Below are 44,209 nucleotides of genomic sequence, written 5' to 3' on the forward strand. Positions count from 1 at the left end.
CCTGCCGCACCTCGATCAGCAGACGTCGATCACCCCGCAACCACCGTCTTTGCGCCAGAGCCGTTCGTTTTACAGTCCCTTACGGGAGTTCTGGCCGCCGACCATGCCTTCACCCGGGGACGAGACGCGCGCACCAGATAATTGTTACCGATATACGTTGCAAATTCTGAGGCGCTCTGGCGGACAGGAAGCGGCCAACGGTGGGGGCGAAATTCACTTCGTAGCGCGAAGATCGCTGAGGAGATCGTGGAGGCGGGTCTCTTCGTAGAGGCCGGCGGCGTCGGGTAACCAGGCGAGGGCGCCGGGGATCTTCAGCATCGCTTTGGCGAAGCCGAGCCCAGCGATGTCTCGGTCGGTACTGATTAGTAGGCGGACGCCGGCATCGGCGAGGCCATGCAGGAGGGTCCACGCTGCGGTCGACGGACGGCCGTATACGCAGACCAGGGGTGGGCAGGCTGCCCCCAGTTCGTCGGCAGCGGCTTCGACGATGGCGGGGTTTTCGCAGACCCGGATGGTGGTGGCTGGGTCCGCGGGTGTCCATCTTCCGCGCAGGCTGCGGGCGGTCAGCCATACGGGTTCGCCGTGGTGCGCGGCGGTGGCCGCGAGGGCTGCCGCGGAAGCTTGCCCGGTGAGGCGTAGTCCGAGGACGAGGACGGTTGCTGACACTTCGTCGCAGAGCACTTCGTGTGCTGCCCATGTCTGGCGCCATTCCGCTGCGGCGAGTGCGTTTGCGGCGGCGTTGGCGCGGCCAGTGTCACCGTCGGCTTGCGGCGCGTCGGAGGCAGCGAGAATGCGGGCGGTGATCCGGCCGAGATCCCGGTCCCGGTCGAGGGCATGCGGGTCGTCATACAGGTGGTCGGCGAGTTCGGACAGGCGTCGGCCTCCGGCGGGGAGCGCGGCCCAGAGCGCGGCGGTGTCGCGCGCCCGGCCGGCGATGTCGTCGACGTCGGGTTTGCCGAGCCAGCGGCGTTGCCGCGCCAGTGTCACGACGGGTTCTGCGATTCCGGCGTCGGCCAGTATCTGGTAGGCGGCCTCGACGCTGGCGGTTCGGGCAGCGCGCTGTTGGGCCCGTTGTGCCGGTAAGTTTTGCAGCGGGCCGCCTCGTGTAGTGAGAACCTGTTCCAGGACGGCGCCGGTCTGCGCGAAGGCGGCACGCAGCCGCCCGAGGGTGACCGGTTTGCCGGACAGTTCCCAGTCCATGCCGAGCCGCCGGCCGAGGTCGGCGCGGTCCTGGTCGGTGAGGTCCAGGTCGAGGCGGACGCGGTCGCCGGTGTCGCCGTTCTCGATGCGGGTTCGGGCGGCGGCCATAGCTTTGTTGGTTCCGGGCAGGCTTTCCCAGTTGGTGCGGGTCACGCCGGTTCCTGTCCATCGTCGAGGACGGTGAACAGGTCCGGTCCGCCGGCGTCGGGTTCATCGGGGTGCCGGACGAGGTGGGCGGCAGGATTGCCGACCGGGACGGGTTCGAGGGTTTCGCCGGCCCACAGCATCAGCGACAGGTCGACGCCGGGCTCGGGGGCGGGCGCGCGGGTGATGATCCAGATTGCGGCGGCGGGGACGTCTTTGGTCGTCACGATGGGGACTGGGCCGGCGAGGAGGAAGTCGAGGTCGAAATCGGTGAGCATCCGCAGCATGGTGGCGCGGTTGGCTGGGTCGACACCTTCGAATGCCTCGTCGAGCCACAGCGGCCGCGGGGCGGTCGGGGATTCGCTGTAGAGCGCGACGAGGGTGGCCAGCAGCGGTTGCAGCAGGGTGACGACCTTGCCGCCGCCGGAGTCGACGCTGTGTGCCTTGCGGGTCAGCGGGTTCCATTCTTTGCGGCCGTCGACCTTGAACATGCAGACGATGTCGAACCACTGCCGGTAGTCGAGCCGCTGTTCGAGGCGGTCGACCCAGTCGTCGTTGTTCGCCGGTCCGGAGTCCTGGGTGTCGTTGAGCAGGTTGTCGAGGAATGTTCGGACCTGGTGCTGGGCTTGTTCGGTGTCGATCGTGCCTTTCTCGAGCGCTTCGAGGACGCTGAAGCTGGCCTGATGGCCTTCGGCGGCTTTGCGTACCAACTGCAGGCGGGTCTTGTTCGCGCCGGTCGGATGCCGCGACAGGACGTCGTTGACGTCGTTGAGCAGCTGCTTGACCTGTTTGAGCCGTTCACGCAGGTGGTCGATAAAGGTGGACTCCAGCAGGTCGGCGTACATGTCGTTGAGTTTTTTGTCGTGGCTGGCCGACAGTTCGGTGATGACGTTGTCGAGGTGCCGGATGGCGGCGTCGGGTTCGAGACGCTCGCCCGCGGCGTCGACGGTGATCAAGATGGTCGGCAGTGGCCGGGTGTCGTCGGCGTCGAGGACGTCGACGCCGCGGCCGCCGGCGGTTTCGAGGATGGCGCGCAGCTCGGTGATGGGCGTGCCGAGGAGGCGGGTCACCGCGGTCTGCACCCGTTTCTGCTTGTCGGCGGTGGTGTCGGGCCAGTTCTGTATCCGTAGCGCTTGCGCTGCGTGCGCCTGGGTGAGTGCGGTCGTGAGGCCACGGGCGTCGGCTGGCGGGAGGTTGCGGGCATCGGTGAGGCCGGCGTCGACGGGCACCCACCACGCCGCCGTGGCCTGATCTCGGACGGCGACCGCGGTCGCGTGTGCGGCCGCGGCTTGCTGGGCGGTGCTGTGGGCATTGTTGACGGCCAGCGCGGCGCTACTTTCGTCGGACCGGGCGGCCGCGACGACCGGCGCGAGCTTGGTGAGCTGATCTTCCAAACTGGCGCCGTGTTCGAGCTGCTGTCGGGTGTCCCGGTCGAGGGAGGCCGCGGCCTCGTCCGCCTCGGCCTTGGTCCGCGATGCTTCGGAGTCCGCGTGGTGCGCGTCCTTGACGGCGCGCCGCTGGTCGGCTTCGGCTTCCTCAGCGGTTTTGTCGGCGGATGCCTTGTCCCGCTCTGCTGTGGTGCGCCGTTGCAGGGCCAAGCTGAGGTCGGCGACCCTGGTGGTCGTGGTGTTCAAGGCGACCGCGACGTCTTCGAGCGGTTCGGCTTGTGCGGGTAGCTGGTGTTGCTGCGCGTAGTTGGCCATCTCCGCGGCTGTGTTCTCGGCCGCGCGTTGTTTCTGCTGGGCGGCGCTGCGCAGCGTCTCGTACCGGGTTTCGGCCTTCGATCGCTCGCTGATGGCGGTGGCCAGGGCCGTCCCGGCGGCGACGGTGTCACCGTCGTCCGGTGCGTCGTCGAGCGCGGCCCGCAACGCGGTGATGCGTTCGGCGATCCGGTCCGCGGCGGCCCGGGCCTGTTCAGCCCTGGTCCGGGCGGCTTCGGCCTGCTCGCGCAGTTCTCTGATCTTGCGGCGGCGGGCGGCGGCCCGTGCGGCGGCCCCGATCAGGGACGCACCCTGCGGAGCCGGGCCGGCGTGGCCGCTGGTGGCGGGGGTACGCCAACGTCCGTCTGCGCACACGGCGACCGGGCCGGGTAGGGGTTGGCCGGCTGAGGCGTATCCGATCCGGCCGAGGATACCGGTGACCGCCGCGGTCAGTTCGCCGGCGTCCTCGGCGGGGGTGAACACGTCGAGCACCGAGCGGGCTGGAGTGCTGTCCACGGTGAGGGCGATGACGGTGTCGTGGCCGTCCCGGCCGAGGTCGTGGACGCCGTCCGGGGTGACCCAAGCGTCGGTCAGTCCGGCGGCGGTCAACGCCGCCTCGAGGTGATCCAGCGTGTCGCTGTCGACATCGGGGAGGGGATCGATGAGACGCCACAGTGGTGCACCGCCGGCCGCCGGGTAGGGCGGCCGGGCACGGCGCGTCCAGCCCGGCTGTGGGACGGGGTCCGGGTCGGTGGCCTGTTCCTGCTGGTCGGCGGCCGCATCGGCGTCGCGGGCCGTTTTCTCAGCGTCCTGCGCCTGCTGCCGGAGGCTGCCGACCTGCTCGGTGAGCGGCCGGGTGAGCGGCTCAAGCCAGTCTGTGGCGATCAGACTGCGCAGGACCTGTCGTGGGTTCGGCTGCGTCGCGCGGTCGGTGATTGCCGTGAGCCAGCCGTCGCGGATCGGCGTGGCGGGCGCGTCGGCGCCGAGGCGGTCAGTCCACCGCTCGAGCTGATCGGACAAGGTCTGCAAGGCGGCGTCAAGAGCCTGCTGCGCACCGGTTTCGACATCGGTGCGGTTGCGCAGTTCGGTGTGGGCGGCAGCGGCAGCAGCCTCGGCTTTGTCCCACTCGGTGTTCGCCTTCTCAACCGCACGCAGCTGTTTGCGGAGCTCGCCGACCTGGCCGAGGCGGAACGCGACGGCGTGCCGCAGCCGGTCGGTGTCCCCGGCCAGCGCCCAGCTGTGCGACTGCGCGCCGAGGCCGGCCAGCTCGGCGATGTCGATGAACGCCTGTGCCGCTTCGCCGACCAGCTTGATAGCCTCCGCCAGCCGAGACTTGGCCGAGTCGCGTTCGCCCTCGGCGGCGGCGGCACGCGATTGAGCGGTGTTGAGCCGGTCGGCGGCTTGACGTTGCTCGGTCGCGGCGAGCTCGGCGATGGCGCGCAGGCTGTCCGCGTTGCCGGCGCGGGTCCGCGCGTCCAGATAGCTCTTTGACTTGAGCAGCGTGGTGTAGGCGGACCGGGTTTCGGTCTCGCGGCGTTCCAGCGTCTGCAGCGTTGCCTGCTTGGCGGCATGGTCCGCCTGGGCTTGCTTGTGGATGGCGTTCGCCGCGGTCAGGGCCTGGTCGGCTGCTGCGACGGCGGCGTCGGCGGCGAGCAGTTCGTCCGCTGCGTACCGCAGGACCGTGTCAGCCCACGGCCGCCACGTCCCGCGCAGATACACATGGATCTGCTCGCGGGCGCGTGTTGCGTCGTCGCGGTCCTTTCCGAGCTTCTGCATCTGTTGCCAGCCGTCGGCGAGTTCCTCGACCTCGCTGCGGGCGACCGGCGGCAACGCCGAGCGGATCTGGGTGGTGAAGAAGTCCGGGTCCAGTCGTTGCCCCAGGTGTGGGGTGCGCAGCGTCTTCAACATCTCGATCACGGTCGCGAACCGGTCCGCGTCGGCCAGGCCGAACAGTTCCGTCGCAATCCGTTCGGCGTACTTGCGCCCGCCGTCGCAGACGACGAAACCCGGCACGTCCCGCAGGTCTTTCGGCTCGGCTGCGGACTGCCTCACGGCGAGGGTGAGCCCGTCACGGACCCGTGCGCTGCCGTGGCAGATCGCCCAGACCGGAGTGAACGCGACGCCACGTTTGGCCTGCGCATACAGCAGCGTGGTGTAGTACTCGGTGCTGTTGTCGGGCAGCCGACGGCCGTACTCGACCCAAGCCCAGCCCCGGTTGATGGACGCCGTGGTGTCACGGCGATCGCGGTCGTCGCCGGAGGGTTCCACGTAGTAGCGGAACGCCTTGTCGGACTGGCCGAACGTGTCGACGTACTGCCGGTCGATCGCCCCGGCGAGCATGATCAGGGTGGTCAGCGTCATCAGGGTCGACTTGCCGGACTGGTTCGCGCCGATGAACTGGGCCCGCCCGTCGGCGAACCAGTACTCGGCGTCTTCGAACTCCCACAGATTGATGCAGCCGCACCGCAGCACCTGCCAGCGCTCACGCACGGGGTCGGGCAGCGCGCCACGGCCAACGGCGTCGCGCCAGGTGGCGAGCTGCTCGTCGGTCGCGCCGGGGCTCGGTGCGGCCAGCGCCGCGAGTTCGTCGGCATCGATCGTCATCCGGAAGATCCATCCTCCTTGGCGTTGGTATCGACGAGGGTGACGTCCGGGTCCCGGTACCGGCCGGCGACCGGAGACAACGTCCAGGACCGGTCGGCGCCGATCCGCAGCAGCCCGAGTTCGGTCAAGCAGTGCTCGGCGTCGGCCCGCACGACGCCCGGAACGGACCGCTGCGGCTTGCTCATGTAGTCGCCGCGCCACCGGAGCAGGTCGGCGGCCACGTCGTCGACCTGCTCGCAGGTCAGGTAGACGGTCCCGTCGGCGCGGCGCACCCCGTCACGGCCGGCGATGTCGGCCATCAGCAGTGCCACCCAGTCAGCGGCCCGGGCACGGGGCCAGTCCACGACGGTGTCCGGGTGCTCGTCGTCGGTCAGCACCAGCACGAGCCCCTCGACGCGTGCCTCCAGGGTGCCGCCGGTCATCTGGGCCAGGTCGGTTGCCCGGAACCCGCGGGCCTGCCGCAGCGCGTCCGCATCGGCACGATCCAGGTCCGCGTAGAGCACAGCCGGGGTTTCCAGCAGTGCCCGCAGCTGCCGCAGCGTGCGGGTCGCGGACGCCTGCTCCGGCGAACTCGGCTCCGGCGAGAGCGCCAACGCGAGCACATCGGGACTGGTCATCAGCAACAACGCGTCGCGGTCCACCTCGTAGCCGGCACCAGGCCCCGACCCGTTCTCGGTCCACTCCTCCAGCAGCCGTTCGTCGCTGGTCCGCAGCTTCAAGACACCCCAGTGCTGCAGCAGGCGGGCAGCGTCGCGCAGCTGCCGCCGTTGCGCCTGCTGCTCCGGGTCGTACTCGGTGAGCGTGACCGCCAGCGCGGAGCCAAGGTCCCGCACCGCGTCGGACAGCTGCTGCAAGGTGACGGTTCCGGCGACGTCCTCGCAGCAGGCAGCGAGCCGGCACACCATCGACAGCAGTCTGCGTGACGGGGCGTCCGCCGGGCGGGGCGGGAACGTCACGGCCCCGGATACCGGAACCCGGAACAGGCGCACCGCCTGCCCGACCTGCTGCACCCGGTACCCGACCCGGCGGGCGGTGTCGCTGAGCTGCTTGCGACGGCGGGCCGCCAGCCGGTAGAGCCGCACATCGGTTGCCGCGGTCACCAGCGGCCGGGCGAGCAGGCCGAGGAAGGCGCGGTGCCCGTCGCGGACGTCCGCGCTGGTGCCGGTGTTCACGCCAGCCTCCTGCCGGCCGGCGCGAGGTGCAGCCGAACATCCGGGTGCACCAGACGGCCCCCATCCGTGATCCGCAGGACGGCAGAAAGGGCTCCCGGGGACGGCGGATCGAGAGTCACCTGCCACCGGTCGTCACCGGTGACCGCGGTGCGCCTGCCGTCCATGCCCGGACGGACACCGCCGGCGGTCGACAGCATCTGCATGAGCAGACCCAGCTCGGCAGCGCTGATCTGTGGCCATTCGGACAGCCGCAGTCCAGACCGCGACATCACGATCGCCTCGGTTGCCGTCTGTGCCTCGGCCTCCCGGCGCGCCCGATCCCGGGCGGCCCTCCGGCCGGCGGATCGGTCCGGAATGCGGGCGGCGGCGCCGGTCGTCGCTTTCGGCCCTTGCTTGCGCAGCCGGGCCTCGACCGGGACTGGATCGGAATCCCACCACGACGACGCCGCAGGATTCCCCGCGGGCGGGGGCGCCTCCCCGGGTAGGTGTCGGGCGGAAAACAGGCCGGTGGCCCCGCACCACAGTGCCCACGCAGCTTCGTCGCTTGGGGCGGCGTCCAGGGCGGCGGCCAGGCTCAGCATCTCCGCGCGGCGCGAGACGTGGCCGCCGACCGCGGCCAAGGTTCGCTGCCCGCGCAGCAGCGGCCCGATCGTGTCCCGCATCTGCCGGCGCAGCTTCCGTGCCTCGCAGTCCGGACCGTCGAACCATTGGCGCAGCGTGCTGAGGGTCTGCGTGTACGAGGTGGCGAGTTCGTCAATCGCGGCGTCGTCCGCGGAAGCGCCGAGGTTGTGCACGGCAGTGCGCCGCCACACCGGCAACGGCGTAGCGGTCAGGGCGGCGACCGCCGCGGTGATCTTCTCCGAGTGGGTGTCGATGCCTGCGCCCCACATGTCGACGTACCGGCGCAGGGTCTCCTGCACCCGCTGGATCTTGTCGTGGTCCGGCGGGCCCGCCAGCGCTCCAGCGAGCCGGGCCTGCCAACCTGCCGCAGCACGCGCCATGGCCTGGTAGGTGGTCTGGATGACCGACCACGCAGTGGCTGCGGTCGTCGGGTCACGTTCGATGCTCTGCTGCAGCAGATCCAGGTTGGCGGTCAGGACCGCCGGCGCAAGAGTGGCCGCGGCTGCCGCCGCAACATCGTGACCAAGGCTGATCACCGCCCGGTGCAGTTCCGCGGCGAACTCCGTCAGCTGGTACCGGTCCCGGTCACGAACGAAGTCCGCGTCGCGGATCGCCTTATCCTGAAAGACGATCACGACGTTCCACCGCTCCAGGCTCGCCATTCGTGCGGGAAGGACGAACGACGAATCGTCGAGGAGCACGGGATCGGCTCCCGACCGAACGACCCGCTCGCGCAGTAGGCCAGGAAGATCGGTCGCGGCGACGCCGGTCAAAGTGTGCTGCTGCTGTTCCAGTAGGACATCGACAATGAGCCGGTACTGCGAAGCCAGCGGCCCAGTCAGGTAGCTGGCCTCCAGCAGACCCCCTGGCAACCCGGCAAGCTGCCACAGATCAACCGCAGCATTGTCACTCCGATCGACCTGATCAGGCTGCATCTCGTTCCCCTTCTCGCTTCCGAGCAGCGTCGCCGACCCACCAGACGACTCCATCTACGGTGTGTATCGATGCTAAACACTGAGAGCAGCTCGGGACGGCCCGGCAGAGACCGTCGTCGCAATTAGGCTGCATGACGCTGCTGCCCGTCACTGGTTCGACCTCACACACCATCCACCTCAACGCATCGACAGACCCGCATTGAGACACCTGCGACTGCCGAAGATGCTGTTCCTCGGTTTGTCGTTGCCGGTTGCCCCGTTGCCGGTTCGGTCGACCGAAGCGCCCTGTTCACTGCAGGAGACCCCGATTGAGGTCGTCGTTGATGATCTGCTCGCGTTCCTCCGGGCTAGCCCAGTGGGCGTGACTGCCGGCGAACGTGCGTTCGACGACGAGGACCTGGTCAGTGGTCTCGGCGATGGAACGCATGTGGCTGATGATCGTGACGAGCCGGCCTTCGGTGCTGTGCGCGGCGAGGGTGTAGAGGGCGTCTTGTAGGACGTCGGCGTCGAGCGAGCCGAATCCTTCGTCGAGAAAAAGCGCGTCGACGCGGCCCGAAGCACGGCTGGCGAGTTCCACGACGGCGAGGGCGAGGGCGAGGCTCGCTTGGAACGTCTCCCCGCCGGAGAGTGTCTTGACATCACGGTCTTTACCGGTACTGGTGTCGACGATGCGGAAATCCTTCGCAAAGCCGAACTTGTCGCCGGTGATGCGGAGCAGGATCTTGCTGGCAGCGCCGACCAAGGCGCGTTGTCGCTGCCGTACAGCGTCGGCAACGAACTTGCCGTCGGTGAGCAACGCGGCCAGGTCACCGAGGGCGGTCACGGCCGGTTCGGCCGCCCGGATCCGGCGGTCCAGTTCATCCGTCAGCGGCTGATGAGCCTGGCCGCGCTTGAGGTCACGTCCGGCGTTGTGTACAGCCGTGCTCGCCGCGCGGATCAGCTGCTCCAGATGGGCGTCGTCGTCTGCCTGGCATTGGCGGCGCGCCTGTTTAGCGGCCTGTTCGGCGTCGCGGGCGGCCTCGAGCGCGGCCTCCTCTTCGTCGCGGCATGCGTCGACGAGTTCGGCGGTCTGCTCGAGTAGACGGTTGGCCCATACCGCCTCGTCGGAGAGTGGGGCGTCTGCGGGGCGTGCCGGGTGTGTGGCGTGTTCAAGCAGGGTGCCGGCATCCATGACGTGATGGGCCAGGGTGTCGAGCTGGCGGCGCAGCGCGTTCGCCGGGCGGGTGATGCGGTTGTCGGTCTCGGTGTCGAGCAACTCGGATGCGGTCTGGAGTTCCTTGATGCGGTTACGGACGTCGTGCAGTTGGCCAGTGAGTTGCGCGAGCTGCTCCTGCCGTGCCCGGGCGCGTTGCTGTTGGTGCGTGATGTCGGCGAGGGGGAGCCCGTGGGCTGGGCGGAAGGCGTGAGGGATGCCGCGTGCTGCCCGGTTGAGTTGCACGATGAACGCGTCGTGGTCAGCCTGGGCCTGCTCGTACGCGGCTTGGAGGCGGGTCAGCTCTGCTTCGCGGACAGCGACCTCCGACTCGACGCGGGTGTTTCGGTCCCGCGCCTCGGTGTACTCGTTCTCGGCCTGCTGCTGTTCGGTACCGGCGATCCGGCTCGCCGTGGCGTGGTCGTGCAGGAGCCGCTCGTCGGGCGTGGTCGGGTCGATGTCGCCGAACACGGCATGGAGGTTTGCTGTTGCCAGTTCGAGGTTGGCGCCTGTGGTTTCGACCTCGCCCAGCGCGCCCGCCAGCGTCTCGTCCTCGGCGAGCTTGGCTCGCTCGGCCGCCCTGGCCTCCTTGGTGGCGGCCTGCGTCGCGGCCTTCCGTGCTGCGCGAAGTGCTGTCGTGACGGCCGCCGACGCGTCGTGTTCGGGGGCGACGAAGTCTTCTGGCAGGTCCCGTCGGCACACCGGGCATGCGTCGCCGGGACCGCATCCGTCCGCGGCAACCGCGGCTGCGTGCAGTCGGCGCAGGCGGAGGTCCTCGGCCTCTGCCGCTTCGACCGCGAGCTCGGCCTTGCGGGCCTCGGTAGCCGCGGCTTCGGCCAGTGTGTGCAGCTCGGCGACCTCGTCGCGGCAGGCGGTGAGACGCTCCGCGGCCTGCTGAGCAGCGTCGGCGGCCTTTCGGAAGTCGGTGATTGTCGTTGTGGCCAGGAGGTGGGCTTCCTCGGCGGCGGTGACTCTGCCTGACGCTGCGTCCAGAGCCTGTCGGGCCTGTGTGGCCGCCGCCTTGTGCTCGGCGGACTCGCCCTGGAGGCTTTCCAGCATGGCTTTGTAGACGCTGACCTCGCGTTGCTCGTTGCCCAGCCGCTCGGCGCGAGCGTCGAGTAACGGTATCTGCTCGACCAGGTGTGTGAGGGTGCTGACGGCTGATGCCGTCTTGGCCACGCCCGCGCCGTCGCGGTCAGCCTGATCAAGTTCGGTTTGGTGCCGTTGCGCGTCCTGGTCGAGGGTTTGCCGTTCCCGATCGATCTGTGTGCGCCGCGCGGCGATGTCCTCGACGGCGGCGAGCAACGTCTGATACGTCGCTGCCACATCGGCGGGTGTCGCGTCGGTCAGTCGGCCGCGGGCCTTGGCGACCGCGGCGTGGCGAACACTGGCGTTGGCCCGGGCTTCCGCGGCCTTGGCCACCGCGCTCTGTGCGGTCTGCAGGGTATTGAGCCGGATCTGGGCGATCTGCTGACGTTCAGCCGCCTCCAGGATCGTCGCCGCCGGATCAGGCAGAAACGCGGCGCGGCGTTCGCGGTAGTCACCGAGGCGTCTGGATAGCCGGGAGTGCAACGTGACGGCGTGCTCGCGAACGCTGCTGAGCTGGTCGAGCCCGAGCAGCGACTTCAGAATGCCGGTCCGATCTCGATCGCCCATGCGGAGCAGTTCCTGAAAGCGGCCCTGCGGCAGGATGACGGAGCGCAGGAATGTGTCGTAGTCCAGGCCGATGATGCGCCGCACGTGGGCAGTGACGGCGCTGGCTCCGGTGGCCACGACGGTGCCGGCGTCGGCGTCGATCAGCTTGTGCAGTGCGGCACTGCGGGTGCTGGTGGAGCGTTCGATCCGCCATACCTTGGTGCCGGCCTGGAAGGTGAAGGCCACGCTGAGGGTGCCATCTCCGCTGTGGGAGATGAGGTCGGAGACGCTGCCGCCAGCCCAGCTGCACCGGTTGTACAGGCTGTAGCACATGGCATCCAACAGCGTGGACTTGCCGGCTCCGGTGTCGCCGAGGATGGCGATGAACGTCTTGCCGGTGAAGTCGACGCTCTGGCGTTCGACGTACGAGCGCAGTCCGGCGAAGGTGAGCTGCAGGGGCTTCATGCGAGGGCCTCTTCTTCGGCGGGCACGGTGAACGTGCTGAGGTCTTCGCTGAGCAGTTCCTCGGCGGGCAGGACTGGTGGAAGTTCGTCGTCGGCTTGGTGCAGCAGGGTGCTGAACAGTTCCAGCACATGTCCGGCGTTTGCCAGGGGTGTGCGGTGCTGGGCGAGGTAGGTGCTGAACATGGTGACGTTGTCGGGTTCGCTGTCGGGGGCGGTGTCGGAGGTGATGAGGTCGAGTGTTCGGTCCGCGGCGTCCTCATCGATCTGGACGATGGTGGCGTCGGGGAAGAGGGCCCGGACCTGGCGGGACAGGTTCGGGTCGTGGGTCGGGGTGCGTGCCACGATGCGGCAGATCTCGTTCGTGATCGAGCCCGCGTGGACGCGAAGTTCGTCGAGCGTGCCGGATGGGATTTCGAGCCGTCGGCCGGTCTGCAGCGGGATGCGGTCGATACGGGTCGGGGCGCCTGGTTGCAGGTGGGCTATCACGACGCTTTTGGTCTCGCCGACTTCGCCGAAGTCGAGTTGGATCGGCGAGCCGGCGTAGGCGCCGACCACGCGGCCGGGCAGGTCCTGGGGCTTGTGGATGTGTCCGAAGGCGGCGTAGTCCACCTGGGGGATCTGGTCGGGGTCCATGGCGTAGAAGTCGCAGGTGTGGTTCGGGTTCTCGGTGCGGGACGGGATGCTGCCGGCGAGGTATTGGTGGGCTGCGAGCACGCTGACGTCTCTGACGGGGTCGAAGTCCTCGTGCAGGCGGTGCAGCAGTTCGCGTTGGACGGCGGCGATATGGTCGGCATAGGCCCGGCGCCGGGTCGTGGGGTCGTCGAGTGCGGTGATGATGCGGTTTGCGGTGATGAACGGCAGGGCGGCGAGGTGCAGGCGGCCGTCGCCGATCGGAAAGCGCCGTATGGTTCCGGCGCGTGCGGCGTCGGGGTCGGCGACGATGTGGATGCGGTCGCCGTAGCGCAGCAGCCCGTGAAGCCAGTGGAGCAATACCGCCGAGTCGTGGTTGCCGGAGATGACGACGACGGGGGCGATCTCCGATAAGGCGCGGAGCACGTCGGTGGCGTGCTGCATGGCCTGCACCGGCGGTCGGTGCTGGTCGAAGAGGTCCCCGGTGTTGAGGATGAGGTCGGGTTTCTTGGCGGCGGCGGTGTCGACGATCTCGGCAAGGACTCGTTCGTGGTCTTTGACGCGGCTGTGGCCCCAGGTGGTTTTGCCCAGGTGCCAATCGGAGGTGTGCAGGACCTGCGTGGACGTTCGCGGGACATTCATCGTGGCCTCTGGTAACAAGGGGCGGTGCCGGCTCGGCACGGCTGGTGTGCGGGCAGGAGGTACCGCGCGATCAGGTCGAGTGGAGTCCTGATCGCGTTGCGTGCAGGGTTGTGCGGGCCTAGGCCGCTCGTATCCGGTGGCGCATGAGGTGCTCGAGCATGGCGTGATTGGCTTCCCAGCCGTCGGGGAACTTCGGCTTCGTGTTGAGCGGCACCGGGTCGACCGACGGGTGCGTGTCGAGGAGTTCGGCGATGCCGGCCCGTCCGACCACGATGCAGGCGTGGCGGTGTCGGGAGGTGAGCACGCATAGCCGTCCGGACTCCAGGTGGAATGCGGTGGCGTCCCGGCGACCGGACAGCGGGTGCAGCACCACCACGACGTCGAACTCGGCACCCTGCAGCCGGTTGGCGGTGTCGACGCGGATGCTCCGATGACCGGTGCGGGTCAGTTCATCCTTGATGGCCGCAACCTGATCCCGGTGCGCCGCGCCGATTGCGATCCGGTCGGGGCGCAATACTGTGCCGTCCGGCTGCTCCTGCGATTGGACCGTAGCGCCGCGTTCCAGGCTCCGGACCGCCAGCGCGGCAACATGTTGGACCGCCTCCGCGTCGGTACGCAGCGTGTGCCGGGCGGGGAGCTCGAAGTACGCCCATCCCGACTCGGTCGCCTGTTCGATCGCGTGGTCGTGGACGCTGCCGAACCCTCTGGTCGGCAGCCACATCCGCCGCGGTCCCTGCTCAGGCGCGGACTCGAACGGCACATGCGGGTAGAACGCCGCCGAGACCGGCGCCGCCGCTGACGGCGACAACCGCCACGAATACGGCAGTTGCAACGTTTTGATCGTGGGGTTGTTCGCGAGCATGGCCGCCACGGCGCTCTGCATCGGGTCCCAGGGCAAGCCGGTCCAGCGCTCGACGTTGACGACGGAGAACGGGTCGAGCTGGCCGGGGTCGCCGACGAACAACGCCCGCTCAAAGATCATCTCAAGGCGCAGGAGGGTGTCCGAGCGCATCTGGTACGCCTCGTCGATGACGGCCCACGGCCCGCGTTGCTCGACGACCGGGTCCAGCCACTTCGCCGCAGTCGCGACAACGATGGGCACGCCAGCCAGGTCGCGAAGCTGCTGGCGGATGAGGATTCCCTGCCGCCGCAGCCAATCGGGTGGCAGATAGTCCCGTGCGGTGTAGCGGCCCACCACGATGCCTGGTGCGGTCTCGGCGATCCGCCGTACGAGTTCGTCGACTTGGGCGTTGGTCTGTGCCACCACACGCACGGACTCGCCAGCGGCGGCCAAATGCACGGCGGTCCGCACGACGGCACGTGACTTACCTGCACCGGGGGGCGAGTCCAGTACAACCCCGCGGTGCGGGCCGGACTGCAGTTGCTCGATGGCATCCGCCACAACGTCCGAGACTGCCGGCGCGGTCATTGCCACTCCTCCACAGCGTCCTCATCGGTGGGTACATAGTCGGCGGGTGGACCGCCATGGGTCCACGGTGTGTCGGCTCGCCCCGGAAACTGCGGCATCGGTCGAATCTTCGTGGTGAGCCGGCTGTAGCAGACCTGCTCGCCAACCTCCGGCACACTGCCCGGCTCCGGCTCGGGCCCCCGGCCCATACCCTCCGACAACTCCAGGACCACCTCCAGCCCGCCACGCAGTTCACTGACGGACAGCAGTTCGGCCTTCTGCCGTATCCGCGTCGGACTGCACAGCCGCTCCTCGCCCGCGGTGAGCCGCACCTGGTCGGTCGTCTCAACGGTGATCAGCGGTCGTAAGCTCCGGCCGACGCGCCGGTTCGGCTCGGCCGCAGTCACGGTCCCGGCGAACGCCTCGCCCACCATCCGCGCCTCAGCCATCACGAGAGGATCGTCGAATGCCCGCTGCGCCTCGTAGCGGGCATGCGCCCGTTCCAGCTCGTACAGCCGCTTCGCGGCGGTCACCGCCGCATCACGTTTCGGCTGAGCGGCCGGGCTGTTCTCGATCCACTCGGCAGTTCGTGTGAACGCGTCCAGATCGTCGCCCCACCGCTCGGCGACATGACTGCCGGGATCCAGCGAGGCCAGCACGTCAATCGCCCGCCACACCATATGCCACGTGCCGATCAGCTGACCGCGCAACGCCGACTCGATACGAGCCTCCACCCGGGCACATTCCGCTCTGCTGCTGACGTTCTCGTGGTAGCGACGGATCAGCGGGGCCAGCACCGTGTTGTCGAACGTGGGATCCGTGGCCGGACCGGCCGGAGGGTGATCCACCGGGTCTTCCGCTGCGAGGGCAGCGTCGCTACCGGTGCCGTGCTCGCCCGTGTCCAGCCACGCCAGGATCGTGCCCAGATGCTCATCTTCCTCGTGGCTCTGTCCTGTCGCCCAATGCGCTGACAGCGCTGCCGTGGCCGGCACTAGCAAACTCGAGCCCGGATGCTGGAACCGGTCGGCATAGAACGTCAGCCACTTGCCCATGCGCGGGACGTTCGCCGGTACTCTCCACGGGCCTGCGGTCCTGCGGAACCTGGTGGACCGACCGAGCATCCGGACGAATTCCACGCCAGCGCGGTTGGGCACCCATATTTGCGGTGCGTCCGCGCAGCGACGCCGTCCATCAGCTGACTGTCCGGGTGCGGGAGGCTGATGGGCGACCTTCGGCGTGAGCTCGGCGAACAGCAGCCGAGCCAGGTGATGGGCGAAGGCGAATCGTTGATCGCGGTTCCTCGGCTGTGCCACGACGAGGAGACGTGGTTCGCTCCGGTCGGTGCCGATCATGGCCGCCATCGGAGCACTGGCTTCGCCGGCCATCTTCAACGGCACGAACACCAGCGGTGTCGCACTGATGTGCAGGTGGCGGACCGTCGTGATCCGTTGTGCTTGTTCTCGATCCACGGCCAAAGCGCGCCCGAGGGAGGTCAGCAATGTCACGCCGCGCCGCCGAGGAACGCGGTTCGGTAGCTGTATGCGAGCTGCAGCAGGCGCGCGTGTTCGGCTTGGTCTTCCGCCGGTATGCGGGTTCCGGTGGCGAGGCCGACCACCTCCGCCACTGACTCCAACCCACACAGTTCTTCGCGGACCTGCCGCCCGAGCGCCGCCGTTGACCCCCGTTCCTCGCTGCGACAGAACTTCGCCATCTCGCAGGCGCCAAGGCACTGCGGTACGTAATGCGCCTCGATCGTGCGTAGCGTGGACTTGAGCTCCTCCGCCGGTCGAGGGTCGAGCTGCCGGGGGTCGCTCCACCGATCCAGCGTCGCGTCGGCCGGCATCATGGCGACGATAGAGTCCAGGCGCTGCATGCGTTTCAGCTGTCGACGGACCGCGTTGACATGGTTCGTCACGTCGATTTTGACGGCGACCGGTCTGTTACTGAAGTCCTGTGGGCAGACCAGCACGACCTCCGATGCGACGATTTGCTCGCTGAAGCCGTGGGAGCGAACCATCTCCCGCATGGCGTGCACGTAAACGGCGGCCTGCAATTCCGCGGCGGCGACCGAGGCGGCCGGCGCCTGGCCGTCGACGACAGCGAACGACTTGATTTCCACGATGTAGAACTTGCCCGCGAACCGGAACGCGATGAGGTCCGGCTCTAGGTGGACGGGGTGGCCGCCGATCGTCAGCTCTAGCATCGGGTGGTCGAACAGCGTGCCGCCCTCATCGACCAACGAGCCGGCCTGGGTGAGCAGCTGGACGGTGTGGCGGTGCCGCGCCGCGGGACTCGCGTTGCCGCCCACCGTCTCAAGGTCGTCGTAGGACACCTCGGCCAGCTCCAGTTCGAGCTTCTCGCGCAGAAGCGTCAGCAGTTGAGCGCAGCCGTTGGCTTTGACCTGTGCCTCGAAGGCAGTGCCGCGACTCAGCGCGAACTGTGACTGGTCCGCCGGCATGACGAAGCCGATCGCCGAGCCGAGTAACTGCTTGTCAATGCCTGCAGCGTCAAGAACGCTCCTGCGCCGGCAACCAGGGTTGGCCGTGAGCGCGGCGATTGACCGAGCGTTGAGGTTCTTGCGTTTCTCTGACCCCCGCAGCATGTCGAGCCGCGTTTTGAGATCGTGCACGTGCCCTTCCTTCGCGTGGAAGTGCGATCAAGCAGGAAGCTGTGGCATCTACGCCTCGCTCGCGGTCGCCGAGGCGACACTGAGTGTGGAGCCGAACATCTGCTGAAGATCGCTGAGCTGTTCTATGGCCCGCCGACCAGCCGCTTCGCGGTGCGCCTGATCGGTGTCCTCATGAAGTGCAAGCTCCGTCAGTGCCGCGTCCTCGACAGCGTCCGGCGTCATGGACTCGAACGAGTGCGCCCCACTGGGAATGTTGGCAGCGAACTCCCACAGCAGGCGTCGCGCAGGTAGCGTCGCCCACTCCGGCCGCCGCAGGTGTCCAGCTATCCGTACGGCCGCCTTGAGGAAATGCACCCGCGGGCTTAACGGGCCGACGATCCGCGCGGCCATCGGCCACGTTGACACGGCCAGCAGTCCTCGCGCGGGCGACAGGCGATCGGCCGTTAGCGCCGCGCACAGGTAGTAGGGCCGTACGTGTGGGTTGGTCTTGAACGAACGCTCCTCGTCGCGCCGGAGGCTCGTCAACTGCGCGCTGGCAAGCGTCCCACCGAACAGCGCGCTGTGAAGAGCGACGATCAACTTCGGGGCCGCGGGAACGTTGAGGAAGGTCAGGGCCTGGTAAGCCTGATCTCGAGCCGGCAGGAGCGGCGTCGTCGGCGTTTCCACTGCATCGTCGAGCGGATCGGGTCCGGCGAGAGCCGCGACGGCGGCGTCCCACTCCGCTTCCACCCTGCTCAGTTCGGCGCGCAACCGATTCGCCTTGGAGCGGTCACCAGCCATCGCGGATCGTCGCACCTCCGCTCGGAGGTCGTCGATCCGCTGCTCGAGAGCGTCCATCGAGTCGGTCACGAGAAGGACGTTACCTCTTCCAGACCACGCCAGCAAGTTCCTAGGTTTTCCAGATTTAATCTCCTTCACTTGATCTCGACAGCGACAAGCCGCAACGAGCGTAGTGAGGAGTGCAGGCTCGAGACAGTGGCCGTCCGACCGAACCCGAACGAGTAGATCCGGTCGATCGGCCCGTCCGGGCCGTGGCATCTCAACGTCCCAGGCCGCCGAGCTCAGCAGCAAGCCAACGTCATCAGCCCACATCGGCCGCTACTGCTGGCTTCCGGATGCCTGCCCTGAACGCGCCTTCATCATCGTCGTCCGCCTGACCACCCTCGGCCGACAAGCCGGAACCGTGTCCACCACCGCGCTACCCGGGAGTCGCGCTGGTCCAGCGCCAGCTCGGCGGAGTGTGACGACCCGCCCACCTGGTTCGAAGCGCCGTACCCGTTTCGAGGCCACCCGCCCATCGAGGCGCCATGGTGCCACCCATGCGCGATGAGGGGGACCGCAGTGAGCGTAATCGCGGGACAACTGGGATCTGTGCACCGACCCGCACGGCAACGAACCGCGCGAATCGCCGCAGATGCAGATGTTCTGGTCGAAGTAGTCGGCCGGGTTGGTTGGTCAAGGCGTGCCGGTTGTCGGGATCCGATGACGTGACCAGCTGCTGGGCACGGGCAGGTTGCCGTTGACGACGAGCGTGACTACGACGCTCGGTGAGTGCGGTTCGGTCATGCCGTGTTGCTGCGGGCCAAGGACGAAGAGGTAGTTTTCGGGGGTGCCGATAGGAAGCACCTTCCGGCTCATGTCGAGGATGACCAGGATGGAGAGCCGCGTGCCGTCGGCGGCGGCGTACTGGGTTGGCTGGCCGATGTATTTGGTCGCTGACTGGTCCGTCACGGGTTGATCTCGTGCGACCTTCAACTCGGCTGTGATGCCGTCGTGTCGGGTATCGAGGTATCCGTGGGCGAGGGGGGTGCCGCGTTCAACGCGCCCTTCGAGGGTGGGGTCGGCGAGCAGCGCTGCGTGTAGGTCGTCGTGGAACTGACGTTCCGTGATGTGCTGACCCCGTCGGTACTTCTTGTTCCAGGTCATGGCGAGCCCGGTGCGGGAGATGGCGTTGAGGAGTCGTGCGAAGGCTTGAAGTTGGTTATGGGGGTAGCCAGCGGCAGCGAGCCGTTCGTAGATGGCGAGGAGGTGTTCGTCGAACACTTCGTACTGGGTGGTGGCGTCACGGGAGGGGTCGTAAGGGCGGACGCGGAACTCACGGTGGCCGGCGACGTCGAGGGGTTGGCTCTTTGGCGTGCCGTCTTCGTCGACCCCACGCCATGTGAGGCGGACGGCGACTGGTGGCGCGTGTTGGGTGCTGGGTACGGCATACCGGACGTGAAGCGTGCCGGACCCTTCATAGGTGTTGGGATCGCCGGTGTGTTGGTGACGTTGCCAGGTCAGGGCCGGTCGTTGAAGTTCGGTGTCGTTCAGTGTGCTGACCAGTTCGGCGTCCAGACGCTGGACCCAGGCGGGCCACGGGTCGGTCTGAATTTGGAGGGCAAGGGTGTGGGTGAGGCCGGGGTTGACGATGGCCGGCCCGGTGAGGAGTTTGTCGTCGATGGAGACCAGTGCGACGGCGACGGTGGGGCTGTCGGGCTCGGGGTCTGCTGGCGGCTGCCACGGTCCGATCGTCTGTGGGCGCTGAGGTGTCCGTATGAATAGCAGCGGTGCCGGCAGTGCTGCAGCTAGCGCGAGGATCCGCTCCAAGTCGGGAGACCTGGCCGGGTCGGTCTGGGTGGCGATGAGGTCTTGAAGCTCGTATATCCGGAGGAGTAGCGGATCGTCGCGCCGCTGGGTGGCAAGGTCGATGGAGATGGCTCTGCGTCGGGCAGCGGTTCGATGTGCCGCAGCTTGGGTGAGGTCGGCGTCCAGGTCGGCGGCCTCGGCATCAAGTAGGTGCGCGACGCAGGCAACGAGCCGCGCGGTGACCGTAACGCCGGTGTGGGTGGCGGTTCCGGTGGACTTCCCGCCGATCTCGAGGTCTTTGCTCAGAGCGCGTAGGACCTGGGCGCGGTTGGCGAGCTTGTCGGCAGGGTCAGTCGGTTCGGCATGTACAGCGCTGGGGCCGGTCGGTGCGTCATCGAGCGCAGCCATGATTTCCGTGGGCGTAGAGATGTTGAGCAGGCAGCAGACTGCGGCGGCGCGGACTGCGGCCATCCTGGAGAACGGCCGCAACCATTGTCGGTCGTTCTCGGTGTGTCGCGAGCAGGCGCCGATTGCTGCGCTGATGTCGTTGATGGCTGCACGTACCGCTGCCTGCGCTCCGTCCTGGAGCTCGGTCGCGAGGGTCAGGTGCAGTCGTGCTACTGCGAGCGCGAGTGCGGTGAGCGCGCGCTGTGAGCTGCGTGCCGGTTCATCGGGAATGCGCTCCAGTGCGGCTTGGAGTAGCGCGACGGCGTCGTCGCGTCGTTCGGCACGTGCGAGGACCTCTGCGTACTCCATCGACCCGTAGTGCGATTCCGGTGAGTGCCGTGCCCCGATATTGATGATGTCTGCGGCGGGTAGACCGAGCAGGCCAGCGCCGCAACCGAGGAGACCGCTGAGTGCTTCCTCGGCTTCGTCTCCTTGCCGCAACCCATAGGTACGGTGGGGGGCCAGCGCCAGCCAGAGCGCCGCTAGCTCGGGAGCGACCCGAGCGTCTGGTTGCCACGGCTGGTCGGTGAGCTGCGACGCCTGGTACCACTCGAGCGGAGGAACCCTTGCCAAAGCCCGTTTCTCCAGCACGGCGACGGCGTCGAGGCCAGGGGCGTGACGGCGGAGCGCGGCGAGAGCCGACAGGAACGTCTCGAAGTGGTCGGTGATGTTGATGCCCTCCATCACCCGAAATGCGTGCAAGGCCAGCTGCATCCTGGCGTTCTCCGTTGTCCACGGTAGGCGGCAGGCAGCGTCAAGGACGGCGTCGATCATGACGACATAGGCGTCGCCGACCAGTGCTGGCAATAGATCTGCAACTGTGGAGGGGAGTGCGTGCCTCCCGCCGATGCTCGTCCAAGCTTTCAGGGCAGCTGAACGTGGACCTTGGTCAGCATCGACGAGGTAGGTGTGGAGCGTCGGCAGGATGGCCTGCAGGACGCCGTGCTGGTCGCCGTGCCGACGGCCGATCTCGCCGAGTACGGCTAGGAGCGGCATGACCACCTCGGCGTCGAGTTCGGCGTCACGCTCGTTCGTGATGAGTGCGGTCATAGTCCGGCACACGGCGAGCGGGTTGGTCGCGGACGCCGACTCGACCGCATTGAGAAGTCGTCGGGCGGACTGGTACAGGGTGTTCCGTCGTGAAAATGCCTCCATTCCGGCCAACGGGTCTGGGGCCGCGATCGAGGTGAGGACACGCTGCGGTGCGTTGTCCCGCTGTCGGGTCAGCGTGAGAAACGCGCCGAGAGTTGCATCGAGATGCTCGGCCAGGGTGCCGCCGTGTCGGCGTCCCATCTGTTCGATGATCTCAGCTGCCGCAAAGGTGACCTTGTGTCCCCAGGACTCATCGGTGCGAGCAAGCAGAAATGCGAATGCCGCATTTATGACCGCGGTACCTTCTTCAGGGCTGACGACGGGGTCGTGGGCACGGCGGTGCACGTAGTCGGTGTCGATCATGTTGACCGCATGGCGAACGGCGCCCACCAGACCCTCACGGGTCGGCTCTGATGCGTGCTTCCCGGCGTCTCCGAGCAATTTGACCACCCGTGCTGGGGCGGCAATGAGCATTCGACCCAGCGCGCGTTCCCCAGTCCCAACCGTGCCCGGGTCGTAGCTGTCCTCCGGAGGAACGCCGAGTGACAGGACCAAGTTCGTGAGCGTTTCGAGCGCAATCTCCAGGTGGGTGCTGGCGAGGTGCTCAATCGCGCCGGCTGCTGCACGGCGGTCGAAGTCCGACACTGGCCGCGGCCGATAACTGGGGGACGTGATGATGCTTGTCGGCACGGGGCGAGGAAGCATCGCGCCCAGCTGGGCGACCAGAGCTGCAGGAGCCAGGTCCGCCAGTAGCCGCAGCGGGCCCGGGTCGTTCGCCTGGACCACCGGTACTGGGCCGGAGAAGTGGTGGTCCTCCGGCGTCTTCGACCCTGCTAGCACCACGATCGACCAGATCACGGCATCATCGACAGCTACCGGCTCGACCAGACCATGTTGGTCGGTCAGGCACCTGCCGGCCTCAATGCTGGGCCCGTTCCGCAACGCTGCCAACGCGGACGCAACCAGCCGCTCCGCAAGGTCGGGACGCTGCGACGCAAGGTGCCGCAGTGGCTCCAGCAGCTCGGTCACACCGACCTTCTCCACTGCATCGAACACTTCGTCGATGATCGCGGGTTCAAATCGGTCGCCTGCGCGCCCCGCGATCGCGATCAAACGTCGACGCGCACCCTTCGTAGCCTCGACATCCGCGTCCACGGCAGGGTCCGCGTCGAGCACATCGAGGTCGTCCAAGATTCCGGAAGTCGCTGGGTCTGCGGTCGCCCGCAGGCTCCGGCGTCGCTCCGCACGTTCAGCGCGCGCAACGACTCGCCGCCGAAGTGCTTCAGCCTTCTCCGCCTCAGCGACCGCCGCCCGTGCTTGGCGAGCAGAGGCTTCAGTCTCCAGATTCGGAAGCCGACCTGTCGGTCGCCGCATCTCACAGCCACCGCAGTGCTCGGCGTAGAAACTGAACGTGACATGATCCAATCGCATGGCGGCCATGTTGCCAATGGCGACTGGGCATTCGACCCGGCGAGAGTTGACTGGCAAGCCCGTCATTTCCTCGAGCATCCCGCGGCCGCCCGACTCCACGAAGCGCATGCGTTGACAGTGGTTGTTGGCCAACTCCATAACGCTGGCATTCTGGCGACCTATTTCGAGGTATTTGGTGAACTCACCCTCGTCCATGGCTCAACTCCTATCTGCAGGTAGTCGCATCGGCCCTCCAGTGCACCGGCACCCTACCAAACAGACCGCTCCGGTTCTGTATGCGTTGATAGGTAAATCAGGCGCACCGTCATCGAATGCGCTCATCCGATCAGAGCACTGCCTATCAGGCCTCTGTCTATTTTTGTTTGCCCGGCTGGCCACGTCGATCACATTGATCAGCTGGCCGCCCACCGCGAAGCCGGTACGCGGACGCCCCTCCGTTAAAAGGCGGCCGGCACCGGCCATGCGAGCCAACGGGCAGTTCCACGCCAGGTTACGAGCCAGTGACGCGGCGAATTACAGATCTTGAAAGCTTAGGTTGAGTCGAGGTCCAGGCCGGTGTGGGTCAGGAAGCCGTCGAGCAGGTCGGTGCGGTACTGCATGCGCTTGAGTCGGTTCTTGATGATGGCCTGGAGGTGGTCGACGCCGCGGACGGCGAGGTTGCCGATGCTGCGTTTGAGGTGTGACCACACGGCCTCGGTCGGGTTGAGGTCCGGGGCGTAGGCGGGCAGCCGGATGACGTGCAGCCAGTCCCGGGTGGCGATCAGTTGGCGCATGACGGCACTGATGTGGGTGTTCAGGTTGTCCCAGATGAGTACGATCGGGCCGCCGAGTTGCTGGTGTGCAGCGTCGAGCAGGCTGATGTAGTCGTGCTCGGAGAAGCTGCGTCGCTCGCCCCGGCGTCCACGATGGACCATCGTGCGGTAGATGAACCGCGATCGCCGGCCGGGCATGTAACAGGTGAGTCCGGCGATCGAGATCCGCCCGGATCCCTTACCCGACACCGGGATGACCGGTGTCCGGCCGCGGCGGCCCCAGGTGCGGGCCTTCGGTGGGCGCAGCGTCTGACCGGCTTCGTCCTCGAAGGCGATCCACGCGTCGCGCTGCGCCGCTACCGTTTTCCCGCCGGCCACGCCTCCCGCCGCCACGTCGCGATCGCCGTCTCGTCGCGTTCGACCGCGCGGTGCGCGGGGACCTGGACCGTCCAGCCCATGCGGTGCAGCAGGTACGCGGTACCGCGCAGGGTGTAGCGGGTGTGGAACATCCGGGCGGTCAGATCGGACACCCGTACCAGGGTCCAGCGCTGATCGTCACCGAACCCGTGCACGGCCGGGCCTTCGTCCAACGCGTCGGCGAGCCGCCGCAGCCGCGGCCCGTCGAGGCGGCATCGGGCACCACCCGGCCCTTTCGACGCCAGGGCCTGGTTCCCGCCGCGGCGCCACCGCTGCTGCCAGCCGAACACCGCAGTCCGCGAGACCCGCAACCGCCGGGCGATCTCCGCTACCGGCACACCTTCGGCGAACCAGCCCGCTGCCTGCAGCCGGATCGCCTCTCGTTTGGCCCGCTCCTGCGCGGTCAGACCGCCACCGTCGGGATACCTCATCCCTCCGGCCTACAAGACCTCATCGACCGATGTCACGGCGACACGCCGAGACGACATCGATCAACCCCACCTTTCAAGGTCCGTAGCCGCCTCAGCCACGATCGGACAGTTGCTGCCACTGGTCGAAGCCAGTCCGCCACAACGCCCCCACGGTGGCGCTGGGCCGAAGCACGAGGCAGGTGATCCCTGGTTTCCGCCGGTCGCCGCCTGGCTTCGCCGGGACGGTGATCCCTGGCCCACTCGATTCGGTTGAGGCGGATGAAGTAGTGGGAGCGGCACGGGTAGTTCCAGTTGCCGATCGACGGGTGCAGCGTGACGGACGCACCATCAAAGGTGAGGCTCCAGCCGGCGCGGCTGATCGGGGTGACGACTTCGCTGCCGCACCCGCAGGCGCACCGGTGTAAGGCGGTCGCGTACGGGATAGAAACGTAGAGCACTCCGTCCTCCAAGACCTCGGGGGCCGAGTCGACGAAGCGGTGCTTGATGACGGTTCGCCGGGTAGTCATGTCTGGTCGTCGCCGACCAGGCAGTTGGTGGCGATGGTGTAGACGCTGTGGTGCTCGTGCTCGAGGTCGGCGTAGAAGCCGCGCTCCTTCTTCCACTTGATCACCGCGAAGACTGCGTTGAGCGCGTTCAGCTCGGCGATCTGAATGTTGGTGCCGTAGTCGTCATCGCCGTCGTCCTCGAACGGAATCCGCCGTCGATCGCGCACGTGGTCGCGCTTCTGCGGGGTGCTGGTGGTGGTCCGCAACTGCCCGGCGATCACGCCGTCGGCGGTGTAGAGGCCCATCCCGACATCGACGAACGCGATCCCGGCGGCTTCCATCGCCTTGACCAGGTGCCGCTTTGGGGTGCCCTGGTCCATGCAGAGGAAGACGAATGACATCGAGGTCAACTCCTCGGCGGTGGACTCGTCGAGGAAGTACGGGTGCGTGACGATGCCGCGGCGCATCGCACCGTACACCTCGGCGTAGTGGTCGACCTTCTTTGGCCGCTGTTGCAGCTGCTGCACCGACGGCGCCCCGGGCGCCCGGAACGCGTTGTGCTGCAACAGGTCGTCGCCGTCAAAGAGATGGATCTCGCCGATCGGCGCCTTGGCGATGAGATCGAGCACGTACGATCCGCTGCCGCCGAGGCCGACGACCGCGACCCTGGGTACGGCCAGCTTCGCGTTGATCGCTGAGGTGCCGGAGCGGCTGCTGGCCGTGTCGAGGTAGCGGAAGACCGACTCCGTCTCGTCGGTCTCCTCGACCCGGAACGTGCACGCGGTGGCGGCCGGGTCCACCATGGCCACGTGCTTGCCCAGCAACGCCACGTAGGTCGTCATCTTGGCGTAGTAGTCCGGGTAACCCTCGTCGGGCTTGCAGGAGAACATGAAGTTCACCGTGAGCTCGGCGGTGATCTGCTCGTGGATCGCGCTGTTGATCACCGTATGGGGACGGCCTTCGTCGTCGCACGGCTGCTCGCCCGCGAAGCGGACCACGTGGTCTTCCGGGGTGACGGTGATGTCGCCAGCCATGTTGAGCTTGGACACCAGAACGCCGAACCGGACCTGCCGCTGCGCGTTGAGGTACGGGACGTGCGAGATCACGAGGTGACCGTTCTCGACGGTCACCTCGTAGCCTTCGTCGCGTAGCTGGCGCAGGTCGGCGCTACGAGCGACGAGTGCGCGTGACATCGAAGATGGTTCCGTTCTTGACTGTGACCGTGCCGCCCTCGCTGAGGTTGCCGTCGTGCTGTGGGGCGACGGCCCGGTGGTACGTGACAGTGAAGACCACGTCGGTGCCGTGGGCGCCGGGGAACGCGAGGGCGACGATCTGCGCGAAGCTGAGTTCGCGATCCTCGACCGTCCGCTCCCGGGTGTTGACGACGATCTTGTAGTGGTGCCGGACCTGCCGGTCCTGCACCTCGATGCCGATGTCGGCCATGGGGGACCCCCTCAAGTTGTGCCGTGGACACCGGTGACCCCTCCGGCGTCCTGCTTCGCCGATGCCTGACGGCGCACCGCCGCCGGTTGTCCGATCTCGAGCACCATCGCCGCGTGTGTCGGTGGTCACATGTCCGGATTGGAGGTGTAGGTGGTGGTTGCGAAGGCTTGCCGTGCAGGTGATTGCGGATGCCGGCCGTCGATGCCGGAGTGTCGGCGGGCGTGTCCGAGCGTGGTGGGTATCGTGTTTGTCGCCGTTCGCCGATGTGAGCCGGGCGGTAGGCGGGAGCAGCCCACGATGACGTGGCCGAACCAGCGGTTGTGGCAGCCGTACGTCGGCCTGGTTGCTGTGTTGCCCCGCGACTACTACAACGAGCGCGATCCGCACGCGCGGCGGCCGACGGTCGTGGTGCGGGTCCGCTCCGCGGACCGCACCTGCCTCGTCGTGACCCGGACCAGCGATCCCCTGATCAACCACGCCAGCGACGTGTGGCACGACAAGGACCCGGAACTGCTCTGCGACCGCCAGGGCTGGTGGCAGCCCCGGCATGTGCACCCTGTCCCCTTCGGTGCCTACGACGACGAGGAGACCAAGCCGCACGTGAAGATGACCGGCGAACTGCTCGCCCGCATCGTCGCCGCCTACCGGGAGTTCGCATGAGCGCATGGGCGGAACTGCAGCGCGACGGTGCCTTCGGGACCGCCGCCACCGTCGAGCTGTACCGGTGTGTACGGGCTGTCGCCCGGGCGGGCAACTTCCCCCCGCCGACCGGTCACCAGCAGTGGACCATGGACGCGATCGTGGAGACCGCGCACGATGTGTTTGCCGCCGCGCAAGGCCCGCAGCGGCTCGTCGAGCTCGCGGTGAAGGCACACGACGACAGCAGCTTCCGCCGACTGCTGGAGCAGGTCGTCCGCAACTTCCTGCGTGAGAAGGCCCGGGCTACGACCAAGGGTCGGCTGATCCGCCGGCTGCGCGAGGTCCTGGACGCCGACGCCCGATTCCAGGTCGTCGCCGACGGCCGGCCCGGAGCTGGCCGCAACGTCGAACTGGTCGACGGCACCACGCCCGGGGTCTGGAACGGGCGGCTCAGCGATCTCGTCGCCGCGGCGTACAAGGTGACCGACGTGACGATTGTGCGGTGGCGCCTCGACGCTCGCCGCGAGTCACCGGTGGCCGACGCGCAGAGTTTGGCCGACGTCTGCGAGGCCACGCTGCGCGCCGCCGGGGCGTCCCTGGCCGTGGCGGAGCTGGCCGACGTGGTAGCCGCCCGGTTCGCTGTGGGGCCGACACCAGTGGTGACACCGGTCGATGACGTCGACCCGTGGCTGCCTGGCGTTGACAGCATCGACCTGGCTGAGACCGAAGCCGACATTCGGGCCGGCGCCCAGCGCTTGCTAGGCCAACTCACCACACGCGAAAAGCTGGTGCTTGCCTACCTGGATCAGCCGGTCCGGCAGATCGCCGATCACACCGGGCTCGGCAAGAGCGTCGCCGCGCAGGTCGCTGCCCGAGTCAAGGAGATCACCGGCCAGGTACTCGGCGCCGAACCGCGACGCGACGACATGTTGAGCCTGGCACGAGCGCTGGCCATGCCACGCCCGGCTGACGATCATTAACCGTTGGGCGGGATCGGCCGTATGTGCGTAACGATAGCGCCATGACGACGCTGCCGGGCCGGACACGACACGGTGGTGCGCCGTTCTAACTACGTACACAGGTCAACTGGAGAGGGCATGGAAGTGCGGGGAGATAACCTGCGGGAAGGTAGGCGCATGGTGACCCATCAGCCCATTTGCTCACGACTGGGACGGGCCAGCATCGGCCTGGCTGGTGTACTGCGATGACCAGTGACTGGTCGAACCGCTACGACCCGGCGCGGCAGGTATTCGCCGAGGTCGACCTGAATCCGCCGGTGGCGGTCGCTGGCGCGCACCTGCTCGATACCGACCTGCTGGCCCCGTCACCTGCCGACACCAAGCATCTGGCCGAATGCGGCTGGTGCCAGCAACGGCAGCAAGCCGCTGGCCACCACGACGACGGCTTGGATGAAGATGCGTTCCTTCAGGCCGCCCACCAACGCGCCGTCAATGGGGGCACCGCCACGCTGGCACTGCTGACCACACTGTCGCCCGAACTACGGGCCCTGACCGCCGCCAGCGACGCTCGTGAGGACGTCACGGTCGGGCAACTGTGGCGGTTGCGATGGAGGGACGTCACCGAACTCGCCGTGGTCGTCAACGTCGACCGCTGGTGGGTGACCGTTGCCCCGGTCACCACCGACGTGAACGCCGCGGACGAGTTCGACCTGATCCTGCCGGCGACCGCCAGTGTGCTGAGCACCGACTTCGCGGTGTGCTTCAGCCTGGAGAGCACCGTCCCGCTGTTCGTCTTCGACCGTCAGGTCAGCCCGGCCAGCCGGCCGACCCTCGACGCGGAGCGTGCCGCTGCTCAGCTGCCACCACCCGAGGTGATCAAAGATGTATGGCGGGCCTGGCGCCGTGGCGTCGCAGGCCCCGCCGACCTGACCTACGGCCTGGCGGTCGACGACGCCGACCTGGACCGGCGCGAGCTGCGGAACGCCGTCGCCGCCGGGTTCACCCACCTCTCCAGCGCCTCCTCCTGTGTGCCGGGCGACCCGCTCGGTGACGTCGTGCCGCTGCTGCAACAGATCAAGAGCCTGGGCCTTCTACCGGCCGAGCTGGCCGCCCGCTCCGGCCTCGACATGAGCGTCTTTCTGCGCATCAAGAAGGGCGGCCGGGTCACCCGTGACGAAGCCGCGCGGCTGACGTCCCTGCTCGACACCGACATCAGCACGATCCTCGACGCGAACCCGCCGTTCGACGACGCGTTGATCACTGAAGTCAGCCGGCCCTCTCACCGTCCCGCGCTGCGAGCGCTGGCTGGGACCTTCAGCTCCGAGGACGACCAACGGTGGAAGATGGCCGAAACGATCGCACCGCAGGCCGCCAGAACCGTCGGCACCGCGCCGACAGCCGGCGCCGGCACCACCGACTGGGCGACGAAAGTGTCGGTATACCTACAGCAACAGCTCACAGCACTCGGCGACCCGTCGGCGGACCAGCGGTGAACCGCAGCCGTCAGCAACTGATCGACCCGCTCGTCCCGCTGATGCTGGCTCACCTGGACGACATCGGCATCGACGCCCGCGACCTGGCCGTCGACCCCGTCACAGTGATCCCGACCGTCGACAACATCATCATCGACTGGGTCGAACCCGCCGCTCTAGGCGACGGCTGCTCAGTCGCCGCGCTCTACTCGGGAACCGAAACCCCGCCTCGGATCTCAGTGCTGCGCGACGCCTCACAGGGACGACGCAACTTCTCCCTGCTGCACGAGTTCGGCCACCACCTTTGCGCCCAGGTAGCGGAGGTCTCCGCCGCACTGTGGAAGCTGCCCGACGGCGACGAAGGACCGTTCGAGGAAGACTTGGTCGACGAGTTCGCCGCAGCGATCCTGCTGCCCGCCGACATCGTCAACCAAACCTTCGCTCAGGGGGTTACCGCCGCGGCGGTGCTGCAGCTGTGGCGACACACCACCGCCTCACGGGAAGCCTGCTGCGTCGCCGCCGCCCGCCACCTGTCCGCACCGGGCTACGTCATGCTGGTCGAGCCTGGCGGCCGCAGCCAGTTCGCTGCCCGGCAGGGGGACGTGCTGCCCATCGCACGCGACAGCCGCCAATCCGGCACCCGGCTGCGCGCCGCAGTGCGGGCCGGCATCGCCCGCGGCGTCGACCGGCCTACATACGCCAGCGGCGTTGCTGGCCAGCAGATGTACCTCGACGCTCGCACCACCGGCGGCTACACCTTCGCGGTCTGGGTCACCGACTCACCGGCCTGGCAAACTCTCTTGGCGCCCCTGGACGCAGGTCCGGTCGGCCACGACGGTCACTGCTCGGACTGCGGCAAGGACTTCCAGACCTGGAAGAAGCCCTGTAGCACCTGTGGCGAACCGTTCTGCCCGGACTGTGGAGCCTGCGACTGCGCCCCCGGTGGCCGCCGGCCTGTCGCTAACCGGATTTGTACCAGCTGCTTCCAATCGCTGCCGCTGGCGGCATTTGATGGCGGCTCGACGACCTGTAACCAGCACTAATCCACCTCTACAGGCCCCTGCGCCGCGGTGACGGAGCACCCAGAAAGCGGCCTGCCGACCGCCGGTGGCAATCCTCATCGCCTCGACAACGGCTATCGTCCTGGTCGCCGACACCGCCGGACCGGCTTCGGTGCACCACCGCCAGGGGGAGTTCGATACCCGCGAAGGCAGGACCTGGTCGGCAACGGGATGACGTCCCGGAGTGCGGCGTTCTTGTAGGCTTCGGCACGCCGAGACGAGGGGTGGGGACTGCACGGGTGCTGGACAGCGAAAAAATAAAGCCGCCGCATGAGCTCGAGACGTTTCTGGGGCAGGTATCAGTCGAACTCGGTGCGGAGTACGAACGCATTCGGGCCAGAGCGGTCGAGGATCCCGGGACCGCTGGCGACGAGGGCGAAGAGAATTGGCGCCGGCTGCTCGCGGACTGGCTGCCGGGAACGCTCAATATCAGGACGAAGGGGCGCATCCTCGGGATCGACGGGACGCTTTCGCCGCAGGTCGACCTGGTCATTCTGCAGCCGTCGTATCCGCCGAAGCTGGCGGAGAAGAAGGTCTACCTGGCAGGCGGGGTGATCGCCGCCTTCGAGTGCAAGCTCACGTTGAAGCGGGAGCACATCGTCGAAGCCGCCGCGACCGCTCGGAAGATCGAGGCGATCGCGAACGCTATCAACACGCATCCCATCGGTACCCCGCGGCGCGATCTTCGTTCGCCGATCGCCTACGGCATCCTGGCGCACAGCACGGTCTGGCGGACCGAGCCCGCCGCGCGGATCGAGGCCGTACTCAACGAGGAGCTGTACCGCGACGGACACCCCCGCCAAATGCTTGATTGCGTCTGCGTGGCCGATACCGGATTCTGGTCCGGCGACCGCCTGGTAATGCCGCCGCGCGAGTTGCTCCCGCCGAACACCCCCGTGCCGATTCCCCCCGGCGGATGCGTCTATGGGCAGTACGACCGAGCCGCAAATCCCTCGGAGATCGGCGGGCCGAACCCCCTCCATTCGCTCATCGGCCACCTCATCCAGAACCTCGCCTGGGACCTGCCCGATCTGCGGCCACTGGCTCAGTACTGGAACCTCGCTCAGGTCGCCGGCGCGGGTATGAGCATGCCGTCCGAGAGTAGGATCTGGACCTACGAGGTGTTCTCCGAGTATGTGCGGGACCGCATACGGGTCACCGGCCCGACGCAGGGCGAGGCATGGAGCCCGTGGGGGGCAATGATCTAGGCGCGGAAAGTCTTATCAGTAGGGCAAACGTGACTCGAGGACTCGCTTGAGTCGGGCCCGGCGGTTAGCGCGAGCTGGAACATGTCTTCCTCGGCCTGAGCGTCGCGCAGGATCGGGCCGAGATCCGCGCGGTTCGCCGGCGCAGCCGACGGCTGCTGCACTTGCTGGCCGCCGTCAACGTCCTGTCGCTGGTCGCCGTCACACTCACGTTGTACGCGTTCGCCCAGCGCGGGAAAGCCGATGAACGCGATCTCGCCGTTCCGGTCACAGTTTCACCAGGACGTCTACGATGCGCTCCGGCAGCCCGGATTCACCGTCGAGTCGTGGTTCGCCGTTCGGGACGGCCACATCGACCTAACGCGATGGGGCTGAGCGCTCGTGGCCGGTGGGTCACGGGATCGGGGTGCTCGACGGCATGGCAACGGCTTCCACGCCGTCCGCACCGCCGGGACGGAGGGCAGCGGCACCGACTTGGAAGCGACCTCGATAGGGCTCGTAGAAGGCGGCTTCACGCCGAAGCACCGCCCGCACTTTCGTTTCGCCCCTGGGGAATCCGTTGGTCTGCCGGAGTACATCGGTGAGTTCTGTCGCGCTCAGGTCGCTCTGGGGGCTGCGCGCAAGGTGATAGAGGGATGCCCTGATCAGCGTCGCTGCCGAGCTTCGGTACGACGTGATCTCACTCCACCCGGGTTGAGCCGGTAGCAGCGTCTCAAACTGGCGTCTCGCGGCCTCGCGATGTGCCGCGATTTCTGCCGCGCTCGCAGCAACGGCCGAGAGGCCGGTACCCAAGGTGGCCTGAACCTTGCGCCGGGTCTCGGGGGTGACGAGATAGCGAACCGCGCCAGCGGTGGCCAGCGCTCCGACCACAAGCCAGGGCCAAGGCACTCGACGTGCTGTGCCGGCGAGGCCGTTGATAACGCCTGACGCAGCCAGGCCGAGAAGTGAGTTAAGACCGCCGATCAGGCGCCCGAGCGGGCCCAGGTCACCTACGGCACGTAGTTGGTCCCTCCATTGGGCGTGTGCCAAGTGATCATGCTGCTCGCCGTAGACCGCACGGAGGGGCGCCTTGTCCTTACTCAGAAGTGCTGCGTTCAGCAGGATGGCTAACGTCGCGGTGGGAACGTCATCGGGATCGCAGTACCTATTGGTGCTCGGCGGCTGGGCGAGGAAGTCCAGACGCTCTTGTTCAACCGCGATCGTCAACCCGTCAGGTACCTCGACGCATCGCAGTAAGGGCGCGACGTCGCTGTCCCAGGCCGCGCGAACCACGGAGGGATCGAGTGCGCGTTGCGCGGACCATTCGTCGAGGTGCTCGTCGACCTCGTGCAGGACGTGCGGCGCACAGTACAGCCGCAAAATGCCGCTGTTGGCCGCGTTCAGCATCAGGGTCCGGCCTCTACCAGACGCGACCCGCAACAGGTCATCCCGCAACGCGTTGGCGTCCACGACGACCGGAAAGACTTCGGGAAGCAGCGCAGACACGAACATTCCACGCTCATCAGGTGCCGCCACCGGGCTTGCCGAACTACGGCGGTGAGCGTCTCTGACCACGACCCGGACAGCGTCGCCTGGTGCCAACTTGGCAAGGTAATCACCACCCATGGCGATCAATCAGACACGGAAGTGTAGGCACGGCTGGTGCGGCACCGCGGCCCACCGGAGCCTTCGAAGAAGAGTTCAAGGCAAGCCCCATAGTGCCATTTTCTCGCACCCCGATGGGCGGACAAAACTTGACCGAAGCCGCTGTCGTCTCCAATGCGGCTGTCCGGATCGTACGACCACCGGGCGCCGCTTTCACCGTCGAAAACAACCACGACCACCATGATCTCAGGCATGGCAAGCGGCCGAACTTGCCGTCGTGGTGCACTGCCCCGCTCTACCCGGGCAGCGCGATGTCGTGCACCACGACCGCAACGTCGAATGGCAGCGGAAGCTGCTGCGCTTGACCGGTGAGGCCTTCGATCAGTGCGGCGATGCTGTGCCGCGCAACCTTTGAGCGTTTGTCGCCGCCTACCTGCTCGGGCGGGAAGCAGGCGACGAGGTATACGCCGTGGGTATGGCCAGCCGGCTTGAGGTACTGCCCGACGAGCTGCTCTGTCAAATTGGTCGTGGTGGAGTCGTTCCAGCAGCCCTTGACCTCGATGACGACGCAGATCGTGTGGCCGGTGCTGTCGGTTGCTTCCACTCGGATGTCGTGGCGCTCGCCGATGCCCGCTCCTGGCTTGCGGCGGGCCTCCACCTCTCGGTTGATGACGACGCCGGAGGACTTCAGCAGCAGGCGCAGGCCGTGGCAGTACCAGTCGGAGATGCTGTTCTCGTCTTTAGGCTCTCCTGGGACCTTGGTGACGTTCCACAGTGCGAACGCCTGTGGTGTCTCACCGGTAAGCCAACCGCCGATCGTTTCCAAGGCCTCCAAGACGGCCGCCTGCAGGTCGGCCGCGTCGGTGACCAGCCGTCGGCGACGGTCCTGCAGCAGTTGGTGCAAGTGGACGAGCGCAGGCGGCGTCCATGTCTGCTGGCGGGTGACTTCCCGAGCCAACAGGACCGCCCGGTCCAGTGGAAGCTGAGGTTGACGATGCTGCAGCTGTTCAAGCGCTGCGAGGCTGCTTGCGGTGCCACGCTGAACCAGGGTATGGAGCAGTTCGTCTCGCCAGAGCTCCAGCTGCCGCTGCGGCGAAACAAGGCCTGTGTGCCGATCCTCCGGGGCCTCCTGCGGCGGGAACTGCACGGCGAGCCACTCGTAGAGGTCCGCGACCGCGTCGTCATAGCCGATGACTGTCAATGCTCGATGCCGCAGGTGCTGACCGAGCGCGAGCGCGATCTCTCTGCCGATCGAGGGCGCCCGGTGGAGGACCGCGACAACGAGCGGCAGTCCCTGTTCTGGAACATGGCGCAGCATCGCGTTCGCGGTGATGACGCCAGCGTTGACATCCGGTACTCCGTCGAGTTGGCGAGTGCACCAGTCGATGCCGCGTTGATCGTTGCGGCTCAGCAGCAGGTCGAGAACCTCGGCGTGATTGACGAGGTGCGGCTGCCCATCGAGGTGGGCGGCGAGCGCATCCGCCAGCTGGGAGTTCATGACCGGGGCGAGTTCACGAAGCCACCGCAGTGGCTGGTTCTCGGCGGTGAAGGTGGTCAGCAGGTGGTTGACGACATCGGCAAGAGCCGCAGGCGCACGTGTCGCTGCTTGGGTGAGGAGGTCGGCTTTGACCTGACCGTCCGCGTCGTGGTCGGTCACATGGGCGGGGTACGTGAAGATCGCCTCGGCGCAGGCCGCCCATTGTCGAACCGGTAGTTCAGCAAGCCGTTGCGGGTCCAGGCGGTGCCAGCGGGCAACCGCCCGGTACGCCGCGATCAGCGGGTGGTAGATGGTGGTGGCATTGCGATGCTTCGGTAGGTTGACCACGTCCGCAGTGGACACGTACTGCCAGGCTGCCTCGTCGATTCGTTGTTGGTCGGTGTCGCTCAAGAGCATGAAGCCGGGCAATTTGCTGAGGTCGTCGGCGAGCCGGTCGCGGTATTCACCACGCGCGACGTCGACGTCGAGGAGCCGATCGACGATCCAGTACGACTCTGGCTCGGTCGCCAGCTGCGTGAGCCGGGCCTGCATCTGCTGCACGTACCCGTCGCGGGCCGTCGCCAGGACCTGTTCGTCGTTCCGACTGCGTCTGGCATGGGCTCGACGCAGGATGTCGGCCAAGGGCGACTCGACGTGGACGTAGAAGTGTCCTTCGAGGCCCGACCACAGCGGAGTGCCCTCGTATTGCCACGCGATGTCGTCATGCGCTGCCGCAGCAGGGTTGTAGAGCCTGGTGGCGAGGACGTGCCACGCACCCCGGGCCGGGTGGTCAACATGATGCATCGCTGTGCTGCACGCCCAGGCGAAGTCGTCGTCGTCCAGCAGCGGCACGCCGGCTGAGTCTCTGGCGAACCCGAGCATCGCGCCGAGGGCGGCGTCGACGTTATCGGCGCGCAGCATCTCGAGCACAAGTCCCCGACGCCAGTCCCGGTCCGTGTCGTCAAGCCGGAACGGCGGTTCGTCGTCGCCAGTAGCGATACGCGTCCGGAACAGTCGGGCGAGTACCTGGCGGTACTCGTCGTTACGTGTCGCGGCGGCTCGCGTGCAGACGTCTTCGACGACGCCGGGCAGGGAGCCCTGCACGGCGGGATCCGGATCCGAGGTTTGGCGCCCGTCCTTGTCGATGCCAAACAGGCGCTCGACCCAGATCAGCGCGGTCGGAAGCTCCTCCTCCGCGAGGCGGTCCGCAACCTCGTGGAGGAACAGGCCGTAGGCGCCGCCGCGCAGACGAGCGGATGGGACGAGCCGTGCCAGCATGTCGGCCGTGCTCATGAGCCGCGGCCATGTCTGATCCAGCAGCGCACCCAGCAGTTGATCGTCCTGGTCGCCGGCCAGGAACACGTCGCTGTGCTCGATCACCGCCAGAAGCTGCTCATCGGCCTGCTGGTCGGCAAGGATCATCAGGGAGCGCTGGCGGTCCCACAGTGGTCGCGCCGGGTCGAGGCAGATCGACAGCAGCGCTGCCTCCAGCCCTGGCACGTACGAGTCGGCGAGCACCGCGAGTGCCAGCCCTGACGCCGGGCCAGCGCGGCGCAGATCAGGCGCCAGTTGTGCCGCCAGATCAGGATGTACTAACGAGCCGAAACGATCGTCCAACCGCAATAGGTGCTGATACTCGTGAGCCTGCGCGAGGAGCGTCGCCACGACCACCCGTCTGGTGCCAGAGTCGTCAGGAACGAGGTTGTATCGCACCAGCGTGAGCGGGTCCGCCTCGACCAGCCACTGGTAGCAGCCAGGGTCCAGTGCGATCAACCATGCTGCGGTCTCCCGCAGCTGAGGGACTATGGCACGCCCTGCAGCGCTGCCGACCAACAAACTCTGCAGTTGCGGAGCGGATAGCTGACGCCGCTGCAAGAAACGCGCAGTCAGGTACGCGCCGAAGGATCGGTGGACGACCGTACGAACGTCAGGCCCTGCGGGCGCGAACAGAGGCCCGGCCAATGCCGCCTGGGCGTCCGCGGCGACAACTTCGATCACAGATCCGGTCCCATCGGGTTCGCCACCCGTGACCTCCTGATAGTGGACAATCCCACGCTCCGCCGAAGTCGGTGCTGTCCACAACCCGGATGCGCCGGTGAGCAACGTCAGCGCCGCCGCCCGCTCAGCGGCGAGCCACAGTGATCGAGGTGCACGGGCGCGCCCGCCTTCAGACGGCTCGTTGTCTCGCAAAGGAAGCTCAAGAAGCTTGCTCACTCCGAATTCGTACAGGTCGACGCGCCGCTCGAAGAGCGTCACGTCGAAACTGGCTGCGGCGCAGAGCAGTTCCAGCGTCTGAGGAATCACGGCAAGGGACTCTGCGCGGGCTGCCCGGACCTGTCGTAGAAACTCCCCACCATCCAGGGAATGAGTTTCGGCGTACCGCCAGACGTCACTCGCCCGCAGCGGCTGGAGCTCCACCAGGGCCGGGTCACCGCCGAGCCTCTGAAAGAGGTTCCGCACAGCCGCGGACAGCTCACCGCTGCGGCAGGACGCGACAACGCGCAGCCCTGCCCCGATCAGCTTCGGAAGCCGGCGCTCGAGGATGCCCGCCAGCGTTCCGGCCCTGGCCTTGCACTCATCCACGCTGTCGAGCAGGAGCACATGCTGTCTGCCGTCGACGTGCACAGCGGCTTCAATAACATCGAAGAGCTTGGTCTCCAGCGACCACTCATGGTGCTGCACGAGATCGGCACAGTGCACCACCCACGCCGGCCGCGTCACCCTGATATGCCGATCCGACCATCGCAATGCGCGCGACTTGCCGCTGCCGGGCTCGCCGAGCAGCAACGCGACCGGACGCTCAGCCAACCCTGCAAGCGGCTCGACAACACCGCCGCCGGTCTCGTCAACCTCGCGGAGAAACGCACCGTCGAGCTGCCGCGTCGCCTGAGGTTCCGCAATGAACCGTTCGAGATCTGCCATCACGATCGAACCTAGCCTGACTCGCGCACAGGTCGACGCAGACCCTCGCAGAGGACGCTGCCTGCCTTCCCAACGAGGCCAAGGACATCTCTGCGAGCAGCAACGTAAGCGGCCTACGTGGATACTTCTCAGCGCTTCCGCCAGCGCCTCGGGCCTCGTATTACCCGTCCGGGGACTGCCGTTCATGCCGGTTGAGGTCGTACGCTGAGCTGGCTACGCTATCGGCATGTGCACACGTTTCCGGCGTGTGTGCTGGCTTTTCGTGTCGAGATCCCCCCTTCGACACGTTAACCCCTGCGAGCGGACATCTCCGCGCAGGAGGTTCAATTCGGAAATTCCGACTGGATCGCGCAGGCAGCCTCGCTGCACGACACCACGAGCTGGTGGTCACGGAGGTGGCGAGCGAGCGTCCAGACCGGCTGACCTTCCAGGTTCGCGTTCTGCTCGCGGAGCAACGCGCGAAGGATCACGATCATGCGGTCCTCACGGACGTAGAGGTTCCGCGTTCGGCCGGTGCCTCGTGGCCGCGCACTGGAATGACCGTGCTGGCAGCGGTACGCCGGACGCCCATGCGACCAGCAGGACTCCAGCCGCCTGCGGCACAGCCCGCAGCGCAGCAGGCCGACCAGCTGATACCTCCGGACAGCGCCACACGCCGGGGCAGGCAGCGCGGTGATCTCCTGCGCCGCGATGAAGTCGCCCTCCGACACCAACGCCGGATGAGCGAGCTGCTTGGACATTACCCACTCGCTGTCCTGGCCCACCGCTGCGTCTTGAACGGCCCCGGCAGATGCGCCGGCGTGTGATGCGCGGGCTGCCGGTTCCAGACCTGCCGCCCGGTGTACTTCACGTTCGCCAGGATCGCTTGCACCGTCGTCAAGGCCCACCCATGCGCGTCCCGGTGACGGTTGCGGCCCGGGTCCGCCTGCGACGGGCACGGCACCCCATCCGCGTTCAGCATCGCAGCGATCCGCGACACGCTGCAGCCTCGCAGCCGCTCTGCAAAGATCCGCCGCACCGTCGGCGCGGTCGCCGGATCGACGTCATACCGCTGCAGCCGCCGACCCCACTTCGCATGCATCGGATTCGGGTGCGGACCCGCGTCCACAAGCCGATACCCGTACAACGGCCTGCCACCCAGGAACCGGCCCTCGTCACGGATCTGCGCCCGCATCGCCGCCTGTCAACGACGGTTGAAAAGTGAGCAGGTTGCGGCGGTTGAAAACTGAGCACCTGGGTTGATGGTTTGTCCTATTTCTTGCGGTCTTTGGTGAGTAGGTCGCGGCGGGCTTTGGTGCGGTAGGAGTCGCCGGCGAGGGTGAGGACCTCGGCGTGGTGGACGAGGCGGTCGATCATGGCGGCGGCGACGACTTCGTCACCGAAGACTTCGCCCCAGCGCCCGAACGGCAAGTTCGACGTGACCAAGATTGAGGCCTGCTCATAGCGGGACGCCACCAGCTGGAAGAACAGGTTGGCCGCGTCGGTGTCGAACGGGATGTAGCCCACTTCATCGATAATGATCAACCGGTAGCGGCGGATCTTCTTGAGTTCGGCCTCGAGCGCGCCGCTGTGGTGGGCCCGGGCCAGGCGGGTGATCCAGTTCGTGGCGGTGTCGAACAGCACCGAGTTGCCGGCCTGAGCGGCTTTGACGCCCAGGCCGATGGCGAGGTGGGTCTTGCCGATGCCGGGCGGTCCGAGGAGCACGACGTTGTCCGCCTTGGGCACGAACGTGGCGGTGGCGAGATGAGCGAGGACGTCCTTGCGCAGGCTGGGCAGGTGGTCGAGGTTGAAGTCCTCGAGGGTCTTGACGGCCGGGAAGTGCGCGGTGCGCACCCGCATCATGTTCCCGGCGGACTCACGGTCGGCGACCTGCCGCTCGAGGACGGCGGTCAGGTATTCCTCGTGCGACCAGTTCGCGTCGCGGGCGGTGTCGGCGAGGTCTTGCCAGACCCGGCCGATCGTGGGCGTCTTGAGTACCCGGGTGAGATAGGCGAGTTTCGAGTCCAGCTGGTCCGGGCGTGAGCGAGCCTTGGCGACCGCGGTGGCGCGGGTGCTGGCCGCTGTGGTGGCGGGCATTTAGATCCTCTCGTGGATGGGTGACCCGGCGCTGAACTGCTCGCCAGGCGGGTCTTCGGGCTGGTCGCAGGGTCGGGGGTCGAAGTCGACGCCGTAGAGGGCGTCATAGTCGGGCAGTGCCCGCAGGGCCACGACGTGGCCGTCGGGGTGGCTGCGGGTGACCGGACGCTCGGCGGCGCGGCGTTGCGCGAGCTCGGCGCGCAGCAGCTTCGCGGTGGCCCGATGCTCCGGGTCGGTGATCGTGGCCCCGTTCGTCCAGGACCGGTCGTGCTCGGCCACGACCTGCCCGGCGCAGGAGGCCACCACCCGGGCCGGGGTGGCGATCCAGTCGACGAACCGGCCGATCGCGCGGGGGTCGACGCTGTAGTCGTTGGCGTCGACGCGCAGGTAGTAGTCCCGGCCCAGCCGGCTCCGGCCGGTCAGCCCGATCGCCGGGGCCACCGGCGGCAGGGCGACCATCGCAGCCCGGTCTGCCGGCCACCGATCCACCGGCCGGGCGCCGATCGCGCGCAGATGCCGCACGTTCGCCCGGTCCGTCAGCCACTGGCTGATCTGGATGTTGAAGTCGAACGGCGACGTAAACGTCCGCCCGGGCAGGAACGAGGTCTCGAAGAACCCGTTGCGCCGCTCCACCAAGCCCTTCGACTCCGGATCCCGCGGCGGAGCCAGCCGGATTCGGACGCCGAGCGTCCCGGCGAACGAGGCCGCCTCAGTCGTCAGCCGGCCCGTCCCGCCGATCGCGGCCTCCCGATCCCAGACCAGCGTGCGCGGGCAGGCGCCCCAGTCGGCGATCACCTCCCACATGCCGGCCAGAATGTCCCCGGCCCGCCGGGACGGGATCATCACTGCGTCCGTGATCCGCGAGTGCCCGCACGTCATGGCGAGGACCGGCAGCACCCGGGTTTGGCCGGCGCCGACCGGCACCGGCAGCGGCGGGAACCACAGGTCGCACTGCGCGACCTCGCCCGGCGAGTACTCGATCCGGTCGGCCGGGTCCACCCCGGCGAACAGCGGCCGCAGCTGCCGCACCCGGTCCTTGAGCACCGTCAATGACTTGGTCCAGCCGATCCGCTCCGCGATCACCGTGGCCGGCATCGTCGGCCACTGCGCCAGCAGTGACCGGATCCGGGCATCCACCGCGTCGACCGCCGAACCCCGCGGCGCCCGCTGATACTTCGGCGGTCGATCGGACGCCAACGCCCGTGCCACCGTGTTCCGTGAGATCCTCAACCGCCGGGCAATCGCTGCCTGACTCACACCCTCAGACCGGTGCAGCCGACGGATCTCGGCCCAGTCCTCCACGCTGATCACACCCCAAGCCGTACACAGGGTGCTCAGTTTTCACCCGTCGACTACGGCTCAGTTTTCACCCGGCGTCGACACCGCCAAGGCACGCGAACGCGCCCGCAACACCTCCCGCTTCGACTGCGCCCCGAGCAGCATCAGCAACGCCCGGTGCGCCGGCTCAGCGGGGTCGACTGGGCCGTACGCCTCCGGCAGCCAGAGCTGCACGCCGTGATGTTGCAAGAACGGCAGCAACGACAGCACCTGATCGCCGTAGAACGCCCGCTCGTACTCCCCCACCACCACCGCATCGAAGCCACGGTCCGGGTCAGCGATCGCTGCCAGCAGCAACGCCGCCTGCGGCCGATCCCGCCACGGCAACCGCCGACTCCGGTCCGCGTCGAAGAACTCGGCCACGATCCGGCCGTGACCGTCGACAAGGTCATCCGCGACATCCCGCTGCCACCGCCGCGAGGAGTCCCGCTCCTGGAAGTCGGCCGTGGACACCCGACCGTAGAACGCGAACCGCACGAGCCCAAGCTCATCAGGCCGTCGCCGACGCGACCGCCCCACCGACCGCGACTGACTCACCCAGAGGGTCAACAGGTCGGACTCGCTGCGCACTGCAAGATCGGCCATCGGCCGCTCCGATCGACGGGCAAAGATGCTGCACCGCCGATTCAGACCCGAACGGCGCGCGCCATGGCGCACAGACAGTCCGAGCACCCAGACTGTCACCCGTTGGGATGACCTATAGGGATGGTGCATTAACAAGTTGAACACCGTCCGTAGCAACCTGTCGGAGCCGCTCACCGGACGTGACCCCACGATCGGCGATCTCGTTGGGGAAAGCGACCGCGCAGGCGAGTCTCGCCCAGTCATCGGAGAGCCAGATGCGTCAGCACCTATCCCTCTGACCGGGTCATCCGGGGCCATGAAGCCTGGCGAGCAATTCGACGGTCTCCTTGGCATCCTTCAGCCTGGTACCGTCGCACGCCGCACCGACCAGCGAGGCGCGCAACCCTGCACCACGAACTCGTACCAGCGACTGCCGTTCAGCTGAAGCTCCAACGTCGCCGTCCGGCGCGCGCCGTCGGCGGTGGCCACCGAAAGGCCCACCGGCACAGGCATTCGAGCCGTCGACCGCGATCAGGTCACCGACCCGCACCCCGGAGACGGCCGGGCCGACGGCGGCGACGCGGGCCATCGACTCGTAGCCCGGCGCCACCGGATACGCCCGGCCCGGCCGGTCCAGGTACAGGCGACGTTGGGAATCCCAGGTGCGGTGGAGGGCAGCGGCGGTACCGCGCAGCCAGGCGAGCTCGGTACCGTGGCTGATCCCGGACAGCACCGCGGTCGCGTACACCTCCTGCTCGCCCAGCGGCGGCAGCTCCTCGTCGAGCAGTTCGACGGTGCCGGGTCCGGTGATAAACAGGCGCCGGCAGTGCAGGGTCTCGGCAAGCTCAAACAGTTCCGCGCCGTGGCCACCCACTAGTGTCGCGTGATTCCGGTGGCGTTACTTCGCATGTCATCCATGCGTTTTGGTTGACGTTGGTTGCATCCAGCGGGCCTTGGCGAGGATCTCGGCTGTGGTGGTCCAGATGGATGGGAAGCCCACGAACCTGGAGCGGACCCGGTATGCGCCGAGCAGGTGATGGGCGGTCGCTGCATGGCGGCACTGGGAAACGTGTGGCGACATTGCCCTCAGCGTCCGCATGATGATCGCGTGGCCAAGTCCGATGTCCTTGCCCGGGTCGCCGCCGATCTGGCCCGAGGGCATACCCATACCGCCCTTCAGCGTCTCGCCACGCTCACTGCCAACTACCCCGACGACCTGGAGATCCGGGCCTATCGGGCGACGGTGCACCGGCAAGTCGGTGATCTCATCGAGGCAGGCAGGTGGGGGTTTCTCACCGAGGAGGCCACGCCAGCGGAGATCGCCGCTTTCGAGCGTGCCCAGCGCGCGGAATGGACCAGGCTGCGGGTCCTCGGGCTCCGGTCGGATCCCACGTCACGGCTCGGACCCGTCGCGCGGCAGCGCTTCGCCGAACTGACCCGGCGGGCCAGCGCGGAGGCGTCGGCACCGGTCATCTGGACCAGCGCGGGCCCCGTCATTCGGCCTACCGCGTCCCGGTGGGACGACGTGCCCTGCATGGTCGTCGCGGTGCTCGGTGTGCTCGTGCTCGGCCTGGCCATCATCGGTCTGCTCACCGTCGTGAAGTTCGTAACGTCCTGACCGGCGCCGGAAAGACGGCCGGGCGTTGCGCGGCCCTGGAGCCGTTACTGCGCGTTGTTGTCGACGAGTTGGTTGACGTTGGTCTGGACCCAGCGGACCTTGGCGAGGATCTCCTCGGCGGTGGCGGTCCAGGTGAAGGGTTTGGCGTCGATGTTCCAGTGCGCGACGTAGTCGCGGATGCGCACGATGAGGGCGTTGACCGAGGTGAACGTGCCGCGGCGGATGGACAGGCGGGTGATGAGCCCGAACCAGATCTCGATCATGTTCAACCAGGAGCTGCCGATCGGGGTGAAGTGGAACGTGACGTTCGGGTTCGCCGCGAGCCAGGTCCGGACCTCGGGGGTGTCGTGGGTGGACAGGTTGTCCAGCACCACATGGATATCTTTGCCGGCGTGGGGTTTCACGGCTTTGCGCAGGAACGCCAGAAACCGTGCGCCGTCGCGGACCGGCTGGCAGTCGGCGGTGACCTGTCCGGTGGCGATGTCCAGGGCGGCGAAGAGGTTGGTGATGCCGTGTCGTTTGTAGTCGTGGGTGCGTTGCTCGGTGACCCCGAAATCCATTGGCAGCAGCGGCTGGGTCCGGTCTAACGCCTGGACTTGGGTTTTCTCGTCGATCGAGAGCACGACCGCGCCGCCGGGCGGGTCGAGGTATAGCCCGACGATGTCGGCGACCTTTTCGGCGAAGCGCGGGTCCTTGGACAGCTTGAACGTGCCCTGCCGGTGCGGCTTGAGACCGTTGTCCCGCCACAGTTTCGCCACGTAGTGCCAGGACACCGACACCCCCTCGGTCCGCTTGAGGTACCCGGCCATCTGGCGGCTCGACCAGTGCGACAACCCGGACTCCACTGGCGGGGTGGCCCGGGTCAACGCCAGGATCCGCGCCGCCACCCGCGCCGTCACCTGCTCCCGCGGCGCGGCGTGCGACGCATCCTCCAGCCCGGCCAGACCGTTCGACGCGTACCGGTCAACCCAACGGTCCACAGTAGGCAGTGACACCCCAGCCAACACGGCGACATCCTTGCGACGGCGGCCCTCCGCCATCCACAGCACGATCCGTGCCCGGGTCGCCACCACCGCCGGCACAGCCCGGCTGTTGATCACCGCCCGTAACTCCGCGTTCTGGGCCTCAGGCAGCATCACACCAGCATCAGCGACCATCCGACATAACGCAACCAGCATCACGAGACACTAGGGCGCGTTTCATAAAGGGTCGTGGTTGGGTGAGGTCCCGGCGTGGCGTGATCGATAACTGA

General features: G+C 67.6%; 31 protein-coding genes. 6 read left to right on the forward strand and 25 right to left on the reverse strand.

What is annotated here, in order from left to right; translation table 11 throughout:
* Positions 1–213: 213 nt before the first annotated feature.
* The 16 genes from ABD352_RS52670 to ABD352_RS52740 form a co-directional block, all read right to left on the reverse strand.
* A complete protein-coding gene (locus ABD352_RS52670; protein ID WP_344620232.1) occupies positions 214–1,353 on the reverse strand; it encodes a TIGR02679 domain-containing protein in 1,140 nt (379 codons plus the stop codon).
* The gene (locus ABD352_RS52675; RefSeq protein ID WP_344620233.1) at positions 1,350–5,648 is read right to left on the reverse strand and encodes an SbcC/MukB-like Walker B domain-containing protein; all 4,299 of its coding nucleotides are present in this window, start codon (positions 5,646–5,648) and stop codon (positions 1,350–1,352) included. The genes ABD352_RS52670 and ABD352_RS52675 overlap by 4 nt, the downstream gene beginning before the upstream one ends.
* Positions 5,645–6,820, reverse strand: a complete 1,176-nt coding sequence (locus ABD352_RS52680) for a TIGR02678 family protein (protein ID WP_344620234.1) — start codon at positions 6,818–6,820, stop codon at positions 5,645–5,647. Before ABD352_RS52680 ends, ABD352_RS52675 begins: the two co-directional genes overlap by 4 nt.
* Positions 6,817–8,376, reverse strand: coding sequence for a DUF2397 domain-containing protein (locus ABD352_RS52685; RefSeq protein ID WP_344620235.1), 1,560 nt, complete (start codon positions 8,374–8,376; stop codon positions 6,817–6,819). Before ABD352_RS52685 ends, ABD352_RS52680 begins: the two co-directional genes overlap by 4 nt.
* A 289-nt stretch (positions 8,377–8,665) precedes the next feature.
* A complete protein-coding gene (locus ABD352_RS52690) occupies positions 8,666–11,668 on the reverse strand; it encodes an AAA family ATPase (RefSeq protein ID WP_344620236.1) in 3,003 nt (1,000 codons plus the stop codon).
* Positions 11,665–12,939, reverse strand: coding sequence for a metallophosphoesterase family protein (locus ABD352_RS52695; protein WP_344620237.1), 1,275 nt, complete (start codon positions 12,937–12,939; stop codon positions 11,665–11,667). The genes ABD352_RS52690 and ABD352_RS52695 overlap by 4 nt, the downstream gene beginning before the upstream one ends.
* 118 nt (positions 12,940–13,057) lie before the next feature.
* On the reverse strand, positions 13,058–14,368 hold the full coding sequence (locus ABD352_RS52700) for an AAA domain-containing protein (protein ID WP_344620238.1): 1,311 nt from the start codon (positions 14,366–14,368) through the stop codon (positions 13,058–13,060).
* Complete coding sequence (locus ABD352_RS52705; RefSeq protein WP_344620239.1) at positions 14,365–15,852, reverse strand: hypothetical protein; 1,488 nt, start codon at positions 15,850–15,852, stop codon at positions 14,365–14,367. The genes ABD352_RS52700 and ABD352_RS52705 overlap by 4 nt, the downstream gene beginning before the upstream one ends.
* Positions 15,849–16,976, reverse strand: coding sequence for a hypothetical protein (locus ABD352_RS52710; RefSeq protein WP_344620240.1), 1,128 nt, complete (start codon positions 16,974–16,976; stop codon positions 15,849–15,851). The genes ABD352_RS52705 and ABD352_RS52710 overlap by 4 nt, the downstream gene beginning before the upstream one ends.
* Positions 16,977–17,024: 48 nt before the next feature.
* Positions 17,025–17,825, reverse strand: a complete 801-nt coding sequence (locus tag ABD352_RS52715; RefSeq protein ID WP_344620241.1) for a hypothetical protein — start codon at positions 17,823–17,825, stop codon at positions 17,025–17,027.
* Between the two features lie 606 nt (positions 17,826–18,431).
* Entirely contained in the window at positions 18,432–22,709 is a 4,278-nt protein-coding gene (locus tag ABD352_RS52720; RefSeq protein WP_344620242.1) for a hypothetical protein, read from the reverse strand.
* 335 nt (positions 22,710–23,044) lie between these two features.
* Complete coding sequence (locus tag ABD352_RS52725; protein WP_344620243.1) at positions 23,045–23,644, reverse strand: transposase; 600 nt, start codon at positions 23,642–23,644, stop codon at positions 23,045–23,047.
* On the reverse strand, positions 23,623–24,114 hold the full coding sequence (locus ABD352_RS52730) for a winged helix-turn-helix domain-containing protein (protein WP_344620244.1): 492 nt from the start codon (positions 24,112–24,114) through the stop codon (positions 23,623–23,625). Before ABD352_RS52730 ends, ABD352_RS52725 begins: the two co-directional genes overlap by 22 nt.
* Before the next feature lie 32 nt (positions 24,115–24,146).
* A complete protein-coding gene (locus tag ABD352_RS57975) occupies positions 24,147–24,620 on the reverse strand; it encodes a ubiquitination-like system serine protease family protein (RefSeq protein WP_425553977.1) in 474 nt (157 codons plus the stop codon).
* Positions 24,617–25,792: a ThiF family adenylyltransferase gene (locus tag ABD352_RS52735; RefSeq protein WP_344620245.1), complete on the reverse strand. Its 1,176-nt coding sequence runs from the start codon at positions 25,790–25,792 to the stop codon at positions 24,617–24,619. The genes ABD352_RS57975 and ABD352_RS52735 overlap by 4 nt, the downstream gene beginning before the upstream one ends.
* Entirely contained in the window at positions 25,767–26,042 is a 276-nt protein-coding gene (locus tag ABD352_RS52740; protein WP_344620246.1) for a multiubiquitin domain-containing protein, read from the reverse strand. The genes ABD352_RS52735 and ABD352_RS52740 overlap by 26 nt, the downstream gene beginning before the upstream one ends.
* A gap of 297 nt (positions 26,043–26,339) precedes the next feature.
* On the opposite strand from ABD352_RS52740, the gene ABD352_RS52745 reads away from it, so the two are divergent.
* From ABD352_RS52745 to ABD352_RS52765, 5 genes are all read left to right on the forward strand, one after another.
* The gene (locus tag ABD352_RS52745; protein WP_344620247.1) at positions 26,340–26,702 is read left to right on the forward strand and encodes a hypothetical protein; all 363 of its coding nucleotides are present in this window, start codon (positions 26,340–26,342) and stop codon (positions 26,700–26,702) included.
* Complete coding sequence (locus tag ABD352_RS52750) at positions 26,699–27,661, forward strand: hypothetical protein (protein ID WP_344620248.1); 963 nt, start codon at positions 26,699–26,701, stop codon at positions 27,659–27,661. The genes ABD352_RS52745 and ABD352_RS52750 overlap by 4 nt, the downstream gene beginning before the upstream one ends.
* Positions 27,662–27,837: 176 nt before the next feature.
* Positions 27,838–29,133 carry a helix-turn-helix domain-containing protein gene (locus ABD352_RS52755; RefSeq protein WP_344620249.1) on the forward strand — a complete coding sequence of 432 codons (1,296 nt, stop codon included), beginning with the start codon at positions 27,838–27,840 and terminating at the stop codon, positions 29,131–29,133.
* Positions 29,130–30,155 (forward strand): ImmA/IrrE family metallo-endopeptidase, encoded by a 1,026-nt coding sequence (locus ABD352_RS52760; RefSeq protein WP_344620250.1) that lies wholly within the window; start codon positions 29,130–29,132, stop codon positions 30,153–30,155. The genes ABD352_RS52755 and ABD352_RS52760 overlap by 4 nt, the downstream gene beginning before the upstream one ends.
* 257 nt (positions 30,156–30,412) lie before the next feature.
* Complete coding sequence (locus ABD352_RS52765) at positions 30,413–31,381, forward strand: DUF6602 domain-containing protein (protein WP_344620251.1); 969 nt, start codon at positions 30,413–30,415, stop codon at positions 31,379–31,381.
* 390 nt (positions 31,382–31,771) lie between these two features.
* On the opposite strand, the gene ABD352_RS52770 is transcribed toward ABD352_RS52765, so the two are convergent.
* From ABD352_RS52770 to ABD352_RS52805, 8 genes are all read right to left on the reverse strand, one after another.
* The gene (locus ABD352_RS52770) at positions 31,772–32,863 is read right to left on the reverse strand and encodes a PIN domain-containing protein (protein ID WP_344620252.1); all 1,092 of its coding nucleotides are present in this window, start codon (positions 32,861–32,863) and stop codon (positions 31,772–31,774) included.
* 394 nt (positions 32,864–33,257) lie between these two features.
* Positions 33,258–37,361: an NACHT domain-containing protein gene (locus ABD352_RS52775; RefSeq protein WP_344620253.1), complete on the reverse strand. Its 4,104-nt coding sequence runs from the start codon at positions 37,359–37,361 to the stop codon at positions 33,258–33,260.
* Positions 37,362–37,684: 323 nt separating this feature from the next.
* Positions 37,685–38,101, reverse strand: a complete 417-nt coding sequence (locus tag ABD352_RS52780; RefSeq protein ID WP_344620254.1) for a recombinase zinc ribbon domain-containing protein — start codon at positions 38,099–38,101, stop codon at positions 37,685–37,687.
* Positions 38,101–38,535, reverse strand: coding sequence for a recombinase family protein (locus ABD352_RS52785; protein WP_344620255.1), 435 nt, complete (start codon positions 38,533–38,535; stop codon positions 38,101–38,103). The genes ABD352_RS52780 and ABD352_RS52785 overlap by 1 nt, the downstream gene beginning before the upstream one ends.
* A 77-nt stretch (positions 38,536–38,612) precedes the next feature.
* Positions 38,613–39,437 carry an IS21-like element helper ATPase IstB gene (istB, locus tag ABD352_RS52790; RefSeq protein WP_344620256.1) on the reverse strand — a complete coding sequence of 275 codons (825 nt, stop codon included), beginning with the start codon at positions 39,435–39,437 and terminating at the stop codon, positions 38,613–38,615.
* On the reverse strand, positions 39,438–40,748 hold the full coding sequence (gene istA, locus ABD352_RS52795; RefSeq protein WP_344620257.1) for an IS21 family transposase: 1,311 nt from the start codon (positions 40,746–40,748) through the stop codon (positions 39,438–39,440). It abuts the gene before it with no gap.
* A gap of 48 nt (positions 40,749–40,796) precedes the next feature.
* Positions 40,797–41,360, reverse strand: a complete 564-nt coding sequence (locus tag ABD352_RS52800) for a recombinase family protein (RefSeq protein WP_344620258.1) — start codon at positions 41,358–41,360, stop codon at positions 40,797–40,799.
* A 283-nt stretch (positions 41,361–41,643) separates the two neighbouring features.
* Complete coding sequence (locus ABD352_RS52805; RefSeq protein ID WP_344620259.1) at positions 41,644–42,213, reverse strand: alcohol dehydrogenase catalytic domain-containing protein; 570 nt, start codon at positions 42,211–42,213, stop codon at positions 41,644–41,646.
* Between the two features lie 234 nt (positions 42,214–42,447).
* Between ABD352_RS52805 and ABD352_RS52810 the strand changes: the two genes are divergently transcribed.
* Positions 42,448–42,957 (forward strand): DUF6584 family protein, encoded by a 510-nt coding sequence (locus tag ABD352_RS52810; RefSeq protein WP_344620260.1) that lies wholly within the window; start codon positions 42,448–42,450, stop codon positions 42,955–42,957.
* A 44-nt stretch (positions 42,958–43,001) separates the two neighbouring features.
* Here the strand turns inward: ABD352_RS52810 and ABD352_RS52815 are convergent, their stop codons facing one another.
* A complete protein-coding gene (locus ABD352_RS52815) occupies positions 43,002–44,093 on the reverse strand; it encodes an IS630 family transposase (protein ID WP_344620261.1) in 1,092 nt (363 codons plus the stop codon).
* Positions 44,094–44,209: the final 116 nt, after the last annotated feature.

Origin of the sequence: Dactylosporangium salmoneum (genome assembly GCF_039532525.1) — a bacterium.
Classification (GTDB): domain Bacteria; phylum Actinomycetota; class Actinomycetes; order Mycobacteriales; family Micromonosporaceae; genus Dactylosporangium; species Dactylosporangium salmoneum.

Bases quoted from the DNA above. Each gene is read 5' to 3' on its own strand.
- ABD352_RS52675 (WP_344620233.1), bottom strand. From the start codon at position 5,648: ATGACGATCGATGCCGACGAACTCGCGGCGCTGGCCGCACCGAGCCCC.
- ABD352_RS52685 (WP_344620235.1), bottom strand. From the start codon at position 8,376: ATGCAGCCTGATCAGGTCGATCGGAGTGACAATGCTGCGGTTGATCTG.
- ABD352_RS52690 (WP_344620236.1), bottom strand. From the start codon at position 11,668: ATGAAGCCCCTGCAGCTCACCTTCGCCGGACTGCGCTCGTACGTCGAA.
- ABD352_RS52695 (WP_344620237.1), bottom strand. From the start codon at position 12,939: ATGAATGTCCCGCGAACGTCCACGCAGGTCCTGCACACCTCCGATTGG.
- ABD352_RS52700 (WP_344620238.1), bottom strand. From the start codon at position 14,368: ATGACCGCGCCGGCAGTCTCGGACGTTGTGGCGGATGCCATCGAGCAA.
- ABD352_RS52720 (WP_344620242.1), bottom strand. From the start codon at position 22,709: ATGGACGAGGGTGAGTTCACCAAATACCTCGAAATAGGTCGCCAGAAT.
- ABD352_RS52730 (WP_344620244.1), bottom strand. From the start codon at position 24,114: ATGAGGTATCCCGACGGTGGCGGTCTGACCGCGCAGGAGCGGGCCAAA.
- ABD352_RS57975 (WP_425553977.1), bottom strand. From the start codon at position 24,620: ATGACTACCCGGCGAACCGTCATCAAGCACCGCTTCGTCGACTCGGCC.
- ABD352_RS52735 (WP_344620245.1), bottom strand. From the start codon at position 25,792: ATGTCACGCGCACTCGTCGCTCGTAGCGCCGACCTGCGCCAGCTACGC.
- ABD352_RS52740 (WP_344620246.1), bottom strand. From the start codon at position 26,042: ATGGCCGACATCGGCATCGAGGTGCAGGACCGGCAGGTCCGGCACCAC.
- ABD352_RS52745 (WP_344620247.1), top strand. From the start codon at position 26,340: ATGACGTGGCCGAACCAGCGGTTGTGGCAGCCGTACGTCGGCCTGGTT.
- ABD352_RS52750 (WP_344620248.1), top strand. From the start codon at position 26,699: ATGAGCGCATGGGCGGAACTGCAGCGCGACGGTGCCTTCGGGACCGCC.
- ABD352_RS52775 (WP_344620253.1), bottom strand. From the start codon at position 37,361: ATGGCAGATCTCGAACGGTTCATTGCGGAACCTCAGGCGACGCGGCAG.
- ABD352_RS52780 (WP_344620254.1), bottom strand. From the start codon at position 38,101: ATGTCCAAGCAGCTCGCTCATCCGGCGTTGGTGTCGGAGGGCGACTTC.
- ABD352_RS52785 (WP_344620255.1), bottom strand. From the start codon at position 38,535: ATGCGGGCGCAGATCCGTGACGAGGGCCGGTTCCTGGGTGGCAGGCCG.
- istB (WP_344620256.1), bottom strand. From the start codon at position 39,437: ATGCCCGCCACCACAGCGGCCAGCACCCGCGCCACCGCGGTCGCCAAG.
- ABD352_RS52800 (WP_344620258.1), bottom strand. From the start codon at position 41,360: ATGGCCGATCTTGCAGTGCGCAGCGAGTCCGACCTGTTGACCCTCTGG.
- ABD352_RS52815 (WP_344620261.1), bottom strand. From the start codon at position 44,093: ATGCTGCCTGAGGCCCAGAACGCGGAGTTACGGGCGGTGATCAACAGC.